The 55,734-nt window shown below is 65.8% G+C and carries 54 protein-coding genes and 1 pseudogene (2 of these 55 only partly in view); 30 read left to right on the top strand and 25 right to left on the bottom strand.

Annotated features, from left to right (window positions below):
* Both NK718_RS02855 and NK718_RS02850 read left to right on the top strand, forming a co-directional pair.
* Positions 1-402: the end of a cytochrome c oxidase assembly protein gene (locus NK718_RS02855; protein WP_254738438.1), read on the top strand. It extends 843 nt beyond the left edge of the window; the window shows 402 of its 1,245 coding nt (coding positions 844-1,245); the start codon falls outside the window, past its left edge; its stop codon occupies positions 400-402.
* A gap of 82 nt (positions 403-484) precedes the next feature.
* Positions 485-811, top strand: a complete 327-nt coding sequence (locus tag NK718_RS02850; RefSeq protein ID WP_254738436.1) for a hypothetical protein — start codon at positions 485-487, stop codon at positions 809-811.
* Between the two features lie 167 nt (positions 812-978).
* Here the strand turns inward: NK718_RS02850 and NK718_RS02845 are convergent, their stop codons facing one another.
* Positions 979-1,464, bottom strand: a complete 486-nt coding sequence (locus NK718_RS02845) for a hypothetical protein (RefSeq protein WP_254738434.1) — start codon at positions 1,462-1,464, stop codon at positions 979-981.
* A 291-nt stretch (positions 1,465-1,755) separates the two neighbouring features.
* Here NK718_RS02845 and NK718_RS02840 point away from each other — a divergent pair, with 291 nt between their 5' ends.
* The 3 genes and pseudogenes from NK718_RS02840 (at position 1,756) to NK718_RS02830 (ending at position 6,164) form a co-directional block, all read left to right on the top strand.
* The gene (locus NK718_RS02840) at positions 1,756-1,992 is read left to right on the top strand and encodes an alpha/beta fold hydrolase (RefSeq protein WP_254738432.1); all 237 of its coding nucleotides are present in this window, start codon (positions 1,756-1,758) and stop codon (positions 1,990-1,992) included.
* Positions 1,993-2,274: 282 nt separating this feature from the next.
* Positions 2,275-4,738, top strand: a pseudogene (locus NK718_RS02835) (arylsulfatase).
* Between the two features lie 70 nt (positions 4,739-4,808).
* Positions 4,809-6,164, top strand: a complete 1,356-nt coding sequence (locus NK718_RS02830; RefSeq protein ID WP_254738430.1) for a metallophosphoesterase family protein — start codon at positions 4,809-4,811, stop codon at positions 6,162-6,164.
* Between the two features lie 103 nt (positions 6,165-6,267).
* Here NK718_RS02830 and NK718_RS02825 read toward each other — a convergent pair whose 3' ends face one another.
* From NK718_RS02825 to ccoN, 7 genes are all read right to left on the bottom strand, one after another.
* Complete coding sequence (locus NK718_RS02825; RefSeq protein ID WP_254738428.1) at positions 6,268-7,458, bottom strand: amidohydrolase; 1,191 nt, start codon at positions 7,456-7,458, stop codon at positions 6,268-6,270.
* 69 nt (positions 7,459-7,527) lie between these two features.
* A complete protein-coding gene (locus tag NK718_RS02820; protein WP_254738426.1) occupies positions 7,528-8,325 on the bottom strand; it encodes a DUF2189 domain-containing protein in 798 nt (265 codons plus the stop codon).
* 13 nt (positions 8,326-8,338) lie between these two features.
* On the bottom strand, positions 8,339-8,569 hold the full coding sequence (locus NK718_RS02815) for a hypothetical protein (protein WP_254738424.1): 231 nt from the start codon (positions 8,567-8,569) through the stop codon (positions 8,339-8,341).
* On the bottom strand, positions 8,566-9,444 hold the full coding sequence (ccoP, locus tag NK718_RS02810; RefSeq protein ID WP_254738422.1) for a cytochrome-c oxidase, cbb3-type subunit III: 879 nt from the start codon (positions 9,442-9,444) through the stop codon (positions 8,566-8,568). Before ccoP ends, NK718_RS02815 begins: the two co-directional genes overlap by 4 nt.
* Positions 9,435-9,599, bottom strand: a complete 165-nt coding sequence (locus NK718_RS02805; RefSeq protein ID WP_254738420.1) for a cbb3-type cytochrome c oxidase subunit 3 — start codon at positions 9,597-9,599, stop codon at positions 9,435-9,437. Before NK718_RS02805 ends, ccoP begins: the two co-directional genes overlap by 10 nt.
* Before the next feature lie 10 nt (positions 9,600-9,609).
* Entirely contained in the window at positions 9,610-10,341 is a 732-nt protein-coding gene (gene ccoO / locus NK718_RS02800) for a cytochrome-c oxidase, cbb3-type subunit II (RefSeq protein WP_254738418.1), read from the bottom strand.
* Between the two features lie 6 nt (positions 10,342-10,347).
* Positions 10,348-11,991 (bottom strand): cytochrome-c oxidase, cbb3-type subunit I, encoded by a 1,644-nt coding sequence (gene ccoN, locus NK718_RS02795; RefSeq protein ID WP_254738416.1) that lies wholly within the window; start codon positions 11,989-11,991, stop codon positions 10,348-10,350.
* A 303-nt stretch (positions 11,992-12,294) separates the two neighbouring features.
* On the opposite strand from ccoN, the gene NK718_RS02790 reads away from it, so the two are divergent.
* Entirely contained in the window at positions 12,295-12,990 is a 696-nt protein-coding gene (locus NK718_RS02790; RefSeq protein ID WP_254738414.1) for a VIT1/CCC1 transporter family protein, read from the top strand.
* 151 nt (positions 12,991-13,141) lie between these two features.
* Here NK718_RS02790 and NK718_RS02785 read toward each other — a convergent pair whose 3' ends face one another.
* The 3 genes from NK718_RS02785 to NK718_RS02775 are packed head-to-tail and all read right to left on the bottom strand — an operon-like array spanning position 13,142 to position 14,641.
* The gene (locus NK718_RS02785) at positions 13,142-13,624 is read right to left on the bottom strand and encodes a hypothetical protein (RefSeq protein ID WP_254738412.1); all 483 of its coding nucleotides are present in this window, start codon (positions 13,622-13,624) and stop codon (positions 13,142-13,144) included.
* 7 nt (positions 13,625-13,631) lie between these two features.
* Positions 13,632-14,447, bottom strand: coding sequence for a hypothetical protein (locus NK718_RS02780; protein WP_254738410.1), 816 nt, complete (start codon positions 14,445-14,447; stop codon positions 13,632-13,634).
* A 35-nt stretch (positions 14,448-14,482) separates the two neighbouring features.
* Positions 14,483-14,641, bottom strand: coding sequence for a hypothetical protein (locus tag NK718_RS02775; protein ID WP_254738408.1), 159 nt, complete (start codon positions 14,639-14,641; stop codon positions 14,483-14,485).
* On the opposite strand from NK718_RS02775, the gene NK718_RS02770 reads away from it, so the two are divergent.
* The gene (locus tag NK718_RS02770) at positions 14,640-18,098 is read left to right on the top strand and encodes a CHAT domain-containing protein (RefSeq protein ID WP_254738406.1); all 3,459 of its coding nucleotides are present in this window, start codon (positions 14,640-14,642) and stop codon (positions 18,096-18,098) included. The two genes, NK718_RS02775 and NK718_RS02770, sit on opposite strands and share 2 nt — an antisense overlap.
* Positions 18,099-18,209: 111 nt before the next feature.
* Here the strand turns inward: NK718_RS02770 and NK718_RS02765 are convergent, their stop codons facing one another.
* The 5 genes from NK718_RS02765 to NK718_RS02745 all read right to left on the bottom strand — a co-directional run bounded on the left by NK718_RS02765 (position 18,210) and on the right by NK718_RS02745 (position 23,831).
* Positions 18,210-19,283 (bottom strand): sugar phosphate isomerase/epimerase family protein, encoded by a 1,074-nt coding sequence (locus tag NK718_RS02765; RefSeq protein WP_254738404.1) that lies wholly within the window; start codon positions 19,281-19,283, stop codon positions 18,210-18,212.
* A gap of 80 nt (positions 19,284-19,363) precedes the next feature.
* Complete coding sequence (locus tag NK718_RS02760; RefSeq protein WP_254738402.1) at positions 19,364-20,266, bottom strand: carbohydrate ABC transporter permease; 903 nt, start codon at positions 20,264-20,266, stop codon at positions 19,364-19,366.
* A complete protein-coding gene (locus NK718_RS02755; protein ID WP_254738400.1) occupies positions 20,263-21,174 on the bottom strand; it encodes a carbohydrate ABC transporter permease in 912 nt (303 codons plus the stop codon). Before NK718_RS02755 ends, NK718_RS02760 begins: the two co-directional genes overlap by 4 nt.
* A gap of 75 nt (positions 21,175-21,249) precedes the next feature.
* On the bottom strand, positions 21,250-22,689 hold the full coding sequence (locus NK718_RS02750) for an ABC transporter substrate-binding protein (protein ID WP_254738398.1): 1,440 nt from the start codon (positions 22,687-22,689) through the stop codon (positions 21,250-21,252).
* Positions 22,690-22,763: 74 nt separating this feature from the next.
* Positions 22,764-23,831: an ABC transporter ATP-binding protein gene (locus NK718_RS02745; RefSeq protein WP_254738396.1), complete on the bottom strand. Its 1,068-nt coding sequence runs from the start codon at positions 23,829-23,831 to the stop codon at positions 22,764-22,766.
* Between the two features lie 473 nt (positions 23,832-24,304).
* Between NK718_RS02745 and NK718_RS02740 the strand changes: the two genes are divergently transcribed.
* Both NK718_RS02740 and NK718_RS02735 read left to right on the top strand, forming a co-directional pair.
* Positions 24,305-24,799, top strand: a complete 495-nt coding sequence (locus tag NK718_RS02740; RefSeq protein ID WP_254738394.1) for a DUF1993 domain-containing protein — start codon at positions 24,305-24,307, stop codon at positions 24,797-24,799.
* 928 nt (positions 24,800-25,727) lie between these two features.
* Positions 25,728-26,081: a recombinase zinc ribbon domain-containing protein gene (locus tag NK718_RS02735; protein ID WP_254738392.1), complete on the top strand. Its 354-nt coding sequence runs from the start codon at positions 25,728-25,730 to the stop codon at positions 26,079-26,081.
* A 223-nt stretch (positions 26,082-26,304) separates the two neighbouring features.
* Here the strand turns inward: NK718_RS02735 and NK718_RS02730 are convergent, their stop codons facing one another.
* The 3 genes from NK718_RS02730 to NK718_RS02720 all read right to left on the bottom strand — a co-directional run bounded on the left by NK718_RS02730 (position 26,305) and on the right by NK718_RS02720 (position 28,655).
* Entirely contained in the window at positions 26,305-27,162 is an 858-nt protein-coding gene (locus tag NK718_RS02730) for an NAD-dependent epimerase/dehydratase family protein (RefSeq protein ID WP_254738390.1), read from the bottom strand.
* 29 nt (positions 27,163-27,191) lie between these two features.
* Complete coding sequence (locus NK718_RS02725) at positions 27,192-28,208, bottom strand: zinc-binding alcohol dehydrogenase family protein (RefSeq protein WP_254738388.1); 1,017 nt, start codon at positions 28,206-28,208, stop codon at positions 27,192-27,194.
* Positions 28,209-28,433: 225 nt separating this feature from the next.
* Positions 28,434-28,655: an HIT family protein gene (locus NK718_RS02720; protein WP_254738386.1), complete on the bottom strand. Its 222-nt coding sequence runs from the start codon at positions 28,653-28,655 to the stop codon at positions 28,434-28,436.
* 389 nt (positions 28,656-29,044) lie between these two features.
* Between NK718_RS02720 and NK718_RS02715 the strand changes: the two genes are divergently transcribed.
* The 7 genes from NK718_RS02715 to NK718_RS02685 all read left to right on the top strand — a co-directional run bounded on the left by NK718_RS02715 (position 29,045) and on the right by NK718_RS02685 (position 35,628).
* Positions 29,045-30,328, top strand: a complete 1,284-nt coding sequence (locus tag NK718_RS02715; RefSeq protein WP_254738384.1) for an extracellular solute-binding protein — start codon at positions 29,045-29,047, stop codon at positions 30,326-30,328.
* 24 nt (positions 30,329-30,352) lie between these two features.
* Complete coding sequence (locus NK718_RS02710) at positions 30,353-31,291, top strand: carbohydrate ABC transporter permease (protein WP_254738382.1); 939 nt, start codon at positions 30,353-30,355, stop codon at positions 31,289-31,291.
* Positions 31,284-32,147, top strand: a complete 864-nt coding sequence (locus tag NK718_RS02705) for a carbohydrate ABC transporter permease (RefSeq protein WP_254738380.1) — start codon at positions 31,284-31,286, stop codon at positions 32,145-32,147. The genes NK718_RS02710 and NK718_RS02705 overlap by 8 nt, the downstream gene beginning before the upstream one ends.
* A gap of 36 nt (positions 32,148-32,183) precedes the next feature.
* Positions 32,184-32,933, top strand: coding sequence for an SDR family NAD(P)-dependent oxidoreductase (locus NK718_RS02700; protein WP_254738379.1), 750 nt, complete (start codon positions 32,184-32,186; stop codon positions 32,931-32,933).
* A 74-nt stretch (positions 32,934-33,007) separates the two neighbouring features.
* Positions 33,008-33,832, top strand: a complete 825-nt coding sequence (locus NK718_RS02695; RefSeq protein ID WP_254738378.1) for a sugar phosphate isomerase/epimerase family protein — start codon at positions 33,008-33,010, stop codon at positions 33,830-33,832.
* A 22-nt stretch (positions 33,833-33,854) separates the two neighbouring features.
* Positions 33,855-34,853, top strand: coding sequence for a Gfo/Idh/MocA family protein (locus tag NK718_RS02690; protein WP_254738377.1), 999 nt, complete (start codon positions 33,855-33,857; stop codon positions 34,851-34,853).
* A 43-nt stretch (positions 34,854-34,896) separates the two neighbouring features.
* A complete protein-coding gene (locus tag NK718_RS02685) occupies positions 34,897-35,628 on the top strand; it encodes a FadR/GntR family transcriptional regulator (RefSeq protein ID WP_254738376.1) in 732 nt (243 codons plus the stop codon).
* 121 nt (positions 35,629-35,749) lie between these two features.
* Here NK718_RS02685 and NK718_RS02680 read toward each other — a convergent pair whose 3' ends face one another.
* Together NK718_RS02680 and NK718_RS02675 are read right to left on the bottom strand one after the other, a co-directional pair.
* Positions 35,750-36,412: a UbiX family flavin prenyltransferase gene (locus tag NK718_RS02680; protein WP_254738375.1), complete on the bottom strand. Its 663-nt coding sequence runs from the start codon at positions 36,410-36,412 to the stop codon at positions 35,750-35,752.
* Positions 36,409-37,941: a UbiD family decarboxylase gene (locus tag NK718_RS02675; RefSeq protein ID WP_254738374.1), complete on the bottom strand. Its 1,533-nt coding sequence runs from the start codon at positions 37,939-37,941 to the stop codon at positions 36,409-36,411. Before NK718_RS02675 ends, NK718_RS02680 begins: the two co-directional genes overlap by 4 nt.
* Positions 37,942-38,041: 100 nt before the next feature.
* Between NK718_RS02675 and ubiT the strand changes: the two genes are divergently transcribed.
* The 4 genes from ubiT to NK718_RS02655 are packed head-to-tail and all read left to right on the top strand — an operon-like array spanning position 38,042 to position 41,534.
* Entirely contained in the window at positions 38,042-38,542 is a 501-nt protein-coding gene (gene ubiT, locus NK718_RS02670) for a ubiquinone anaerobic biosynthesis accessory factor UbiT (protein ID WP_254738373.1), read from the top strand.
* Positions 38,533-39,510: a ubiquinone anaerobic biosynthesis protein UbiU gene (gene ubiU / locus NK718_RS02665; RefSeq protein WP_254738372.1), complete on the top strand. Its 978-nt coding sequence runs from the start codon at positions 38,533-38,535 to the stop codon at positions 39,508-39,510. The genes ubiT and ubiU overlap by 10 nt, the downstream gene beginning before the upstream one ends.
* Positions 39,510-40,439, top strand: a complete 930-nt coding sequence (gene ubiV, locus NK718_RS02660; RefSeq protein ID WP_254738371.1) for a ubiquinone anaerobic biosynthesis protein UbiV — start codon at positions 39,510-39,512, stop codon at positions 40,437-40,439. The genes ubiU and ubiV overlap by 1 nt, the downstream gene beginning before the upstream one ends.
* Before the next feature lie 6 nt (positions 40,440-40,445).
* Positions 40,446-41,534 (top strand): NnrS family protein, encoded by a 1,089-nt coding sequence (locus tag NK718_RS02655; protein WP_254738369.1) that lies wholly within the window; start codon positions 40,446-40,448, stop codon positions 41,532-41,534.
* Positions 41,535-41,732: 198 nt separating this feature from the next.
* On the opposite strand, the gene NK718_RS02650 is transcribed toward NK718_RS02655, so the two are convergent.
* Positions 41,733-42,566, bottom strand: coding sequence for a ferritin-like domain-containing protein (locus tag NK718_RS02650; protein WP_254738367.1), 834 nt, complete (start codon positions 42,564-42,566; stop codon positions 41,733-41,735).
* Positions 42,567-42,767: 201 nt separating this feature from the next.
* On the opposite strand from NK718_RS02650, the gene NK718_RS02645 reads away from it, so the two are divergent.
* The 7 genes from NK718_RS02645 to NK718_RS02615 are packed head-to-tail and all read left to right on the top strand — an operon-like array spanning position 42,768 to position 51,645.
* Complete coding sequence (locus NK718_RS02645; protein ID WP_254738365.1) at positions 42,768-44,969, top strand: NosR/NirI family protein; 2,202 nt, start codon at positions 42,768-42,770, stop codon at positions 44,967-44,969.
* 51 nt (positions 44,970-45,020) lie between these two features.
* Complete coding sequence (nosZ, locus tag NK718_RS02640; protein ID WP_254738363.1) at positions 45,021-46,964, top strand: TAT-dependent nitrous-oxide reductase; 1,944 nt, start codon at positions 45,021-45,023, stop codon at positions 46,962-46,964.
* A gap of 5 nt (positions 46,965-46,969) precedes the next feature.
* Positions 46,970-48,343 carry a nitrous oxide reductase family maturation protein NosD gene (locus NK718_RS02635; protein ID WP_254738806.1) on the top strand — a complete coding sequence of 458 codons (1,374 nt, stop codon included), beginning with the start codon at positions 46,970-46,972 and terminating at the stop codon, positions 48,341-48,343.
* Entirely contained in the window at positions 48,340-49,245 is a 906-nt protein-coding gene (locus NK718_RS02630; RefSeq protein WP_254738361.1) for an ABC transporter ATP-binding protein, read from the top strand. The genes NK718_RS02635 and NK718_RS02630 overlap by 4 nt, the downstream gene beginning before the upstream one ends.
* Positions 49,242-50,072 (top strand): ABC transporter permease subunit, encoded by an 831-nt coding sequence (locus NK718_RS02625; protein WP_254738359.1) that lies wholly within the window; start codon positions 49,242-49,244, stop codon positions 50,070-50,072. Before NK718_RS02630 ends, NK718_RS02625 begins: the two co-directional genes overlap by 4 nt.
* Positions 50,069-50,653, top strand: a complete 585-nt coding sequence (locus NK718_RS02620; protein WP_254738357.1) for a nitrous oxide reductase accessory protein NosL — start codon at positions 50,069-50,071, stop codon at positions 50,651-50,653. Before NK718_RS02625 ends, NK718_RS02620 begins: the two co-directional genes overlap by 4 nt.
* The gene (locus NK718_RS02615; protein ID WP_254738355.1) at positions 50,650-51,645 is read left to right on the top strand and encodes an FAD:protein FMN transferase; all 996 of its coding nucleotides are present in this window, start codon (positions 50,650-50,652) and stop codon (positions 51,643-51,645) included. The genes NK718_RS02620 and NK718_RS02615 overlap by 4 nt, the downstream gene beginning before the upstream one ends.
* Before the next feature lie 487 nt (positions 51,646-52,132).
* Here the strand turns inward: NK718_RS02615 and NK718_RS02610 are convergent, their stop codons facing one another.
* Genes NK718_RS02610 through NK718_RS02600 form a run of 3 tightly spaced genes read right to left on the bottom strand, consistent with a single transcriptional unit; the run spans position 52,133 to position 54,470 of the window.
* Positions 52,133-53,488, bottom strand: a complete 1,356-nt coding sequence (locus tag NK718_RS02610) for a sensor histidine kinase (RefSeq protein ID WP_254738353.1) — start codon at positions 53,486-53,488, stop codon at positions 52,133-52,135.
* Complete coding sequence (locus tag NK718_RS02605; RefSeq protein WP_254738351.1) at positions 53,485-54,153, bottom strand: response regulator transcription factor; 669 nt, start codon at positions 54,151-54,153, stop codon at positions 53,485-53,487. Before NK718_RS02605 ends, NK718_RS02610 begins: the two co-directional genes overlap by 4 nt.
* On the bottom strand, positions 54,153-54,470 hold the full coding sequence (locus NK718_RS02600; RefSeq protein ID WP_254738349.1) for a PepSY domain-containing protein: 318 nt from the start codon (positions 54,468-54,470) through the stop codon (positions 54,153-54,155). Before NK718_RS02600 ends, NK718_RS02605 begins: the two co-directional genes overlap by 1 nt.
* A gap of 128 nt (positions 54,471-54,598) precedes the next feature.
* Between NK718_RS02600 and NK718_RS02595 the strand changes: the two genes are divergently transcribed.
* The 3 genes from NK718_RS02595 to NK718_RS02585 all read left to right on the top strand — a co-directional run.
* On the top strand, positions 54,599-54,871 hold the full coding sequence (locus tag NK718_RS02595) for a PepSY domain-containing protein (RefSeq protein WP_254738347.1): 273 nt from the start codon (positions 54,599-54,601) through the stop codon (positions 54,869-54,871).
* Positions 54,872-54,903: 32 nt separating this feature from the next.
* On the top strand, positions 54,904-55,377 hold the full coding sequence (locus tag NK718_RS02590) for a hypothetical protein (protein ID WP_254738345.1): 474 nt from the start codon (positions 54,904-54,906) through the stop codon (positions 55,375-55,377).
* 341 nt (positions 55,378-55,718) lie between these two features.
* Positions 55,719-55,734 carry the 5' end (the start) of a DUF1259 domain-containing protein gene (locus NK718_RS02585; RefSeq protein ID WP_254738343.1) on the top strand. Its footprint extends 869 nt past the window's final position, so the window shows 16 of its 885 coding nt (coding positions 1-16); the start codon lies at positions 55,719-55,721; its stop codon lies beyond the right edge, outside the window.

The following is a 55,734-nucleotide window of genomic DNA, read 5'->3' as shown; positions in this document are numbered from 1 at the left end:
GCCTGGTTCGCCGAGGCGGAGCGGCGGGCGCGGCTCGCCCGTGCATCGCTACCGGCGATTTCCCTCCTGCTGCTCCTGGCTGCGCAGGGGCAGGCCCGGGCGGCCGGAGACAACTCCATGCCCGGCGACGCGCGGCAGGGCGCGCGGCTCATCGTCGAAACGGGCTGCGGCGCCTGCCACGTCATTCCGGGCATCACGGGCGCGACGGGGCTGGTCGGGCCGCCGCTCAAGCAGATCGGCCGACGGGTCTTCCTCGCCGGGCTGCTGCGGAACTCGCCGGAGAACATGGTGACGTGGCTGCGCGACCCGCAGGCCATCGTGCCGGGAAACGCCATGCCGCGCCTGGGGTTGTCGGAAGCCCAGGCGCGCGACATCGCCGCCTATCTGGCGACGCTGCGCTGAGGCGCCGCGGCGCCGGAAGCGGTCTGGAACCGAGGCCGGATGCACGCATTGGGCTCGACGGAAGCACACGCGGAGAGGCGCGATGGCCAGTGACACGAGGCCCGGCGCTCCGGCCGGTCGAACGACGGAGGGCCTGCGGGCCGAGATCGACAGCGGGCGGACCGGCGACAAGGTGGCGTTCAGCGACCCGGCCGCCGCGCCGCTCGGAGCCGACGACGAAGCCGCCGGACATCCGCCCGGACCAGAAGAGGTCGCGCTCGCGTGGCGGCAGGAGAGGCTCCCGTCCGACGCACGCGGGGCCCCGGCCCGGCCGGATCAATCGGGACGCGGCTGGAGCACATCGGTGATGGTGGCCACGATCCTCGCCACGGCGGTCATCGTGGCGCTCGGCGCGGCCTGGATGATGTAGCGCGCCCCCCGCGCGGACGGCTCTATTCCTCGCCGTCGAGGACGTCCGCGACGCGCCGGTCCTTTCGCTCCCCAGCGGCTCCAACGCCCCGAGCATCGCTCGCGCCCGCAAGGCAGGGCGCATGCCGCAGCCTGCGGGAGGCCGACGGCCGATGGCGCAAAAGAGCGTCAGCAACGACCCACGCCCAGGCTTTGCGGACCCGCAAGGGTGCACCCGCAATCGAAGTTGTCGAAATGCACGTCGTGCGGCACCCACCAGGGTCGGCGTCCACAGGCGTTCACCGGCGGAGAGCAAGTCGGACAGACGAACGCACCGAAGGAGTTGAGGACAATGTCCTGCGCTTCGCCGGCCGGCCGGAGCACGATGCTGAAATCGCCGCTGTCGTAGACATAGGCCCGCGCCGTCCCGCCGGCCGAATCCCGCCACGCGCGCACTTCGTGCGGGCCATCGGACTCGCGACTTGTCCCGATCCGGGTCCCGGGGCCTCTCAGCATAGCCTCCACGCTCGCGTAGCTCCCCGCGCCTCTGAGGTTGAGGGCGAGATCCGGCGTGATGGGAACCGGCGTGGGACCGATGGTCAGTTCGTCTGAGAGCGCTGCTCCTGCCCAGACGAACAAGATGGCAAAACCGCCGAACACTAACTTCCGCAACATGGATTTTCCGGGTCCAAAGCTCGAAGTTCGGCAGACTGTCGCCTCGCTGATCCGTCTGCAATCTCAATCTTTCCTGGCAATCAGCCGCGCGTACAACCTCTGTGCGTTTTCGCCCACCGGCGACCATCGGCCGGACTATTCAGTTGAGACCGGAGGGCTGCATCGGGCCAGAAGTGGCCCGGTCCAGAGCAGGCTTCTCAGCGCCCGGCATGGGTGAGACGACCGAGCCAGCAGTCATCGACCGACCGTGTGCGCCCTTCGCAAATCCGCGCCAGCGCCGAAGAGACCGCGATGATGATCCCCAACGCATTCGCGTTTGAAAGGCACTATCGCGAGTTGAACCTGCCGGTCGCCATTGTCGCGGGGGAGTGCGACCGGATCGTCGACATCGAGAAACAGTCGGCGAGGCTGCATCGCGACATCGCGCACAGCAGTCTGCACCGGCTGGCGGGCGTCGGGCACATGGTCCATCAATCCGCCCCGGAACGCCTGATGGCGGCGATAGACGAGGTGGTGGGCGGGCGGTGAGCCAAGAGGTCACCCGGTATCTGACCGCTGCCCCCCGCGCGAGGGCGGCGTGTGCGAGGTCGAGCTTGGGGGTGATCGCCGCCGAGACGAAGGCGGCGGCAGCGTCCGCGAACGCGTGCGGGGCCCCAGACGCGCGGGTTCGCAAACGACAACGCCGCGCGGGAGGGGCGGCGCTAACCCGCCCCGTCCGTCTGGCACTCTGCGCAAATTAGTTGATTTTTGATGCGCATCAACACGCCACGGCACCGAATGGGTCAATGTTAAAGATCATAGGGGGGCGTGATGAAACCTGTATGCACTGGCACGCGTCAGGAGGGCCCCTCCACGAGGCGGGCCGGTCTCGTCTCCGGGCTGGCGCTCGGTGCCTGGCTCGCCTGTTCGGCGTTCGCCCTCGCACAGGGTGTGGTGTCGGGGCCCGGAGCGCCGAACGCCACGACCACCATCGACGGCGAGCGGCTTCCGCCGCTTCCGCCTCCGTTCGGAGGCGTGATCAAGGAGCGTGGAAGCGAGTCCACGCCGTGGTGGCCGCCACGTGTTGTGCCCACCCAAGGGGCGCCGAACGTGCTGGTGATCCTGACCGACGACCAGGGCTACGGTGTCACCAGCAGCTTCGGAGGCGTGATACCGACTCCGGCCTTGGACGCCATCGCCGCTGAGGGGCTGCGCTACACGCAGTTCCACTCGACGGCGCTCTGCTCGCCCACCCGCGCCGCGCTGCTCACCGGCCGCAACCATCATTCCACCGGCTTCGGTATCGTCAGCGAGGGGTCCCACGGGCTTCCCCGGCTACGATTCGGTCATCCCGCTCGACAAGGCGACGGTCGCCACCACGCTCCGGCACCACGGCTACGCCACCTCTTGGTTCGGCAAGAACCACAACACGCCCGCTTTCCAGCTCAGCGAGGTGGGGCCGTTCGACCAGTGGCCGTCGGGCATGGGCTTCGACTATTTCTACGGCTTCATGGTCGGCGAGACGAACCAGTGGACCCCGTATCTCTTCGAGGACCACAGGCAAATCTTCCCGTTCGAGGGGAAGCCCGGGTGGAACCTGACCACCGCCATGGCGGACGAGGCCATCCGCTACATGCGCCAGGTCAACGCGGTCTCGCCTGACCAGCCGTTCTTCATCCACTACGCGCCGGGCGGCACGCACTCGCCGCACCATCCCACGCAGGAGTGGATCGACAAGATCCGCGCCATGCATCTGTTCGACGACGGCTGGAACGCCCTGCGCGAGACGATCTTCGCCAACCAGAAGCGGCTCGGCGTTGTCCCGCCGGATACCGAACTGACCCCGTGGCCGGACTCCCTGCCCAAATGGGAGACGCTGACCGCCGAGCAGAAAAAGCTCTACATCCGCCAAGCCGAGGTGTTCGCGGCCTACGCGGCCTACACCGACCACGAGATCGGCCGGGTGATCCAGGAGATCAGGGACCAGGGCAAGTTCGACAACACCATCGTCGTCTACATTGCCGGCGACAACGGCACGAGCGCGGAAGGCACGCTGACCGGGGCTTTCAACACCTATGCCGGATATAACGGCATGACCGAGGTGCCGCTCGCCGCCAACATGGCCCATTACGACCGCTGGGGTCTGCCTGGGACGGACCCTCACATGGCGGTGCCCTGGGCCTGGGCTTTCGACACGCCGTTCAAGTGGACCAAGCAGGTGGCCTCGCATTTCGGCGGCACGCGCCAGGGCCTGGCGATCTCCTGGCCAAACGTCATCAAGGACAAAGGCGGGATCCGCAGCCAGTTCCACCATGTCATTGACATCGTGCCCACCCTTCTGGAGGCGGCGGGGATCCAGCCGCCCAAGGTCGTCGACGGCGTGGAGCAGGCGCCGATCGAGGGCGTGAGCATGATGTACACCTTCGACAAGGCGGCGGCGACCGCGCCCTCGCGGCGCATGACGCAGTACTTCGAGATGGGCGGATACCGGGGCATTTATCATGAGGGCTGGTACGCCGCGACGACGCCGCCGATAGCTCCGTGGTCGCCCGTGCTCGGGGTGACGCTGCCCGATGTGGTGACCGGCTACACTTGGGAGCTCTACGATCTCGCCCGCGACTACTCGCAGGCCAACGACGTGGCCGCGCGCTACCCGGAGAAGTTGAAGGAACTCCAGGCGGTCTTCGAACGCGAGGCCTGGAAGTACCAGGTCTTCCCGCTCGACAACCGCGCCTTCATGCGCTTCACCGCGCCGCGGCCGAGCGCCACGGCCGGGCGCACGGAGTTCGTCTACACCGGCGATATTTTTGGCATCCCGCCCGGGAACGCGCCGCCCGTGCTCGGGCGCTCCTTCACCATCACCGCGGAAGTCGACGTTCCCGACGCCAGCGAGGGCATGATTGTGACCCAGGGCGGCCAGACGAACGGCTACGGGCTCTACCTCGTCGGGGGCAAGCCTGTCTTCACCTACAACTTCCTGGACCTTGAGCGCTTCCGCTGGGAGGGCCCGAAGCTGTCCGCCGGCAGGCACCGCATCGACTTCGATTTCGTCTATGACGGTCCCGGCATGGGCAAGGGTGGAAAGGGCGTCCTCAGCATCGACGGCAAGGCGGCGGACACACGCACCATCCCCCGCACGATCCCGTTCACCGTGACGCTCGACGAAACCTTCGACGTGGGACGCGACACCCGTACCGGCGTGAACGACGCCGACTACGCGCCGCCGTTCCGCTTCTCCGGCACGATCGCGAAGGTGACCTTCCGGACAGGTCCCGAACAGTTCTACGCGAAGTAGCGCTGCGACGCCGGGCTGTGTGGTCCCGGCGTCGCTTGGACACGGTTCTGACTAAACAAAGGCGGATGCCATGAACGAGGGCTCCACTCGACCCGACAGGCCATCAGCCTTCCGAAGCGGCGCGCTCGACCGGCGAGACCTGATCTCTGCCCTTGCGGCGCTTTCCGTCGCCCCTGCCGCTTTGACCAGCCTTGCAGGGAGCGCTGCTGCCCAAGAGCCCTCCGGATTTTCGTTCCTTGTGTACGGCGACTCGCGGCCGATGCTGTACCTCCCGTTCAAGCTGGAGGAACGGGAAGAAGCAATCAAACTGCTGACGGTCATGTTTGCCCTTATTCTTCCCGAGAAAGTCGCGGAGGAGACCGTCAGGAGAGAGATCAGTCTCACCTACGATCCTGAGACCCACGAACTGGTGCAGATTGTCATGCCTCTCTGGACCAAGAGTGAAATCACCACTCTGACGGTCGAGAAGGGTTGGGTCACCGAAGCGTCGGTTGAGGACATCAAATTGCTTCCGGGCGTGCGCCGGACCATTTTCCGACTGTTTGGCGGCGCATGGGTCGCCCGCGAAATTGGAGCGGAAATCCAGAGCGGCAAGGCACAGTTCATCATCAGCACGGGCGACCTGGTTTGGTGGGGCTATCAAGGCCCAACGCCTTCCGAGAACCCGTACTGGAGGCTCCTCCACGATAATTTGCTGGACCGGCTGCCGCCTCCGGACGCCGCGATGCGCGCGACCGGACTACCCGGGCGCGTTTTTCCTGCCGTTGGCAACCACGAAGTGTGGGGCGATCCCGCCGCGCAAGCTTTGTTGCAGGTCTTTCCCCATTTGAGCCAGTTCGGGGTGAGCGACAAGAGGTTGATCTACCACTTCGATTTGTATGGCGTGCGGTTTATCTTCTTGTGGACTGGCAAGTACGATTATCGCTCACCATCGTCATGGGATGCCGAGCGGCCGCAGTACGAAGCACAGATGGCGGAGCTGAAGGAGTGGCTGGAACAGGCCAAGACGAGCGGCATCCGCAAGGTCTTCATTAGTTTTCACGCGCCCGCGTTCTGCCGTTCCAGCATAGGGCCCATCCCTGAGCCGCAAAACCCCCACAGGGTTATCGCGCCCTACGCAAGAGACCTGGAGATAGTTGTCTTCAATGGTCATGTGCACACGACCGAGCTCTACGAAGTCGACGGCGTGAAATATCTGCTGCTCGGGAACGGAGGGGCCGAACAGGACTCGATACTGCCCGGCCGCATGAGCATCGACGTGCCTGAGAACTATCCTCCAGATCTCTATTGGAAGGGACAGCCACGCAAAGAAGAGTATAATTATTTACGTGTTCATGTTCAGCCCGGGCAACGAACAAGGTTCACTTTGAGCCGGTTCAGACCGTGGTCGTTCGAGCCGTTTTCGACGGTGAACCTGTTCGATTGACGTCTGCGCCCCGTCTGCGCCTGTGAGGAGATATTTCAGGCCAGCCGCACGGATCTCGGCGAGCGGCGCCAGGGCATCATATGTCTCCGCCGGGGTGGCGATTTCAGCGCGCATGCCTCTGACGAGGGGATTTGCTCGCGTTCTCCAGTACGTCCCGCAGCGCACGATGGAGAACGCCGACACCCACGCCGATGAGCGCATCCGGATAGTCATAGTCCGGGTTGTGGAGGCGAGGATGATCTTCACCGGCTCCTAGCAGGAACATGGCCGACTTTGCCTGGCGCCCGAAAAGCCCGAAATCCTCCGAAGCGCGCATGGGCAAGTGGCCGGGCACGACTGCAATCCCTTCCGCGTTCAACGCCTCCATCAGGTACGACGTCGCCTGCGGATCGTTGGTGCAGGCATGGAAGACGTCATGCTCGCTCATGGACACCGCGAGCCCGTGCGCAGCCGCCTCCCTCTCGATGAGACGCCTCGCGTCGCCGACCAGTCCGGTCATGTCGTCGTCCGCCAGCGTGCGCAGCGTCACCCACAACTCCGCCTCCCCGGGTGAGATGCCGAAGGCGGGCTCGCCCATGCGCGCGTGCGTGATCGTGACGAGCCGAAAGCCTGGCGCGGTCTCGCCGCCCGGCCCCAATTGCTCCAGGGCCGGGATCAGTCGCGCGAGGGCGCGCGCGGGGGAAATGCCCGCTTCGGGCTGGGAGGCGTGAGAGGTCTTGCCGCTGAATGAAATTGCAAGCCCGCGCGAGGCGCAGTTCGCCGGACCGGGCGCGAGCGCCGCCGCGCCCAGCGGGATCCCCGGCATGTTGTGCAGGGCGAAAGCCCAGTCCGGTGCGATCTCGGCAAAGCGCGGATCGGCGATCACGGCAGCGGCGCCCGAACCGTCCTCCTCCGCGGGCTGGAACAGCAGGACCGCACGGCCGCGCCGCGGCCGATCGGCGCCGAGAAGCCGCGCAAGGCCCACCAGCGTCGCCATGTGCCCGTCATGCCCGCACAAATGCCCCTTGCCGGGGATCGACGAGCGATGCGGGATCTCCGAGGTCTCCTGGATCGGCAGACCATCGAGTTCGCAGCGAACCATGACGGTCGGTCCTGGCACCGGACCCTGATAAACAGCCGCGACGCCATGGCCGCCGAGCCCTGTGACCACCCGGTCCGGTCCCGTGGGCTGCAGCGCCTCCACAACCCTTCGCGCGGTGGCTTCTTCGTGCCGCGACAAGTCCGGCGCGCGGTGCAGCGCGTGCCGAAAGGCGACGAGTTCGGCGAGGTCTCTCGGGGACAGCAAAAGGCTCACGATCGATTCACTCCAGCCCGCGGCAGAATTCCAGAAAAGTCGCGGTGGCCGTCAAGGTCTGAGAGGCGGTCAGGACTTGAACGTGAGGGACAACTGCCGATAGGCGCGCCAGGTGCCGTGCCCGAGCAAGGGAAAGCCGACGATGAGGCCCGCCAGTCCCGTCACGATGCAGCCGAGGAATACCGCCAGCACGAGCGCGCCCCAGGCCAGCATGACGGGCAGGTTGCTGCCCACCATCGCGACACTGCGTCCCATGGCCGTCAGTGCGTCGACCTTTTCGGCGAGCAGCATCGGGATTGAGAATGCGCTCACCGCAAAGGAGAAGGCGGCGAAGAGGCCGCCGACCAGCGTGCCGACGGCGAGCATGGTCCACCCCATGGGCGTGGTAAACAGCATCGGCGCGACGTGCTCGAGCCCGGGAAAGGGCCGCATGCCGAAGAATAGCGCGTAGATGATCACCGCGGCGCGCATCCACAGCAGGAACAACAGGCACAGCAGCAGGCCGACGAAGAGGATCTGCCCGCCCGAGGTGGCGCGCACGCGCAGCATCGCCGCCAGCGTCGCCGGTTGGCCATGCTCCAGACGCCGGCTTTTCTCGTAGAGGCCGATGGCAAAGAGCGGCCCGAGAACCATAAAGCCCGCGAGCGCCGGAAAGAGGACGGAGTCCCAACCGGTGCGCACCATGGCGAAGATGACCACCCATGAGGCGGCCGTCACCGCCGCGCCATAGGCGAGGCTGGGTCCGGGATTTGCGGCAAGGTCCTTCCAGCCTCCGGCAAACCAGGCAAGCGCGTGCGTGGCGGGCAAATGTCGCGCATAGGGCGTTGTGCGCGGAAGCGGCGGGCGAACTGCGGGAATGACGGTCACTGGCCGACCCTCTTCATGGAGATGGGGGAGAACAGCCGGATTCGGCGGCGCGCAGGGCCGGCGATCCGGGCGCGGCCATGTCGATGGTGTGGGCAACGCAATCGGGCTGCGAGGTCACCGCGACATAGACAAGGTGCGCATTGGCCGCCAGCACGATCAGCACACCGGCCGTAACCGCCAGAGCAACCAGCCGCCGCGGGCGCATCCCGAAGCGGCGGATCGCCGCAAGGGAAGCTACGTTCATGGCGTACTCCTGCGCATATCCGTGAGATAGAGCGCCAGGATCCTGCGGTCGGCGAGCGTCAGGCGTCCTTCCCAGGTGGGCATGTGGCCCTGCCGCCCGTGCATCAGCGTGCGGTAGAGCGAGTCCGCGTCGCCGCCATAGAGCCAGAAGGAATCTGTCAGGTCCGGCGCGCCGGCGCCGATGCCCTTCGCATCCTCGCCATGGCATGGGGCGCAATTGCCCGCGAAAACTTCGCGACCGGCCTCGATAGGCGGGGCGGTCCCGCCCTGCGACGCGGTGGCCTGCGACAACGAGCGGACATAGGCAATGACAGCCTCGATTTGCTGCCGGTCGAGCAATTTGTCGCGGCCAAAGGCCGGCATCTGGGATGTCCGCGTGTCCTTGTGACTGGAATTGATGCCGACGCGGATCGTCTCGGCAATGTCGGCGGGGTCGCCGCCCCAGAGCCAGGATTGTGAGGTCAGCGTCGGGAAGCCCCGGCCGCCCTGCGCCTCACGGCCATGGCATGCTGCGCAATTGTCGCCGAACAGAGTGCGCCCAGTGTCCCGCACCGTCTGCATCAGGGCCGGATCGGCCTGGATCTCGGCAAAGTCGGCGGTCTCGATGCGCTTCGTCCATGCGGCGCGATCGGCGGCGGCGTCGCGGAGCAGCGAAGTCACGGCCGTGCGCTGGTCGACGCCGAGCAGCCCTTTCGTGTAGGTGCGCCCCACTGGCCAGGCCGGCATCAGCACCCAATAGACGACAGCGAACAGCGCCGTGAGCAGCAGGAAGACATAGACCGGACGCGGCACAGGCGTGTTCAATTCCTTGATGCCGTTCCACTCATGGCCCGTGGTCAGGTAACCCGAATGGGGGTCGCGTTCTTCTACCGCCATGGCTTGTCCTCATCCTCAATGACGGAGTTGGCCGCGTCCCTGAAGCGCTTCTGGTTCGAGGGCCAGAAGGTGTAGGCGAGCACGCCGAGCGACATGCCGATCAGCCAGAACAGGCCGACCGACTTGGATAGCCAGAGCGCGAAATCATGAGTCATCGCGTGATCCTCACTGGGCAGCCTGGGCCTGCTGCACATGCGCGGCGTCGGTCAGATGGCCGAGGATCTGCAGATAGGCGACGAGGGCGTCCATCTCCGTCACATGACCGGGCTGCCCGGCGAAGGCGCGGACATTGGTGGCGTCGCCATAGCGTTTCGTCACGCCGGCGGCGTAGGGACTGTCAGGGGAGGCCTGCCCATAGGCGTCGCCCGGCGCGTTGGCGATCATCTCGTCCGTATAGGGCACGCCCACCCGGCGCAGCGCCGCCATATGCAGGCCGAGATCGCCCATCTTCAGCGGCGTGCGAGCCAGCCAGGCATAGGCCGGCATTTTGGATTCCGGCACCACGTCGCGCGGGTTGACGAGATGGGCGACCTGCCATTCGTCCGAATATTTGGCGCCGATGCGCGCCAGGTCCGGTCCGGTGCGCTTGGAGCCCCACAGCATAGGATGGTCGTATTTCGACTCCACCGCGAGCGAATAGGGGCCGTAGCGTTCCACATCGTCGCGCAGCGTGCGGATCATCTGAGAGTGGCAGGCATAGCAGCCTTCCCGGATGTAGATGTTGCGCCCGGCCACCTCGAGCGGCGTGTAGACCCGCATGTCGGGAACGGTCTCGACCGTCTCCGAGATGGTGAAGAGAGGCGCGATCTCGACGAAGCCGCCGATCCCCGCCACCAGGACCACAGCCAGCACGAAGCGGAGCGCGTGGCGCTCCAGCCGGTAATGAAAGCCAAACATCGGGGCTTACTCCGCGGGCTGGAGGTCGGGATGGATCGGCGCGTCGACCAAATCGAGCGCGGCCACCGGCGCCTCGGCCTGCATGGTCTTCCAGATGTTCCATGCGCCGACGGCTGTGCCGGCGAGGAACATGAACCCACCGATGGCGCGCAGGGTGTAATAGGGGTGCATGGCCACGAGTGAATCGACGAAGGAATAGGCCAGCGTCCCGCTGTCGTTGTAGGTCCTCCACATGAGGCCCTGCACGATGCCCGAGTTCCACATCGAGATGACGTAGACGACGGTTCCGGCGATCGCGAGCCAGTAATGGACCTCGACGAGCCGGGCCGAATGCATCGCCCTGCGGCCCCAGAGCTGGGGGACGATGCTGTAGAAGGCCCCGAAGGTGATAAGCGCCACCCAGCCCAGCGCCCCGGCATGGACATGGCCGATCGTCCAGTCCGTGTAGTGCGACAGGGAGTTCACGGGGCGGATGGCCATGAACGATCCCTCGAAGGTCGTCAGGCCGTAGAACACCGCCGCCGTCATCATGAAGCGCAGCGTGGCGTCGTCGCGCACCTTGTGCCACGCCCCGTTCAGCGTCAGCAGCGCGTTGGTGGCCGACGCCCAGGACGGCACAAGCAACATGAGCGAGAAGGTCATGCCCAGCGTCTGCACCCATTGCGGCAGCGCCGTGTAATGCAGGTGGTGCGAGCCCGCCCACATATACATGAAGGTAATGCCCCAGAAGCTGATGATCGACAGCCGGTAAGAGAACACAGGGCGGCCCGCCCGCTTCGGCATGAAGTAATAAAGCATGCCGAGGAAGCCCGATGTCAGGAAGAACGCCACGGCATTGTGGCCGTACCACCACTCGGTCATGGCGTCCTGCACGCCGGAGAAGGCGGAATAACTCTTCGCGTGGCCCCACGAGACCGGCACGGCCAGGTTGTTGACGATGTGCAGGACGGCAACGACGAGGATGAAGGCCAGGAAATACCAGTTGGAGACGTAGATGTGCGGCTCCTTCCGGCGCGCCAACGTGCGCAGATAAAGCAGCAGATAGGTCACCCACACGATCACGAGCCAGATGTCGGCATACCATTCCGGCTCGGCATATTCCTTGGACTGCGTGATCCCCATCAGGTAGCCCGTCGCCGCGAGCACGCAGAACAGATTGTAGCCGATGAGCACGAACCAGGGACTGAGCTGGTCGGGCAGGCGCGCGCGCGAAGTGCGCTGCACGACATAGAAGGACGTGGCGATGAGCGCGTTGCCGCCAAAGCCGAAGATGACCCCGGAGGTGTGCACCGGTCGCAGGCGGCCGAAACTGGACCAGCCGGCATCGAAGGTGAGGTCGGGCGCGACGAGCAGCCACGCCACCCAGTCCCCCACGGCCATCGCCACGACGGCCCAGATCATGGCCAGCACGATGCCGGCCCGTGTCGGGTCGTCGTAATAGGCGGCGCGGCTCGCCGGCGACGGGGCCGGCGTGAAATAACCATGCGAGACGGTCCCCGCGCAGGCCAGCGCGAAGGCCATCACCACCGCGCCTTGTCCGCCGAGCGGATCGTCACGACCGAGAATGGCCATGGCGAGGCCGGCGCAGCCGACCAAGCACGAGAGGACGAGCGCGCCGCGGCGCTCGCCGGGCGAGAGTTGGGAGATCATTGCAAGAGCCTCAGGGCCGGGTCAGGCGCAATTTTCCACCAGGAAGACGCGGAAAGTTGCAGGCAGGAATCATGAGCTGCTTGAGCGCAACATACGCCTAAAAGAGGCATTGTAAATACCTCTTTGAGGCTCGCTCCGTCCTGGGATCAGGCGCGGGGTGTCCCTCCGGCGAGCCTGTGGATGGTGGATTGGTGATTCAGCGACAGGGAACGTCGGGCCGTCCCGGGATTGATCCCCCTCATGGATGAGGCAGTCCGGAAGCGCGACGTTGAGGGCGCCTTCAGTACTCCCATGGAGTTGGACATGCACCCCCTGCACCGCGAAGCGCACTTGATCGAGCGGATTGGCTGGCTTCGCGCCGCGGTCCTCGGCGCCAACGACGGCATCATCTCCACGGCGAGCCTCGTCGTCGGCGTGGCTGCCGCGGCAGCGGGGCCGGGCGAGGTCATTGTCGCCGGAGTCGCCAGCCTCGTGGCGGGGGCCATGTCGATGGCCGCGGGCGAGTACGTCTCCGTGAGCTCACAGGCCGATACCGAGCAGGCCGACATGGCGCGCGAGCGCCGCGAGCTCGAGACCATGCCGGACGCCGAGTTGGACGAGCTCACGAAGATCTACGTGGACCGCGGCGTCGAGCCTGCGATCGCGCGCGTCGTCGCAGAGCAGATGACCCGCAAGGACGCCTTTGCGGCCCACGTGCGCGACGAACTCGGGATCGCCGAGCACGTTGCCGCTCGGCCCGTGCAGGCGGCGCTCACCTCAGCCCTCACCTTTGCCTCGGGCGCCGTACTGCCGCTCGCCCTCGCTTTGCTCGCGCCCCAGACATGGACCAGCGTGATCGTATCCGGCGGCTCGCTGGCCGCACTCGCGGTGCTCGGGGCGCTCGGCGCCCGGGCCGGCGGGGCGGGCGTTCTCCGTCCCACCCTGAGGGTCACCTTCTGGGGCGCGGTCGCGATGGGAGCTACAGCCGTGATTGGCGCATGGGTCGGGCGGGCCGTCTGACCGGACCGCCAACTCATTCATCGACGCCTTGCGTGCCGATCGCGGTTCATTGCTCGGAAGGCGGTGAAGACAGGCGCGGATCTCGCGGCCCGAGCCCGCGTTGCCCACTGCACACGCGCGCGTGGAAACCGGCCCTGCCCCGTCGCTCAGGTCACGGCGCGATGGAGAGCCGGACCAGCGTGCTGCTGGCGCGGCCTTGCGCGTCCTTCACGTCGACGCGCAGGACGTGCTCGCCGGGCGGGGCCTGGGCGGTCCCCATCTCGATGCCGCCCTGTGTGACGAAGGGCTTCAGCCGCGCGGTGATGTCGACGTCGTTCGCCTTCACATAGGTGACATGGACCGAGGACAGGTCGATCGGCACCTGGTTGCGGGGGGTGAAGCGCACCTTGAACGCGAATGGCGACGCCAGGCTGGTCGGCGCGGGGGAGACCTGCTCGACGCCGGGGCCGCGCGTGAGGCCTCGCAGGGTCAGTTCGGTTTCGGCGGCGGGCGGCAGGGCCGCCTCCTCGGGCGTGATGAGGGTTTCGGCCAGCGTCGGCGTCGCGGCGGCGAGCGCCGCGGCCAGGACGAGCCCACGCAGGCGCGCGGCGTGACGCAAGACGTCGATCTGGACCGGGGGATGCTGGAGCTTCATGGCGTCCTCAGTTTAGAAATTGCCGGAGACCCGTGGAGAGCGAGACGAGCGCGGCCACGAGGCCGATGCCGTAGGTGATGACGGCCTCCACCGTCTCCACGCCGATATCCTTGTCCTTTTCGAGCCGCAGCTTGGCGCAGATATAGGCGGAAAGCAGATTCAGAACCCTGCCCCGCTGCTCGGCCGGCCGGCGCAGCGCGAGGACGGCCTGGCGCAGGAGCACGCCGGTCAGGAAACTGAATGCGATGCTCGCGCCATAATCGGCCAGTTCACGCCAGCCCGCCGGGTCCACCGGCAGCACGCTGACATGGTCGAGGCGGGCCACCACGAGCGACATGGTGAGCACGGCGGCGATCGCCACGGCGAGCCCCGTCATGGCCCCATGGATCACCGGACGGCGTCCGGTGTCCTGGCTCAGGAAGCCGAACACCACCGGGATGCCGAGCGAGATGACGCGCAGCCAGATCAGATTGAGATCCATCTCCACCAGAATGGCGAAATGGCTCGCCACAAGGCTGAGATAGGCGAGCAGCGCGGCGGCGATCGCCGGGAGCGTCGCCACGGCCGCGCCTTTGGCCGAAGTCGTCGCGGCGGGGGAAGCGGGCGCGGCCATGGCAGGAACAGCCAACGCCGCCGGCTCCGCGTAATGGGCGCGCTCGGCCGCTTGAGGCCAATCGAGCCGCTCGGCCTCAAGCGCCTCGAGGCGCGCCTCGAGCCCGCGCACGCGTTCCAGCAGCGGCTTGACCAGGATGAGATCGCGCCGGCAATGCCGGCAGACGATGGCCTCGTCCCTGATGTCCTCGGCGCAATATGGACACTGCATAAATGACTACGTTCCTGGATGCGTCGGTGCGGAATTTAACGGTTGTGCGCAAGCTTGACCACAAGCTTCGTCCTGCGCTGAATGGCGATGGTTGACGCCCTTCGCGCCAAAGTTGAATCGCCGCCGGCGCGAGCCGGTTCTGCCGGGAATTTCAGCATGATCGCCCGTTCGCGCCGGATCCGGATCGCGGCCATGGCTAGCCTCGTTCTCGCCGGAAGCGGAGCCGGGTTGGCGCAAAGCCGGCCCGCCGCGCCACCGGCGGGCGGAGCACCAGGGAAGCCGGGCTCGCTGTCGGTCTCGGAGGCGCTTGCCATCGCCAATCGCACGGTTCTCGTTCGTCCCGCGGTGTCGCGCGCCGTGGCGGACATTGCCCGCCTGCTCGATCAGTACAAGCCCGATCCACGCCGCATCCAGGCCCTGCGAGACCTCGCCGACCGGCGCACGCCCGCCGATCTCAAAGGCGCGGCGCTGGCCGATTTCCTGATGGAGCGAGGGCTGGCCGCGCGCGATCTGGGCCGCACGCAGCAGCGCCTTGCGGACCTCAAGGAGGCCTATCTTCTCGTCAAGCCGCAGTTGCTCCTTCGCTCGCCCATCTGGGTCGCCGACTTTCCCACCCCCGCCAATCCGGACGGCAGCCCGGCCTTCCAGGCCTATGTCGAGCAAAAGCGGGCGGCGAAGCGGGCCGCCATGGGCGCCCCAATGGGCATGGGCGGGGGAGGAGGAATCGGCCGTCCCGGACCGGGCCTGGGTCCCGGCGGGCCGCGGCCGCGCAATATCGACCTGCTGCCCAAGACGCCCGAGGAGGCGAATGAGCGCCTGGCCGAGCGGGTCACGCCGGAGCAGCAGCGCGCCGTCCGGATTCTGCAGGCCTATGTCATAGCCGAAATGGATGTCGGGCATTACCGGCAGGCCCAGTCCGCCTTCGAGGAGGTCCGCGCCTCCCTCCTCACGGTGATGGCGGGGGCGGTGGTGTCGATGGATCGCGGCCTCATCGAAAGCTACACGGCGGTCGGCGATCTCGACGGGGCGCGCCGCGGCGTCGCGCGCATCCAGCAGGTCGTCAGCCTGACGCGACAGTTCAGTTTCCTGTCGACGCAGTGGAACAACCAGGCCGCCTACCTCGACGGCGCGCGCGGCGACGTGGCGCTGGCGGCGGGCCAGCCCGGCGAGGCGGAAGCGCGGTTCCGCTCCGCGATGCGCCTCCAGGAAGCGGCGATCAAGGACTCCGCCCGCTGGCCGAGCCGTCCCAATCCGGGCGCCATCGAGACGGAGATCTCGGCCCTGCGGCTGAAGCTGGGACAGGCGCTGCTGCGCCAGAAACGCCTGATAGAGGCCGAGATCGAGACCCGCCGCGCCCTGTTCGAATTCCTCAAGCTGCAAGGCGTCAACGGGCCCAAGACTGCTCGCACCGTGCTGATGCTGGCGGAAATCCTGCAAATGCAGGGCCGGTTCAAGGACGCCCGCAAGCTCGGCGAAATGGCGCTGGACGTCTACCAGCGCGCCGGGGTCGATACCGCCCTCCACGCCGACGCCTACCAGCGCATCGCGCTGGCGCAGGCGGCGCAGGGCGAATGGGGCCCCGCGCTGGACACCTACGCCAGGCTCCGGACGGCGCTTGCCGGCGGAGAGGCCGGCCGGCGTCGCTCGTTCGACCTCAACCTCGACCTCGCCGCCATGCTGCTGGGCGGACATCGCGCCGGCGAGGCCGTGCCCATCCTCGAAGCCATCCTCGCGCAGCGCGAAGCGCAAGGCGCGGATCCCTATGCGCTGGCCGAGGCGCGGGGCCTGCTCGGGGTCGCGCTCGGTCTTGCCGGAAAGCTCGAGGGCGGGCTGAACCTTGTGCAAGGCGCGATGCCGGTCCTGCTCGCGGGCCGCGACGATGCCGAGGCGGAGGACGACCGGTGGATCGAGGCGCAGCGCCGCCGCCTCGTCGCCGACGCCTATTTCGGCCTGCTGCTCAAGCTTCGCGGCAGCGAGGCGGAGCGCAAGCTAGGGCTGGACGCGACCGCGCTGGCTTTCCAGCTCGCCGAAGCGGCCAACGCCCAATCCGTGCACAGCGCCATCGCAGCCGCCAATGCCCGCTCCGTCGCCGACCCGGCGCTGGCCGAGCTCATCCGGCAGACGCAGGACGCCGACCAGCATCTCGCGGCGCTGAAGGAAATGGTGCGGACCGCGCTGGACGCGCCGGCTTCCGAGCAGAACGCCAGGGCCTTGCAGAGCCTTCGCACCGCCGTCGCGGACCTGCAGCGGGCTCGCCTGACGCTACGGCGCGATATCGAGCGGCGCTTCCCGGCCTATGCGGAGCTCTTGCACCCACGGCCCGTGGCGCTCGAGGGCGCGCGCGCCGCGCTCCGTCCCGGGCAGGCGCTGCTCGTCACGCATTTCGTCGAGGGCCGCGGCTATGTCTGGGCCGTGCCCAGGGAGGGCGACATCGCCTTCTCGCCCATGGGCTTGTCCGAGGCCGATCTGTCCCTGGCCGTGGACGAGGTCCTGAAATCCGTGACCGGCGAGGCGCGCAGCCTGGAGGCGTTGCCCGCCTTTCCGGTGGAGGCCGCGCATCGGATCTTCGACGCCGTGCTGGCGCCCGTCGCGGCGGGCTGGCAGGGCCGCGAGGCGCTGATCGTCGTGGCCTCGGGTCCGCTGCAGCGTCTGCCCGCCGGAATGCTGGTGACGCGCCCGACCCCGCAGCCGGCAGCCGACCCGGCCGCCCCGCGCTTTGCCGAATATCGCGGCGTGCCTTTCCTGATCCGGGACATGGCCGTGTCGCAAATTCCGTCCGTCGCGGCGCTCGCCGCGTTGACGGCGCGGCCTTCCCGACTGGAGCAGCGCAAGCCCTTCCTGGGCTTTGGCGACCCCTGGTTCAACGGCGACCAGGCGCACAACGCCATGGCGGAAGAGAAGGCCTCCCCCGTACAGCTCGCCTCCGCCGCGGGCGAGCGACGCTCCGCGCCGACGAAGCTCGCAGCGGCCAATGCGGCGGCGCCCCGCGGCAGCGCCCCTCCGAGCGCCGCGGCGCTCACCGCCGAACTCGCCTTGCTGCCGCGTCTGCCGGACACGCGGCGCGAACTGCGCGAGGTCGCCGAGGCGCTGGGAGCCGGGCCGGACGACGTGCTCACCGGCGCGCGGGCGAGCGAGCAGGCGGTGCGCTCGACGCGCCTCGACGACCGGCGGGTCATCATGTTCGCGACCCATGGCCTCGTGCCGGGCGATCTGGAAGGCCTTGCCCAGCCGGCGCTGGCGCTGAGTTCTCCCGAGGTTCCGGGAGTGGAGGGCGACGGATTGCTGACGCTCGATGACGTGCTGGGCCTTAAGCTCGATGCGGACTGGATCGTGCTGTCGGCCTGCAACACGGCCTCGGCGGAAGCGGGCAATGCGGAAGCCGCCTCCGGGCTTGGTCGCGCCTTCTTCTACGCCGGCGCGCGCGCCCTTCTGGCGACGGCCTGGCCCGTGGAGACACGCTCGGCGCGGGTGCTGACGACACGGCTCTTCGGACGCCAGGCGGCCGACCCGGCGCTAACCCGCGCCGCCGCCCTGCGCCTGGCGGCGCTCGACCTGCTCGACAAGGAGACGCTCGGCGGAGCCGGAGCAAGAATCAGCATGGGGCACCCGCTCTTCTGGGCTCCCTTCATCCTGATCGGAGACGGAAACTAGCTAGGTCGCCGGGCGGGCTGGAGCGTGCGGCAGTTCTTGTCCAACGGCGCGCGGGAGACAAGACTTTGCCCGACAGGAGTTCCTCTGCTCTGCGTCGTGTTTCGTCTCCTGTCAATTTTTTGGCAGTGAATTAGTAATATCTCGCAAGCACTCGCGGATATGCGCGGCACTCCCCGCGATCGCCGCCAAGGCCTCAGCATATCCGAACCGCCTGCTGCCCCGCAGAATGTCACTGGCCTCGCCCTTGGCCATGCGCGCCTGGTAGGTCCGCATCATCGACGAATAGGCCGCATATTCGATCACCGTCAGGTCGGGATGGGCCGCCAGCCAGCTCGCATCGCAAATTTCAAGGTGCCGGGCTGAGTAGGGCTTGTCGCCCTCGTCGAACGGCTCCTCGTTCTCGATGGTCAGATTGACGTTGGGGTTGGCTGCCAGGAGGACCGCCAGAACCTCACGAAAGTCGACGACGCCTTGGCCACACGGGCGAAATTGCATGAGCGCCCCACCCTCGAAGGGCACCACGGCGGCATCCTTCAGGTGGGTCTGCCGAACGTAGGGCGCCACACGCTCCGCGGCCATGACCGGATGCTCCATCCTCTGCAGCCCGTTCGACGAATCGAAGACGACGCCGAGCGCATCGGTACCTAATGTTTCGAGCAAGCGGAGGATTTCGAAACTGGTGATTTCCTCGTGGGTCTCGATGTTCATGTGGATGCCCAGGTCGCGCGCGATGGGCACGAGCTTCCCCAGGAACTTCTCGATAGCCACCATCTGGTCGGCCCAACTCACGTCGGTGCGGAAGCGGTCGACGGAAAAGCGGCGCGGATAATGACCCTTTGAACTGGCTGTACCGACCCACAGCTCGGTACAGCCGATCTCGGCGCAGCACTCCATCATCCGGCGGAAACCAAGCAGAATGTCGCCGTCGCCGGCATCGCGCAATTCCGGGGTTTCGGGAGTGCAGTAGGGATTGACCTTTCCCAATCCGGTTTCGAGGTACATGCCAAGCTCGTCCGAACGCTGGCGTATCGCCCTGAGCTCGCCCCGGTCGAGCCGTGGGCTCATTTCGAGAACGGTCCGGAAGAAGGTTCCTTCCATCCCGAGTTCGGCAGCGTGTTCGATGCTCCCCAGGGGCCCCCGTGTGCGGGCCTCGGGAATCTTGCGGCCGTCGATACCCAAGCGCATGGACACCTCCCTTGCGGCGGATGTGAAGATCGGAACGGCGCTCCGGCGCCCGTCGACACGCGAGACGGACGGCGTCGCGATCACCGGATCCCGGATGTCATCAGCCCGCGCACGTAGTAGCGCTGCAGGAGGATCGCCATCACGACCAGCGGCACCGTGACAAACGTCAGCCCGGCGAAGAGCGGGCCATCCAAGGAGTAATTTGGCGAGCCCTTGAGGCCGGCCAGCATGACCTGCACGATCTGCTTGTCCGGGTCCTGCATGATCACCAGCGGCCAAAGATAGGCATTCCACGACCAGATGAATTGGATCAAGACGAGCGTTGCCAACGCGGGCCTCACATTCGGCATCGCGATCCTCCAGAAGATACGCCACGTTCCCGCGCCATCCACGCGGGCGGCATCGTCGAGTTCGGGGGGGATCTGTCTGAAACTCTGCCGCATCAGGTAGATCCCGAAGGGCTGGGCGGCAAAGGGCAGGAACAAGGCCGCATAGGTCGAGGTCAGACCCATTCCCGAGACCACTTGGTAGAGCGGGACGAGGATCACCTCCAACGGAATAAACGCGGTCAGGAGCGTCAGGGCGAAAAGGCCCTCCCGACCGGGAAAGCGGAGCCGGGCGAACGCGTATCCGGCCAAGGTCGACGTGATCACGACCAGAAGCACCTGCCCGCTGCTCGCGATGGCCGTGTTCAGCAGGTGTCGCCCCAACTTCAGCTCGTTGAAAAGGAAGACGTAGTTCTCGAGCGTCGGGTGAGGCGGAAAGAAGCTCCAGACGGTGAGCGGATATCGCGTGGCGATCACGGATGAGGTGGACTTGAGCGACGTCAGCGCCGCCCACGCGATCGGGAATGCAAAAGCAAATGCGATCAGCGAGAGACTGATCGTACCGATCAGCGAGACCGGATCGCGCGGGGCGCGTTTCGAGAGCGCCGATGACTGAATGGCCGCCACGGGGAGGTCGGTGTCCACGTTCTCGCTCATCGACGCCCCCCGTCGTTCGAATCCCGGATCACGAAGGCCTGCAAGGCGGTAATCCCGACAAGGATGACCATCATGAACATCACGCTGGCGGACGCGGTGCCCGGCGACGAGAACTCGAAGGCCTGCGCGTAGGAATAGAACGGAACGTTGGTGGTCTGGCCGTCTGGCCCTCCCTGGGTCAACAAGATGATGGGCGTGAACAATCGCGCGGCGGCGACCGTGACCATGAAAATCGCCAGGATGAGGCTGGGTCGGAGCAGCGGCAGCGTGATGCGGCGGAAGATCCGCCAGGAACTGGCCCCGTCGAGCGCCGCGGCTTCTATCAACTGAGGCGAGATAGCCTGCAGGCCACCGAGGAAGATGAGCATCGGCAACCCCACGTCCTTCCAGGCCGTCATGACCACGATGCTGACGATGGCGTGCGGCCCCGAGACGAGGAAGGGTTGCTCGGGCAGACCCATGGATTTCAAGATCGCGTCGAAAAGGCCCGTGCCTGGTTCGTAGAGCTGGTTCCAGATGAGCGCCGCGACGGCCTCGGATGACGCCAGGGCCCCCAGGATGGCGGCGCGGGCGAGGGCCGTTCCGCGCATCCTCTTGTCGATGAGAATGGCGAGGCCGAGCGCCATCGGCACGACGATCGCGATCATCAGGACGATGTAGATCAGCGTGATCAACACTGCGTTGCGAAAGACGTCGTCGGCGAAGATCTCGATGAAATTGTTCCATCCGGCCCAGCCGGTAGGGCGCTTGGTGAATGCGTTGAAAGTACGGAAACTGTTCAAGACCGCGGAGACAAGCGGGTAGAACTGGAACAGACCCAAACCCAGGAGTGCCGGCAGAACCATGGCAGGGCCGAAATAATTTTCGGTGCGCCGGGTGGGGTCGGGAGTCCGCAGGCCTCTGAGCATGGGCCTAACCTTTTCTGGATGGGATCTGGATGCCTCCCCCGCTACGCACGGCGGGGGAGGTGGCTTATGGTATACTTAGCGATATTTTACGAGCAGCCGGTCGACCTGCCGCGCCGCGGTATGAAGCCGATCGGCGACGTCAACGCCCAGCGCGATGTCCTTGACCGCCGGATTGACCGCGTTCACGTAATCGAGCCACCCGACCGACTTGGGCGGGCCATAGGCGCCGGCGGCCACATTCGCGGCCAGCATGTTCACCGGATCCGACTTGTATTCGGGCATCTCGTTGGTCAAAGACTGGCGCGATGGCATTGAACCGCGCGCCGCGTAAAAGGCGCGTCGATTGGTATCGTTGAGAAGGAACGCCAGAAGCGCCGCCGCCTCGGGGATGTGCGGACTTCCCGAGTAGATGAAGGGCGCGTCGGCGACGTTCGACGCAAAGCCGATCGCGCCACGCAACGGTGGGGACACGCCCCAGTCGAACGGAGCTCCCTGGCTCCGGAATGTGTTGGCGAAGGCCATCGACGAGAAATCGGTCGCCGCCACGCCTCCTTTGTATTGATCGGCGACGATGCCCTTGGGCGAGAGGTCCTCCTTGAACAGGGTCTGGTAGTTCGTCATGCCCTTGATTGCTTCGGGCGTATCGAGATAGCCGGTGGCGATCTGGCCATTCTCGGAGATGCCGGCGAAGGTCTTGTAGGCCGTCGAATCCTTGGGCGCCCTGGGATCGCCCATCATGCGCACCCACATGCTTTCGAGCTGCGAATAGTTCGAGCCCGGGCCGCGGTTGCCGAAGCGGGAGGAAGCCAGGCCGAAAGTGGCCTGGTCGCCGCTCTTGCGGGCCTTTTCGGTGATGGCCCGCAGGGCGTTGATGTACTGATCCGCGGTCCAGCCGCCCTCCATCTCGATCACTTCGGGAGGCGTGGCGACGCCGGCCCGTTTGAAGATGTCGCGGTTGAAATAGAGAAAGGACGAGTTCGATTCCCAGGCCAGGCACATGACCTTGCCGTCGATCGTCGCCGACTCCCGGAGCGGGGCGTAAATATCCTGGATGAAGTCCTGGGAGAAGTAATCGTTGAGCGGCACGGCGATCTTGCCGGCGGAGTAGACGGGGGCCAGCTCGGTGCTCCCCATCATGATGTCGGGCGCCGAGCCCGACGCGACGTAGAGCTGCACCTTCTTGGCCAGATCGCCATATGGGATGCGCTCTTCCTCGATCGTGATGTTGGGATAGGCCTCCTTGAACGCCGTGTAGGCGGCGCGGATCGGGGCGTTGATCTCCGGGGAGAATTCCTGTCGAAGAACCCTCAGCGTCATCGGCGCATCGGAGAGTTTCGGGCCGATATAACCGCCAAGGTCGGCCTTGTACTTGCCCGGGTTGCTGCCCGGCGAGGCCGCAAGAACCCGGCTGCCCGGAGCGGCCACCGCCGCGATCAGCGAGGCGCCTCCCAGAAGCACGGAGCGGCGCGACGCGATGAAAGTGCCTGACCTTGCGGTGCTCGGTGTGCGGTTCATGATCATCTCCCTCCCTGTGCTCACTTTCAGTTCGTTGGCTGGATGGCGACCGCCTTCAGCGGTCCTCAAATGAGCTAAATTCGAGTGCCGGTCTCGGCGTCGAAGATGTGCAGTTTTTCTGAGTCAGTGCGCAGGGAGATCTTGTCCCCACGATTGAGCGAAGAGCGGCCCTTCACGACAAGCCTGACGATTTGCCCATCGAGGCTCGCGGTGACCTGCGTTTCCGGGCCTGTCGGTTCGACCACGACGACCTGGGCATGGGGACCGGACGCCCCGACCTCCAAATCCTCGGGACGGATGCCCACGTCCACCGTTGCTCCTGCCGCGACCTGCTTCGTCACCGGCAGTCTCGCCAGGATCTGATTGCCCGCCGTCACGCACACAGGCCCTGTGTCGCCGCCGGCGACCGTGCATCTCACAAGGTTCATGGCCGGAGACCCGATGAAGCTTCCGACAAAGCTGTTGCCGGGTCGATCGTAGAGGTCGAGGGGCGTGCCGATCTGTTCGATGACGCCGGCGCGCATGACGACGATCCGGTCGGCCATCGTCATGGCCTCGAGCTGGTCATGCGTGACGTAGATGATGGTGGACCCGAGGCGGGCATGCAGGTCCTTGATCTCGGTGCGCATCTGGACGCGCAGTTTCGCATCCAGGTTGGAGAGCGGCTCGTCGAACAGGAACACTTTCGGGTCGCGGACGATGGCCCGCCCCATGGCGACTCGCTGCTGCTGACCGCCCGACATCTGACGGGGATAGCGATCGAGCAGCGCCTCCAGGCCGAGGATCGCGGCGGCCGAGGCCACACTGGCGGCGATTTCCGCCTTGCTGAGCCCCCGCATCTCAAGCGCGAAACTCATGTTCTCCCGCACCGTCATGTGGGGATAGAGCGCGTAGTTCTGGAAGACCATCGCGATATCGCGATCCTTCGCGGCAAGACCGTTCACGACCTTGCCGTCAATGACGATGTCGCCCGCCGAGATCGGCTCCAATCCCGCGATCATTCTCAGCAGGGTGGACTTTCCGCAGCCGGAGGGCCCGACGAGGCTCAGGAACTCGCCGTCGCGCACGTCAACATCGATGCCCCTGAGAACCGTGGCGTCGCCGAACGATTTGACCAGCTTACGCACATTCACGTTCGCCATCGTTCTGAACTCCCTGGCCTTCCCCTGGAACGATTTGTGGATGCAGCTTCGCATCCATTCTTGATTTTTATTGTATACAATAACTGAAGCAGGCCACATGCATTGACTATGCCGACTGCTCCGTTGGGCAGCGTGAACAATTCAACAACTAACCTTGTGAGGACCCACAAGGGGAGAAATTTGACCACGCCGCCAAGAAGAGACGCGCGTTTTGGACCTTTGCGGACACTTGATCAGAATCCGTCCCGAATGGCCCGATCTCCTCGGCTCCGGTACCCAGTTTCACGATGGGAGCCGATGAGATGAAACGCTAATGTATCAGCTTTGAATTGTCAATGGATACAAATTATGGCACCAAGTGATGAGAATGGATTGCCCCGCGATCGCGTGGCCGCGCCCTTCAAACCGGAACTGCCCTTGCGGCGATCGGCAATCCGGCCCGTCTGTCGCCGCTGACTACATCAGGAGTCGACATGCGTTCCCCGGTTCCAGGTCTCGTCCGTTCGCTAAAAGCGCTCGACGGCATTCTGCGCAAGGGAGAGGACTTCTGCTTGGCCAACAGTTTGGACACCAGGGAACTGCTGGATGCGCGCGTCGCGCCGACGATGAAACCGCTGACCCACCAGATCAGACTGGCCTGCGACCACGCGGCTACGGCGGTCGCCCGGCTCTCAGGGCGCGACGCAGTCACGGTCGACGGAGCGTACGAAACCTTCGGCGATCTCTACGCCAGTATCGCAGCAGCGCAGGTCATCATCGAAAGCCTACCGACTGAGGACGTCGGCGCTTTCGAGCAGTGCACCCTGCGCCTCGCTCTCGACGACAGGACAGTTGTTTGCACCGGTTACGACTATCTCATGCAATACGCGATCCCAAATTTCTATTTTTCCGTCACAACCGCCTACATCATCTTGCGCGGCAAGGGGGTGCCACTCGGAAAAAACGACTTTCTTGGGCCTTGGGCATGACCCTGCATCAATCCGATCAAACCGTTAACGCTGCCAAACCGATACCGGTCGCCAACACCAGTGCACATGCCCCAGTGGCGCCTTCGCCGCTCAGGCGTCAGCGCACCCGCATCATGTCAGCGCGCCTAGCACTGTCGATGACAAACGACTCTGTGTGTCGGCGCAGAGGACTCGAGCGCAGAACGGGAATGAAGTCGGTGGCCAAGGCAACGCAAACAACAACCCGCTGAGCGCCGGGCTTCCCGGATCGCGGTCGCGTCTGCGCTTCCCCGGCGCGGTCACGAGCACGGCCCTGTTCACGTCTGTCCCGCAGACACGGCGGTGCGTTTCCCCGCGCGTCTTCTTGCGCGCCAGGCGGCTGTCGCCTGGAGGGAGGAAGACAATCTCACCGGCGGGTCGCCAGACTTCGACCGCGAACCACAGACCTAGAAGTACGTGCCATGGATGTGACAAAGGACCGGGTCAAGCCCGGCAGAAACTCGGCTGGCCAAAAGAGTTGGGATACCACTGGGGCTCAGCCCATGAGCAGCGGGCGCAACTCCCGCCATAGTCCGCCCGAGATCGGAAGGTTTGGCGGAGATCGAGTTCAGCGGCTTGCCAAGCGCCTTCGCCAGCGTCTTTAGCGCCGAGACCTGATCTCGCCGCTGAGTAGAAGACAGGCTCGCGTGGCGCTGCACGACGTCTGAAACGTCCAGCAGGGTGGCACCATTTCGAGTTGCCGTGATAGACATGAGTGAGCTTGTAATGAACGGCGCGTATTGGACTAGAAAGTCGTGAATACAATACAATAGATTTGACATAAATACGAGTAAATGCATTCCAGAATTGTCTATAAACGTTAGAAATTTCGCCTGAAGACCGTGAAGGACCTCAGAAGGGCAAGCGCATCGCGCGACCCCACCCCAGGGAGCAGTGGATCGTCGAGGAGGTGGCTGACCTGCGCGTCGCCGACGAGGACCTGTGGGCCCGGGTCGCCGCGCGGCTTGGCGCCATCGCGGCCTCCCCGGTCTCCACGGCGGTGCGCGAGTCCCGGTTCTGGGAGCGCCGCAGGCCCGGGCACATGCTGACTCGCCTGGCCGTTTGCGGCTGCTGCGGCCACAAGCTGGCCGCCGTCGGGCGCGACTACCTTCGGTGCGCCCGCGCGCACCGGAATGGGTTGTGCGACAACACGGTCGGCGTGCGCCGCGGCGTGCTGGAAGACATCGTCGTTGAAGCCCTCAAGCACCGCCTGATGCAACCCGACCTGGTCGCCGAGTTCATCGAGGCCTTCCTTGCTGCATAGGCGATCAAGCACCGGCTGGTGTAAGGCGGTCTCGTCGACGGTCTGGCAGGTGCCAGGAGCCGGGGCGACCTTTATGGGCACCGTGGGAGGCGCTCCACACGCATCCCCGCGGCCACTTGCCCCTAACTCAGATCGAACACCGCAAGGTCAACTCTCGGTGGTTGCGCGTCCCCGCAACCAAACGACCGAACGCTACCCCCGCGGGGGCTCGGCCCCTAACGCCTTATGATCCGGACGGCTTGCGCCAGGAGTGCCTCGGCTCGAAGCCGAGAAGGCGGCGGGCAGCGGCGATGGAGATCAGACTCTCGCGCGGACCGTAGGTGCCGACCCGCGGCGTCCCGGGAAAGAATTGATCCATCAGCGCGTCATTGTCGGCTTCCATGATGGAATCGGCATTGGCGATGCCGAGGACATGGTGCCCGGTGATCGTCGCCTCGAGCGCCAGCCGGGCGGCCGTCGCCCCGTCCCGCGCGTCGATATAGGTCCAACAGTTGAAGCGGCGCGAGGCAGGATCGCTTTCGGTGCGGATTCGATCGTAGTCCGCTCCGACAAGCACGTTCGAGAACCGCAGGCTCACGATTTTCAGCGCCGGGTCCAGCCGGCAGAAATGCCCGGCCATGGTCTCGCCGACGAGTTTCGACAGCGCGTAGGAGCTATGGGGAACAGTGACGCTCTCGTCGAGCGGCACTTGCGAGGGCTCCGTCCCCTCGGTAAAGGGCACGCCGAACACCGTCTCGGAAGAGGCCGAAACGATGTTGCGGATGCAGAGCTGCCGGGCCGCCTCGAACACGTTGTAGGTTGACTGCGTGTTGACGTTGAAGACGACCTGGTTCGGCGCTCGCCCGGGCGCAGGGATGGCGGCCAGGTGCACGATGCCGCGGACCTCGCGCGTCCGCTCATCGATTCCGGCAAGGGCGGCGATGACCTGCCCGAAGTCGGTGATGTCGGTGTGGACGTAGCGGCCCTTCGCACCAGCAGGCGGCGGCGCGGTGTCGATATTGACCACCTCGTGCCCATGCGCCGCGAGGTCCTCGACCACGAACCGTCCGAGTTTCCCGCTTCCACCCGTGACCACGATCATGCCTGCGTCTCCCTGGTGAACCGCCCCCGTCAACGCTCGACCATGACCTTGAGCACGTCGGCCCGTTCCCGTAACCAGAACGGCAGGGCCTCTTCGGCCCGGTCGAAGGGGAATACCTTCGTGATGAGATCGTCAGGATTGCGCTCCGGGGCCTCGAGGAAGGCGATCACGGCGCGGAAGTCGTCCACCGTGGCATTGCGGGAGCCCATGATGTCGAGTTCCTTCAGATTGAAGAACTTGGTGTCGTAGGCCACCTCGCTCTTGCTGTAGCCGATGTAGACGACCCGACCGCTGAAGCACACGAGATCGATGGACTGCCGGAAGGTCGCCGGCAGGCCGACGGCCTCGACCACGACGTCGGCCCCGTCGCCGCTGGTGAGCTCGTTGACCCGCGCGGCAACGTCCTCCTGCGAGGCATCGATCGTGTGGGCGGCGCCCCAGCGGCGCGCGCAATCGAACTTGCCCGCGCTGACGTCCACCGCGATCACCGACGCGCCCCGTGCTGCTGCACCGGCGATCGCGCCCATGCCGATCATGCCGCAGCCGAGCACGACCACGCGATCCCGCGCCGTCACGCGACCGCGGGCGATGGCGTGGAACCCAACCGACAGGGGTTCGACCAGCGCCATGTGGCGCGGCTGCAGTCGATCATTGAGGATGAGCTTGCCGAAGGGCGCCACGATCCGCTCGGCGAGGCCGCCGTCCTGCTGCACGCCCAGCGTGCGGTTGTAGCGGCAGGCATTGACCCGGCCCTGCCGGCACGAGGTGCACTGGCCGCAGGCGGTGTACGGCATCACGATGGCCCGGCGTCCCGGCGCATAGTCAGGCGGCACGCCCTCCCCGGCCGAGACGATCTCGCAGCCGAGTTCGTGCCCCGGGATCCGCGGCAGCGCCACCAGGGGATTCAGGCCCGAGAAAGTGGCGAGATCCGAACCGCAAAGGCCGATGTGCCGGACAGCCAGGAGAACCTCGCCGGGCCCCGGGGCGGGTTCCGGGACGTCGTGGAAGACGGTCCGGCCGACCGCTTCGATCATCAGCGCGCGCATGAATTCGTACTCTTTCAGACCCTGCCCACGACTATCATCCGGACGGGACCCGAAACAGCCAAGAGTTGTCTGTTTAAGGCCCCATCAGAGGCCGCGCCGACTGCCGCAGGTTGGCGACACACATCCTCAGAACAGCGCTCCACAGGGTTGCGGAATGTCCTGGGGGGGCAGACCCACAAGATACTTGTTGCCTCTGTCGGAAGCAGACGAACGCCCAACGGGCGGTCAGGACGCGCCCTCTCCGAACTGGTCTGCGAGGCGGCGCCTGAGCCGATCGCGGACGCCGTCCGGCAGCGTGCGCGTGGTGGTCCGGACCGGCGCATTCCAGACCGGATCGGGGAAGGTGGGGTCATCCTCGAACCGCGGGACGATGTGCACGTGGAGGTGAGGCGCCGCGGTGCCGAGCGAGGCGAGGTTGATCTTGCGAGGCGCGAACTCGTCTCGCACCGCAATTTCGGTCGCGACAACAGCGTCGAGGAGTTGCTGTCGCTGTTAAGGTGGAAGGTCGCTGAGTTCTGCCACGTGCGTGTTCCAGATCACGCGGCACCAGCCGGGAAACCCGGCATCGTGCACAAGCACGACCCTGAACAGCGGTCCTTCCCAGAGCCTGTCCTCGCCTTCTCCGCGACAATGGTTGCAGGTCGCGACGGTCCGCATGGTCCCCTCCCTTGGCGGTCGATGTATGGCTTGGCACCATAACATCATATGAATTGCTGTAAACATCGTACGTATGATATTGACAAGATCGCGGCGATGGCCCCTCAATGGGATCGCGCAAAGCGACGGCCGTGTCTTGAACAAAGGAGCTGTCGCACAAAACGCGGAGGGACAGCTCAATGCATGCGAAGTTTACCGTTGCGGCCGCAGCGCTCCTGCTCACGGTCGCTCACGCTTCAGCTATTGAACTGAAGGTTCTCGTACCCGCTCAATACTCTCCTGCATCAGGATTCATTCCGGGATCCGTGGTGCACAAGGACCTCTACGCGAAGTTCGAAGCGCAAAACCCGGATATCAAGCTCAATTACGAGGTCCTGGACACGGGACCTCAAGGCCTGCAGAAGATCCTGACACAGGCCACCACCAACAGCCTGCCCGACGCAGCGATCGTGGATGGGCAGTGGATCGCGCGGCTCGTCCAGGCCAAGGCGCTTCAGCCCCTCGACCAGCTCTGGCCGGCCAGTGACCGGGCCGATTTTCATCCGGCGGTGGTGGAGGCGGTCAGCATCGACGGCAAGCCCTACGCCATCATGTTTCAGACAGGCATGCGCGGGCTTCTCTACCGGCCGAGCGTGCTGGCCGCGCAGGGCGAAAAGGAGTTCCCGAAGACCTTCGATGATTTCCTGAAGCTCGCAAGCAAGCTCAAGGACAAGAAGGTCGTGGCCGAACTCGTGCCCGCGAAGGCCACCGACGAGCCCTCGACCATGCACATGCTCAGCATTTTCTGGGGCTTGGGAGGCAAGCTCGTCGACGAGCATGGCGCCCCGGTGTTCTTCACGGAAGAGAACGGCAAGGCCCTGGCCCGGGTCTACGAGATGTACCGGGACCTCGTTGCAAAGGGCGCCATGCGCGCCGAGGTGACCACCATGGACGAGGCGGCGCTGCGTCCGTTCTTCTATGGGCACGAGGTCTTCGCGATGGGCGGCAGCTCATCGAACGTCAAGCAAATCTGGAGCGAACAGCCCGACACCGTGAACGATCTGGCGGTCGCCGCCTATCCGATGCCGGGCTCCGGCAAGCCGGTGACGATCCTGGGCGGCTTCACCTACGCCATTACGGCCCGTGACCCGAAGAAGGTGGAAGCGGCCTGGAAATTCGTCTCCTTCATGACGGCTCCGGCCCAGATGGGCGCAATCAACGAGGCGCTGGGGCAACTGCCCGTCCGGACGTCGGTGTGGAGCACGAACGGCTTCTTCTCAACCAACCCGATGATGGTGAGCTACAAGGCTATGTACGACGGGCCCATGCAGACCCGGCCCGTTGCGCCAATCTATACGACAATCTCCTCCGCGATCTCGTCGCAGCTGCCCGGCGTCATTGCCGGCACGCTGTCCCCCTCCGACGCCGTGAACCGGGCACGCGACGCGGTGATGGTCGAATTCAAGCGCCAGCAGTCCCGCTGATTGGTCTCCCAGCGAGGTCCGGCCATGCAAAGCACAGCGCAGACCATCCCGCTTCCGTCGAGCCGGCGCAGAATCCCTCGACCGCGCCTGCCGCGAGTGAACGGCTTCTTCTTTTTCATCCTGCCCGGCGTCAGCTTCGTCCTATCCCTGACGCTCTTCCCCGCTCTTTACGGCATCTACATCAGCCTGACGAACCTGAACCTCGGCTATGTGGGGTACTCGTTCGTTGGCCTGGAGAATTACGGCCGCCTGTTGGAATGGGATGACCTCGGGCTCGTCACGCGCAACACGCTGGGCTTTGTGGCCAGCGTGGTGGTGCTCCAGGTCGCCATCGGACTCCTGGTCTCGATCCTGCTCAACCAGAAGCTTGTCGGACACCAGGTGATGCGATCGTTGACGATCCTGCCCTGGGTCCTGCCCTCGGTGGTCGTCGGCCTCGTTTTTGCGCAGATCTTCGGAGGCAGCCGTCTCGGCATCGCCAACTACGTGCTCTCGCTCTTTGGCGTGGGGCAGATGTCGTGGCTGGCCGATCCCGCGTTGGCCATGGCGCTCCTGGTGGCAGTGTCTGTTTGGCGCGGCGTGCCGTTTACCGTGATCATCCTGCTTGGTGGACTGCAGACGCTTCCGCGGGAGCTCTACGAGGCAGCCGTCATCGACGGCGCGACAGCCTGGCAGCGCTTCCGCTACGTCACACTACCCTTGCTGAAACCGATCCTGATGATCAGCCTGATCATGGGTACGGGCGGCGCGCTCAACAGCCTCGACATCCCGCTCGCGCTGACCGGCGGCGGCCCAGGCAGCGCCACCGAGCTGTTCTCGATCTCGCTCTACAAGCAGTCGTTCTTCCACCTCGACATCAGTTACGGCGCCGCGATCGGGACCGTGATGCTCGTCGTCAATCTTGTCCTGATCGTCCTCTATCTCTTGGTCCTGCAGCCGCGCCGGAGTGCAAATCATGACTGACGTCGTGCCAGTTCGCGGCCGTCCGGCGCGGCGGCCCCTGGAGCCCAGTCCTTTTACTTATTTATTCTATCCCATTCTCGCCGCAGCGGTGCTGATGCCGCTAGGCTGGGCCCTGCTCGGCGGCTTCAAGAATCCCAATGAGCTGTTCACTTACCCGCCCACGCTGTGGCCGCGGCATTGGACCATCGCAAACTACGTGGACGTGTTCGTTCGGCTCGAATTCGGCCGTTATCTGATCAATACGGTAGTAGTGGCCCTGTTTACAGTGGTCCTCACGCTGTTCTTCGCCGGCTTGGCGGCCTATGCCTTGTCGCGCTGGGACTTCCGGTACAAGGACGTACTGCTCGTGACGCTGCTGGGTCTGCAGTTGATCCCCAGCACGGTCAATATCGTTCCATACTACACGATCATGAACCATCTCGGGCTGCTTAACACGCGGACCGCGCTGGTGCTGATCTACACGGCCTCGCACATCCCCCTGGCGATCTGGGTGTTGAAGGGCTTCTTCGACACCGTGCCGCGCGCCCTCGACGAGGCGGCCCAGATCGACGGCTGCTCCAAGTGGCACACCTATTGGAGCATCATCGTTCCGCTCAGCCTGCCGGGACTGTCGGTGGCCGGCTTCCTGGTGTTCGTCACCTCATGGTCCGAGTTCCTGGTGCCGCTGGTCATCGCGAGCGCCAAGGATGTGGCCGTTACCAGCGTGGGCCTGTTCACCTTCTTCGGCCCCGACGCACAGACCTCCTACGTCTACCTCTTCGCAGCGACGGTGATCACCGTCGCGCCGGTGGTGGTCGCGTACTTATTCGCCCAGAGGTTCCTGATCTCGGGCCTGACGGCGTTCTCGGACAAATAGCGTCCCGATCCGGGGTCGCGACAGGGAGTACATTGGATGAAATGGACCGGCCGGACGGCACTCGTCACAGGCGGCACCTCGGGCATCGGCCTCGCCACCGCCCGTGCTCTCGCCGGGCAGGGTATGAACGTGGCGATCAACGCCCGCAGTCATGCGCCCGGCGTGATCGGCGAGCTCGACGCGCTCGCCCGCGATGGGGGCGCACGCTGCATCCTCGTCACCGGCGACGTTCGCAACGGTGAGACCGCCACCCACCTCGTTGCTGAAGCTGTACGGGAGTTTGGGCGGATCGACACGGTGGTCCATGCGGCCGGCGGGCCCGCCCCGGGCCGCCTGCCCGATGTTTCAACTGACGCTTGGCTGGATGCGTTCGCAGTGCACGTTCATTCGGCCTTTCACCTGTTCCGGGCCGCGCATGGCGCCCTGGCCGTACGAGGCGGAAGCGTGACCTTTCTCTCCTCGGCAGCGGCGTTGCGCGGGTGCCCCGGCACCGTGCCCTACCAAGTGGTGAAGGCCGCGCTCGTCCAGCTGGCGCGCGCCCTCGCCCGGGACCATGCCGCCGAGGGCATCCGCGTCAACTGCGTCGCCCCGGGAATCATCCGTACGCCATTCCAGAACGCCATGACCGAGGAAGCCCGGCGCAACAACCTCGCAAACCGGATTCCTCTGGGCCGCGAGGGTCAGCCCGACCAAGTGGCGTCCTTGATCCTGCAACTCATCGAGAACGACTTCATCACGGGCGAAACCTTCGTCATCGACGGCGGCATGTCCATGCGGATGGTCTGACCGACGCCATTGCCCTACCCCGCTAAGAAAATCCCGAGGGCGCCCCTCGCGGCCCAAACTCATAGAGAGCACTCATGTCCAACATCGACCTCGCCGTCTTCACGAAGCCCTGGCTGGATTCCATTGAAAGCGTCGCTGATCGCATGGCCGCGCTCGGTGTCCAGGGAATCGAGCTCCCGATCCGGCCTGGCTACCAGGTCACGCCGGCCGATGCCGGGAGTACCCTCGCGCGTGCCTGCAAAGTTCTTGCGTCGCGCGGGCTACGCATCGTCAGCGTCGCCGCGCCGCTTGAAGAGGCCGTCATCGAGGCCTGCGGCGATAACGGCATTCCCATAGTTCGCACCATGCTGGGGATCGACCTGTCGAAGGCGCGCTACGCCGAGACGATCGCCAGTCACCAGGCCCGATACCGCGACCTGCTGCCGCTGCTTGATCGAACTGGCGTGCGCATCGGCGTGCAGAACCACTCGGGAAACAACATCGGCAGCGCCATCGGGCTCTACCACCTCATCGAGCCGTTCGACCCCAAGCACGTCTGCGCCATCCTCGACATGGCTCATTGCGGCATTGCCGGTGAGCCCACGGAGCTCTCAGTCGACCTGCTGTGGGAGCGGATGCCCAACCTTGTGAACTTCAAGAATGCCTACCGCGAACGCGTGAACGGTCCGGAGGAGAACGAAGCCGTTTGGCGCACCCATTGGACCACGGGTCGGCACGGCGGCTTTTCCTGGTCGGGCCTGGTCGCCGAGCTGAAGCGACGGAAGTTCACGGGAACGTTCGTGCTTCCGGCAGAGTACACCGATCCCAAGGGCCAGCCCCAACGCATGGGCGACGACGTTCTGCCCTTCCTCACGTCCGATGTGGCCTATCTCAAGAGCCTCGTGGCGGCATCGGCCTGACACACCTAAGGAGCAGACAGCGATGATCAAGGACCGCAAAGTGAGGATATGCCTTGTGGGCGCGGGCCGCATGGCCAACAGCGTGCACTACCCCTCCCTCGCCTCCTTCGACGACGTCGAGATTGTCGGTGTGATCGAAACCCGCAAGGACCGCCTCGACGAAACCTGCAACGCACACGGGATCCCGGAGAAAGCACGCTTCCTGGCGGTGCTCGACACCGATTACCAGACCATCCTGCGCGACCTCGCGCCGGACGGAGTTTACGTCATCGGCCAGCCGGAGATCATGTACCCCATCTGGCACTGGTGCTTGGCCAACGGCTTCAACCTCTATGTGGAAAAGCCCATGGGGCTCACCGCGCATCAGGCGCAGGCGTTGGCTTATCTGGCCGACAGCAAGGGCCTGATCACGCAGGTGAGCCACCAGCGCCGCAGCGCGCCGATTATGAGACAGGTGCGCGAGAGACTGCTGCAGCGCGGGCCGGTCATCCAGGCTGCCGTCGAATTCTTCAAGTGCGACGTGTCACCGATGCTGATCGCGCGCGACCGCATGATGGACGACGGCACCCACGCCATCGACACCGCCCGCTGGATTTGCGGCGGCGAGGTGGTGGACGTCCAGAGCCGGTGTCGTCGCATTGGCGTACCGGATATCAACTTTATCACTGCGACACTGCACTTCGACAACGGCGCAGTGTGCAACGTGGTGTGCAACTGGGCTTCGGGCCGGCGCGTCTTCCGCACTCAGATTCATGTTCGTGGCGGCTATGCCGACATCGAACTGGAGGCAGAGGCCCGGATCTACCTCGACAACGACTATGCCGGCGAGCGACTCACCACGCAGGAGGCGGCCGGCAGCGATAAGAACTTTGTGTTTGGCGGCTTTCAGGCCAAGAACCGCGAGTTCATCGACAGTTTGAAGTCGGGGGTGGACACCTGTTCGTCGCCGTTTAGAGATACGGTCAAGACGATGTTGGTGTGTCAGACGATCCTGGCGCAGGCACAAGCCGCCGGCGTGTAAAACCGGCCAACGAGGGATATGGATCCAGAGAGCGATAACGCCTATGAAAGTTACAGGCCAGGCCCCCGAGAAGCGGTCGAATCTGCACCTTAATGTGGCGAGTGCTCTCGGTTCGCGCATCGTCGGGGGCGAGTTTCCGGTCGGCCAGCTCATCCCCACCGAAGCTGAGCTCGGCGCCAGCTTCGGCGTCAGCCGGACAGTCGTGCGCGAGGCGGTGAAGCTCCTCGTTTCGAAGGGGCTGCTGCGAACGGGATCCGGCATCGGAACCTGGGTGCCGGACGTGAGCGAGTGGAACTTCCTGGACCCGATGGTCTTCGCATGGGTCCAGGCCAGCGAGAACTCGGAAGCGGTGATTAGACAGCTCTTCGCCTTCCGGAGCGCCGTCGAGCCCGCGGCCGCGGCGGAGGCGGCCCGCAACGCCACGGTGGCGCAACTCTACGCGATCGAATCCGCGCTGGAGACGATGTCATCCGCCAAGGACGATTTCGCCCAGTGGATTGAGGGCGACGTGGCGTTTCACACCGCCATCTACATTGCGTCCAACAATGTGTTCATGGCGCCGTTGGCCAACGTGTTTCGCCAGTACTTCCAGATGAGCTTCCGCGTCTCGAGCTCCAACCAGCACCACCAGCATTGCCTGCAAGAACATTACGACGTGTTCAAAGCCATCCGCGATCGCAAGCCCGAGAAGGCAAGCCGCGCGGTCAAGGTGCTGCTGGAAAACGCCAACGCCGATGCTTGCGAGGTCCTGGCCGAGGCGCACCGCACCAACTGACGGCCCGGCACAGCGCGACCGCCTGCACCAATGATCGTCGGTGGACAACCTGCAGAGTTCGCCGGCCTACGCGCGACGCCATGCGCCTACCATTCGGGCATGCGCGCCGCGTGGCAGACAGCTAAGTACGAACGCGTTTCTCCGCGACGGTCCGCGTCGCCGCTCCCTTGACCGAGCCCTCATACCCCTCCGAGCGCCCAGAGCGATCAAACTCGTCCGACACGTCCAGACCCCATGCGCGAGCATCCGTCGCGACGTCCAGCAGGTCGAGTGCCCGCGCCGCGATCTGGTCGACTATCTCCCCTGTCGAGAGCGGCTTCAGGTAGAAGGCGGGAACCGGCGGAGCCACGATCGCGCCCATTTCAGTGACCGACACCATGGAACGCAGATGGCCGAGGTGCAGCGGGCTTTCGCGCGTCAGCAGCACGAGCCGGCGGCGCTCCTTCAGATGCACGTCCGCGGCGCGCACCAAGAGGTTGTCGGCGAGCCCGGCGGCGATCGCTGACAGCGTGCGCATCGAGCAGGGCGCGACGATCATTCCGGCGGTGCGGAACGACCCACTGGCGATCGGTGCGCCAATATCCTCGATCGGATGCAGGACATGGACGAGCGCGCGAACGCGGTCGAGTGCGTCCGGACCGACCTCGTGGGCGAGCGTCCGGCGCGCGGCCCGAGAGACGACCGCGTGCGGCTCGATATCCGGCACGTTTCGGAGCTTTTCCAGGATCCGCAGGCCAAGCGCCGCCCCGGACGCGCCCGACAGGCCCACCACAATCCGCCTCATCCCACCACCTCCGCCGGAAGCGGGCCAATGCCAAGGCCGGACCAGATCGCGTCGACGCGGTCCTTCACCGCCTGGTCCATGTCGAGCACGCGACCCCATGGCCGATCCGTCTCGGGGCCGATCTTGATGGTGGCGTCGAGCCCCATCTTGCCGCCGAGGCCCGGCCGCGCGGAGGCGAAGTCCAACGCGTCGATGGGCGTGCCGGGCACCACCAGGAGATCGCGCGGCGCGTCGAAGCGCGTCGCGACCGCCCACATCACGTCCGGCCACGACCGCACTGGAATGTCCTGGTCGACCACGATGATGAGCTTGGCGTAGGAAAACTGCGGCAGCAGGGACCAGAGCCCCATCATCAGCCGCCGCGCCTGGCCCGGGTAGCGCTTGTCGATGGAGACTACGATGGCTCGGTAGGAGCACGCCTCGGGCGGCAGCCAGAGGTCCTCGATCTCGGGAAATTGCCGGCGCGCCACGGGCACGAAAAGTTCGGTCAACGCCTCGCCAAGGCGGGACGGTTCGTCGGGCGGACGGCCAGTGAATGTGGACAGATAGAGCGGCTGCTCGCGCATGGTCAGCGCGGAGACGGTCATCACAGGATAGTCGTCCACCGCGTTGTAATAGCCGGTGTGGTCGCCGTAGGGCCCCTCCTCGGCCGTCTCGGTCGCGGAGACGGTTCCCTCCAGCACGATCTCGGCGTCGGCGGGCACGGGCATCAGTGTGGTGAGCGCGCGTGCGAGACGCACAGGTGCGCCGCGCAGCAGGCCCGAGAATCCAAGCTCGCCGATCGTCTCAGGCAGCGGCAGGACGGCAGCAAGCATGGTCGCCGGATCAGCGCCGATGGCGATGGTCACGGGCATGTCCTCGCCGCGGCGCGCCCAGAGGCGGTGGTGCTTCGCGCCGCCCCGATGCGCCAGCCATCGCACAATCAGCCTGTTCGGGCCCGCGACCTGCATGCGGTAGACCCCGACATTCACGTCGTGCGTGTCGTCCGGCGCGCGCGTGATGACGAGCGGCCACGTGACCAGTGGTGCCGGCTCGCCCGGCCAACACCACTGGACCGGAAGCAGCGACAGGTCCACCTCGCCTCCTTTCAGCACTCTCTGCTGCACTGCCGGCCGAGAGACTGTTTTTTCGCGCATGGAGAGGGCCGCGCGGAGAAGCCCGAGCCCTCGGCCGAGATCGGCAAACCCACGCGGCGGGCGTGGCTCTCGCAACTCCGCCAGGAAGGACCCGAAATCCCGCAGCCGGTCGGGTTCGATTCCCAGCCCCCAGGCGATCCGCTCGACCGTGCCAAACAGATTGACGAGAGCAGGGATGGAGCGCGTGACACCCTGCGCGTCGACAGGGGCCTCGAAAAGCAGCGCCGGGCCGTTCCCCGCCACGACGCGCCGATGGATTTCCGTCATCTCGTGGACCAGCGAGACCGGGCGCGCGATCCGATGCAGTTGGCCGCGCGCCTCCAGCGTAGCCAGAAAGTCCCTCAAGTTTCGAAAGACGGGTTCGGATCGGCGATGGCAAGGTGCGTCGGTCATCCGCAAGAACTCCGCCGAAGGATCACTCCGGTCTTTGTCGCACGACAAACTCGCGCGCCACCGCCTCGGCTAGATTGGCGCGCCACCACCGACGGACGTCATGCAAATTCCCGCCGCCATCCGGCTCGCGCTCGTTCCCGCGCCTCTCTTCCTCGTCGAGGCCGGGGCCCGGAAGGCATTCGAGGTCGTACTCGCGCGTCATCCCTCCCTCGTCGATCGGCTGGGAGCCTACGCCGAACGCACCTTCGGCTTTGCATCGTCGGACCTTCCCTTCGCCTTCGTCGTGACGCCTCGCCCGGCGACGATCAGGGTCGTACGGAGCATCGAGCCCGGCATGGCGGACGCCTGTGCGGAAGGGCCGATCGTGCGCCTGCTGGCTCTGCTTGAAGGCCGCGTCGACGGGGATGCGCTCTTCTTCGCTCGAGACATCGTGGTGAGCGGCGACATGGAGGCGATGCTGGCGCTGCGCAACGCGCTGGACGATTGCGAGGTCGACCTTCCGACCGATCTCGCCGGCATCGCGGGCCCTGCCGGCCCTCTGGTCAAGCGCGCCTTCGAGCGCATCCGCACCCGCCTTCTGGACCCGACCACATGGAACTGATCTGCCCGGCCGGCAATTCCGCGGCCTACCGCGAGGCCGTGGAGGCCGGAGCGGACGCCGTCTATTGCGGATTCCGCAATGAGACCAACGCCCGCAACTTCCCCGGCCTCAACTTCTCGCGCGACGAAATGGCCGCAGCGATCGCATTCGGGCATTCCCGGGGCGTCATGTCGTTCGTCGCGATCAACACATTCATGCGGGCCGGATCTGAGCAGCTCTGGTTCGAGGCGGTGGACGACGCCGTCACGGCTGGCGCGGACGCCGTGATCCTGGCCGACATGGGGCTCATGGCCTACACCGCGCGCCGCCATCCGGCGCAACGCATCCATGTCTCCGTCCAGGCGGCCGCCGCAAGCGTCGACTCGGTCGCCTTCCTGGTCGAGGCTTTCGGGGCGAAGCGCGTCGTGCTGCCGCGCGTGTTAAGCCTCGCCGAAGTTCGCAACCTGACGCATCAGGCCCCCTGCGAGACGGAGGTGTTCGTCTTTGGCGGGCTCTGCGTCATGGCGGAAGGGCGCTGCTCGCTGTCGAGCTACGCCACGGGCCTCTCGCCCAACATGAACGGCGTGTGCTCGCCTGCGAGCCACGTCCGCTACGTGCCGCAGGGAACGGAGCTCGTCTCGCGCCTGGGCGACTACACCATCGACCGCTTCGCCGCCGGCCGCCCGGCCGGCTACCCGACGCTCTGCAAGGGACGCTTCAGCGCCGACGGACGCGTCGCGCACAGCTTCGAGGATCCGGTCAGCCTCGACGCGCTCGGCCATCTGGAGGAGTTGCGCAAGGCCGGGGTCAAGGCGCTGAAGATCGAGGGGCGCCAGCGCGGAAAGGCCTACGTGGCCGAGGTGGTTTCGACGATTCGACGAGCGCTGGAAGCGAGGCCGGAAGCGCGTCCCGCCATTCTCAGCCGGCTCAGCCGCGTCAGCGAAGGACAGCGCACGACGGCTGGCGCCTACGACAAGAGGTGGCGTTGATGACCGCGCCCCACACACGCCCCACCCTGACGCTGGGGCCGGTGCTCTTCCATTGGGATGGGCCGGCCTGGCGCGATTTCCATTTCCGGATCGCCGACGAAGCCGTAATCGACGAGGTGTATGTCGGCGAGACGGTCTGCTCCAAGCGCCAGCCCTTCATCGAGCCGCACCTGCCGGAAGTCATCGACAGGTTCACTTCGGCAGGCAAGCGTGTGATCCTGTCGTCGCTGACGCTCATCACGCTGGAACGCGAGCTGCGCGCCACCCGGGACCTTGCCGGCCAGGATGATTTCCTCGTCGAGGCCAACGATCTCGCCGCCCTGCGCCACCTCGCAGGCCGGCCCCATGCCGTCGGACCGATCGTCAACGTCTACAACGCGCCGACGGCGGCGCTTCTGGCGCAGCGCGGCGCGCAGGTGATCTGCCTTCCACCGGAACTGCCCGCGAACTCCATCCGCCAGATCGCGTCCGCCACGCCGCAGGTCGCCTTCGAGGTCTTCGCCTTCGGGCGCGTGCCGCTCGCCATCTCGGCCCGCTGCGCCCACGCCCGGGCACGCGGCCTGCACAAGGACAATTGCCAGTTCGTCTGCGGTCAGGACCCCGACGGGCTGCGGCTCGACACCCTCGATGCCGAGCCCTTCCTTGCCATCAATGGCGTGCAGACCGTGTCGCACGCTTGCCAGTCGCTTGTGGAGGACCTCGACGACCTCGTCGCGATGGGCGTGCGGCGTTTCCGGCTCTCGCCGCAACGCTGCGACATGGTCGCCGTCGCGCAAATTCACCGCGACGTGCTGGACGGCCGGCTCAAGGCGATGGAGGCGCGCGCAAGCCTCGCCGCGCTTTATCCCGAAGCCCCGTTCTCGAACGGCTTTCTGCACGGCGTGGTGGGGGCCGCGTGGGTCGAGGGGCGTCACCGCCTGCCGCGCTGATCCCACATGGCGCGCGCCGCGCTCTCCACGCCGACGTTCTTCTTTCGTTTGGCCTGCGCCCATTCGGCGCTTGTGATCGCGCTCTGGCCCGCCTCCCTCGCGCGCCTGATGGACGAAGCATGGGTTCTGCGGCTTCATCAGGACGAGTTGCTGCTCGGCACGTTTCCGGCGGTCATGGCCGGCTTTACGCTCACCGCGATGCGGCGCTGGACCGGGAACCCGGTTACCCCGAACCCTGTGCCAGCCTTGCTCGCCGTCTGGACAGCGGGGCGGGCTGTCGCACTTTTCGCGCCATGGGGAAGCGCGGCAGCTGCGGCCTTTCCCCTCCTCCTTGGAGCGGTGCTGCTCCGGCATGTGCTGCGGCATGGCGACGTCCGGAACCTGCCGCTCGTGACGATCATCGGATGCATCGGCGTTGCCGGGCTCGGCCGAGCCTTTCTGCCCGATGCCGCGTCGGCGCTGCTGCGGATCGTGGTTGCCCTGACCGTGGCGCTCCTGCTGATCGCATCCAGCCGAATCGTGCCCGCGCTGGGGCGCAGTTTCATCGGACGCGAGAGCCGGCGCGTCGGCCTGGCGGGAGAGACCGCCGCGGCGATGGCGAGCGTCGCGGTCCTGCTGGTCTGGGCGCTCCGCCCGAGGGGGCCTGACACAGCCCTGGCGGTCGGCCTGCTGGCAGTGTTTCAGGCTGTGCGGATCGGATCCTGGAATGTCTGGGGAATGGCCCGGCACCCCCGCTTCCTTGCCGTGCTTGCCGGCGCGCTGGCGCTGCCGGCCGGGCTCGCCGTTCTGTCCGCCGAAGCGGTCGCGAACGCCACTGTCGGGGCGGTGGGGATTCATGTCCTTCTGGTTGGCGGCCTCGGCCTCTCGAGCCTCGCGATCATGACCAGCATGGTTCGCAAACGCGCAGGCGACGCGTTGCGCTGGTCCCGCAGCGAGGCGATCCTGTACGCGACGCTATGCCTCGCCTGGCCCCTTCGCATTTTCGCGGACGGAAGCGCCACGATGCTCGCCGCCGCCTCGCTCGCCTGGGGTATCGCCTTCGCGGGCTTTGCTCTCCTTTTCGGACGACTTGGCGACGCATCGTCCGGTGCATAGCCTGGTCGTGTCCGTCGGCTGAGGAGCACCTTCTGGGGCGCAGTCGCGATGGAGGCTACAGCCGTGACCGGCGCATTGGTCGGGCGGGCCGTCTGGACCGCCAACGTGATGCAAATTCGGCCGAACTGAAGGCGCCCCGATTTCATCGAATATGATTTGGCTGGGTATTTCACACGACGTCAGTGAAGCCCACGCATCTCATTTCGCCAGGGTCCGGATGGCGACCAGGCGAGCGACGGCCCTTTCGGCGAGTTGCTGATAGCGCGCGAGTGCATCCTCGTCGTCTGCTCGGTCAGCCGCCGCCAAATACGCTTCGGCCAACGCTTCCGACAGGGCGGCGGGCCCGGCATCAGTATCCAACTGTACGGGCGTTCCGAGACCGCGCGCGAGGTCGGCCATGGACAGAGTTTGCTTTCGCACGATGTCCATGCGCGCCCGATCGGCGTCGAATGCGGTCCCCGCCAGCATCGCGGCAAGGTGCACCTCTAAATCGGCTGCGTCACCGGCCGACGAAGCCGCGCCGGGCTTTGTCCGCGCAGCATGAAAGGCCTTTCTCCGTTCACGGCGGAACGCCGCAACGTGCCCCAGTTCCTCGGTCGCCATGGCTTCCGCAGCTAGACGCACATCCTCGCGCGGGGCAGCGGCGGCGACATAGCTCCAGAACGCAAAGGCACGCTCCTCGTTTTTCACGGCGATGGATAAAATCCGATAGGGCGTGAGCATTCTAGACCCCGCGACCTCCGCCGCGTCCTCCTCGTCAAAGGGTGGCGGACCAGCCCAGACGAGACGGGTGGGGTCCGGCAGGTGACCGGACTGTCGTTGCGACCACTTGTCGACACTCTCGACGTGGCTCATCTCCTCCGCCGCGATCCGCTCGAAGACATCGGCCAGTTCCCCGTGTCCCTGGGACCGCATCGACAGCGCGAACTGACCGTACATCTCAGCCGCCGCGCTCTCCATTTCATGAGCCAGCGCGAACAATTCATCCAGGCTTTGCACGATGCCCGCAGGCTCTGACTTGAGCGTGGACATGCGATCGCCTCCATAAGCGCGGGTATTTCGACTTAAGCGTAGCGTTTGTTTGCGATTGCGCAAGGAAGTCGTCACGTTAAGATGCAACTCAATTCATTGATGGACGCGGGCGGTTGCCTGCCGTTTGGTTACGCACCTTGTTCCCAACGTGGAACATCGCCCCAAAAATCAGGTGGGCGGGGACAAAAGGGAGCTCAAGGTATGGGCCGATCGGCGGGGACGCGGGAGCTTTGCCTCGCGCTCTTGGTTCTACTGGCGGGGCTTGCCTTCGCCACGTCCGCCGGGGCCGCGGGAACGCTGGATGAGTTTCTCGCAAAGTCCCGAGCCGCCGACTTCTTCGAGGGCGCGGACCGGTTCGGCCCCCCGCAGGGGACGCCACCTGTCGCACCCGCCTTTGCCGGCGACGCGCTCAGGGGTTTCGTCTACCTGAACACGGATTTCAGCAACGCCACGGGCTATTCCGGGAAGCCGATTCAAGTCCTGGTCGGCATCGACCAGCAAGGCGTCCTTCGGCGCCTGAAACTCGTCGACCACAAGGAGCCGATCGTCCTGATCGGCATTCCCGAGACGAAAATCCTGGCGTCCATGAACGCCTTGCTCGGCCGAAACATGACGACGGTCGCGAGCGGCGCGGAGAAGCCTCCGCAAGTCGACATCGTGAGCGGCGCCACGGTCACCGTGCTCGTGATCGGGGACAGCATTGTCCGCTCCGCGACGAAGTTGATCCGAAGCGGGCGGCTGGGCGGCGTTGCGCCTGTAGGCGCAGCGGCGAACGCGCAAGTCACAAAGACGGTCGATCTCGAAAAAACCGAGGTGAAGGATTGGGGGACGCTGCTGGGTGACGGCTCAGTACGCCGTCTTCACCTGAGCGTCGGAGACGTAAACGAGGCCTTCGCCAAGGCGGGAAACGCGGCGGCCGCGGCCAATCCCGAGACGGACGCGCCGGACGAGACGTTCATCGATCTCTACGTCACCATGCCATCCGTGCCGACGATTGGCAGAAGCCTGCTCGGCGAGGAAGGCTACGCGCGGCTGAAAGCCCAGCTTAAGCCCGGCCAACAGGCGGTACTGGTTGCGGGATCGGGGGCCTACTCCTTCAAGGGTTCGGGCTATGTGCGCGGCGGCATCTTCGATCGCATCGAACTTCTGCAGGAGGGTACGAGCACGCGATTTCGCGACCGCAACCATACGCGGCTCGGTTCGCTCGCGGCGGCCGGCGCGCCGGATTTTCGGGAGATCGCGCTTTTCACCACACCGCCGGATTTCACGCTCGACCCCACAGAGCCATGGCAGCTGCAACTTCTGGTGCAACGGGCGATCAGTTCGCGCGAAAAGGCCTTTCTCACCTTCGACGTGAGCTACACCCTGCCCGACGTTTACCTCAAGCGGGAACAGCGCGCCGTCACGGCGGCTGAGCAGAGCGCCGCGCGGCCCGCCGAGACGTCAGCCGAAAAAAGGCCGGCGGTCGTCCCTCCTGATCAGGTCGAACCACTTTGGATGACGATCTGGCGCGGCAAGTCCGTCTCGATCGGAATCACCGCTCTTGCTCTCATCATCCTGACCGGCATTTTTTTCTTCCAGGACGCCCTGGTGAAGCGCCCAAAGCTGCACATCTGGGTGCGTCGCGGGTTCCTGACTTTCACCCTGTTCTGGCTGGGCTGGTATGCCAACGCCCAGCTCTCCGTCGTCAACGTTCTCACCTTTTCCAACGCACTGATGACGGGTTTCAATTGGGAGTTTTTCCTGGCCGCGCCGCTGATCTTCATTCTGTGGGCCGCCGTGGCGGCAGGGCTTCTTTTTTGGGGCCGTGGCCCGTTCTGCGGGTGGCTCTGCCCCTTCGGGGCGCTGCAGGAACTCACCAACAATCTCGCCCAATGGCTCAAGGTGCCACAAGTCAAAATGCCGTGGGGCCTCCATGAGCGACTTTGGCCGATCAAGTATATCATTTTTCTGGGACTGTTCGGCACCTCACTTTATTCGGTTTCGTATGCCGAGACATTGGCCGAAGTCGAGCCATTCAAGACAGCCATTGTGCTGAAATTTATGCGGGAATGGCCGTTCACGCTTTATGTTGGCGTGCTTCTCGTGGCTGGTCTTTTCATCGAACGGTTTTTCTGCCGGTACCTTTGCCCGCTCGGCGCTGCGCTCGCGATCCCCGGGCGGATGCGGACCTTCGAGTGGCTCAAGAGATGGCCCGAGTGCGGCTCACCCTGCCAGCGCTGCGCAAAGGAATGCCCGGTCCAGTCTATTCACCCCGAAGGCCACATCAATGTGAATGAATGCATCTACTGCATGCATTGTCAGGAACTTTATCATGACGACCACCGCTGCCCCCACATGATCCAGCTGCGACTGAAGCGCGAGAAGCGCGAAGCCCTGTCCTCCCCCTCCATGCGGGCCTGACCCGGACAAGCCCCCTCCGACGAACGAACAGCCCAAGCACAGGAGCCTCCCATGAGTGAAGACGTTAAAGGCCGCAAACTCAGCCGCAGGCAGATGCTGGGCACCACCGCGGCGGTGGCAGCCGCCGGCGCCGCCGGCGCTGCGAGCCAGATGGCGACGCAGGACGCGCTGGTTGGCGCCGCGGAGGCGCAGACTCAGCCGGTCCGCCCCGCGATCGCAACGGGCTCCCAGAAGGCCGAAGTCAAGCCCGGCGATCTCGACGAATATTACGTGTTCTTTTCAAGCGGCCAGACGGGCGAGGTCCGCATCGTCGGGCTGCCGTCCATGCGCGAACTGATGCGCATCCCCGTTTTCAACCGCTGCAGCGCGACCGGATGGGGCGAAACCAACGAGAGCCGGAAGGTGCTGACCGAGGGCCTTCTGCCCGAAACCCGCGAGTTTCTCAAGACACGTGGCGGCACCTATCTCAACGGAGACCTGCACCACCCGCATCTGTCGTTCACCGACGGCACCTATGACGGTCGCTACCTTTTCGTGAACGACAAGGCCAATACACGCGTCGCCCGGATCCGACTTGACGTGATGCGCTGCGACAAGATGATCCAGTTGCCCAACCAACACACGGTGCATGGGCTCCGCGTGCAGAAATATCCCAAAACCGGATACGTGTTCTGTAACGGCGAGGATCGCGTCCCGATCCCCAACGACGGGAAGATCCTCGACGACAACAAGCAGTACCACGCCATCTTCACAGCCGTGGACGGCGAGACCATGCAGGTCGCGTGGCAGGTCATGGTGGATGGCAACCTCGACAATGTCGACGCCGATTACCAGGGCAAGTACGCGTTCGCGACCTGCTACAACTCCGAGGAGGGCGTCACGCTCGCCGAGATGAGCGCGAACGAGCAGGACTGGGTCGTCATCTTCAACATCAAGCGCATCGAGGAGGCGGTGAAGGCCGGCAAGGCCAACATGGTGGGGGGCGTCCCAGTCGTAGACGGGCGCCATGGATCGCCGTTCACACGCTATGTGCCGGTGTCCAACAGCCCGCATGGCATGAACACCGCCCCGGACGGCATTCATATCGTGGCGAACGGCAAGCTCGCGCCGACCGTCACAGTCATGGACGTCCGCCTCTTCGACGATCTGTTCGATGACAAGATCAAGCCGCGCGACGTCGTGGTCGCGGAGCCGGAACTGGGCCTCGGCCCCCTCCATACCGCTTATGACGGCAAGGGGAACGCCTACACGACGGTGTTCATCGACAGCCAGGTCGTGAAGTGGAATATCGAGCGCGCCCGCCAGGCCTACAAGGGCGCCAAGGTGGACCCGATCCTCCAAAAGCTGGACGTTCACTATCAGCCTGGCCACAACCACAGCTCCATGGGCCAGACCAAGGAGGCGGACGGCAAGTGGCTCATCTCCCTCAACAAGTTCTCGAAGGACCGCTTCCTGAACGTCGGCCCCCTGAAGCCTGAGAACGACCAGTTGATCGACATCTCGGGCGACAAGATGGTGATCGTCCATGACGGGCCGAGCTTCGCCGAGCCGCACGACGCCACCATCGTACACCGGTCGAAAATCAATCCCGTATCGATCTGGGACCGTGCCGATCCCTTTTTCGCCGATGCGGTGAAGCAGGCGAAGGCGGACGGCGTCAAGCTTGAAGAAGACAGCAAGGTGATCCGGGACGGAACCAAGGTTCGGGTCTACATGACGTCGACCGCGCCCGCCTTCGGGCTGGAGTCCTTCACGGTGAAGCAAGGCGACGAGGTGACCGTACACGTGACCAATATCGACGCCGTGGAGGACCTTACGCACGGCTTTTCCATCGTCAACTACGGCATCCAGATGGAGGTGGCGCCGCAGGCTACTGCGTCGGTGACGTTCACCGCCGATAAGCCCGGCGTGTACTGGTATTATTGCTCCTGGTTCTGTCACGCCATGCACATGGAAATGAAGGGAAGAATGTTCGTGGAGCCCAAGAACGTTTGATGGAGATGACCGCAGGGCGAACGATCGTGCTCGCGGGGCTGGCCGCCTTGGCGGTCAGCCTCGCGGGGCAGGCCGGCGCGGCGCAGGTGGAGGTTGCCGCCGGGGAAACCGCGCTGCAGGCGGCCGTCGACTCGGCCGCAGACGGCGACACGCTGGTGCTCGGAAGCGGCGAACACCGGGGTCCCGTGGTGCTGCGCAAGAGACTTATCCTTGAAGGGAGGCCTGGAGCGATCGTCAGGGGACATGGCCGCGGCAGCGTGATCGTGCTCGAAGCGCCTGGCGCAGTCGTGCGCGGCCTCACCATTCGAGGCTCGGGATCCGATCTCGCGGCCATGGATTCCGGCGTGTTCGTCGCGAAGACAGCCAGGGCAGCGGTGGTCGACAGAAACCGGATCGAAGGCAATCTGTTCGGCGTCTATTTGCATGGCGCCGAGGATGCGGTCGCCTCCGGCAACACCATCATCGGTCTGCAAGAAGGCCGCACGAACGAGGCCGGCAACGGTGTCTCGGTGTGGAACGCGCCTGGCGCGAAGGTCGTCGACAACGACATCAGCTTCGGCCGCGACGGCATCTTCTCGATCACCAGCAAGCGTAACGTCTTTTCGCGCAACCGTTTCACGAATGTCCGCTTCGCCGTGCACTACATGTACACGAACGAGAGCGAGATCAGCGACAACGTCTCGTCCGGTAATGCGATCGGCTTCGCGCTGATGTTCTCCAATCGTTTGATCGTGCGGGGCAACGTGTCCGATCACGACCGCGACCAGGGGCTGGTGCTGAATTATGCCAACGGATCACAGGTGATCGGGAACACGGTGCTGGGTGGTCTTCAGCCGGCGGAGCGATGGGCCCGCCGCGGTCAGCAGGGGGACGCCGAACACGGCGTCCCCCTTCGCGACGAGCCCTCGGCAGGCGATCGTATCGGGCCGGAGAAATGCGTCTTCATCTACAACGCGAACCAGAACCGGTTCCGCGGCAACTGGTTCGAGGGCTGCGAAATCGGCATCCATTTCACCGCCGGCTCCGAGGGCAACGAGGTGGCCGGCAACGCATTCGTCCGCAACCGCAACCAGGTGAAGTATGTCGGCACCCGTCACCTCGACTGGTCCGCGGCGGGACGCGGCAATTTCTGGAGCGACAATCCCGGCTTCGACCTGAACGGCGATGGGATCGCCGACACCGCGTACCGGCCAAATGATCTCGTTGACAAGGTGCTGTGGACAGCGCCGGCGGCCAAGGTCCTGACGAACAGTCCCTCCGTTCAGGTCATCAGGTGGGCGCAGTCGCAGTTCCCTGCGATCCTGCCCGGCGGCGTCGTGGACACCCGGCCCCTCATCGCGCCTCCGCCAAGGCCTGACCTCCCGAGACCTGCGCGATGAAGATCGCGGTCGACATCGCCAGCGTGAGCAAGAGCTACGGCGCCGTGCAAGCCGTGCGCGACGTCAGCTTCACGCTTCGCTCCGGCGTAGTGGCGCTGGTGGGGCACAACGGCGCGGGCAAGACGACGCTGATGAAGCTGATGCTGGGCCTGATCCGCCCCACGGCGGGCGAGGTGCGCGTGCTCGGCGAAAATCCCGCAGCAGGGCAATTTCTCGCGCGCCGGCGGCTCGGCTACCTGCCTGAAAACGTCGCGTTCAACGCCGCACTGACCGGCAAAGAGACCCTCGCCTTCTATGCTCGCCTCAAGAGGGAACCAGTCGACAAAGCTCTCACACTGCTCGAGCGCGTGGGCCTGGGGAGCGCTGGAACTCGACGGGTGGGGACCTATTCGAAGGGCATGCGCCAGCGTCTGGGTCTCGCACAGGCGCTCCTCGGCGAGCCAGAAGTGCTTCTGCTCGACGAACCGACGACCGGACTCGACCCAGCCCTCCGGGTCCAGTTCTACGACATTATCCAGGACCTCGCGGCCACCGGCGCCACCGTCTTGATGTCGTCCCACGCGCTGAGCGAACTGGAGGAACGGACGGAGCGCGTCATCATCATGGATGGTGGCCGGGTGGTCGTTGACGGCGCGATCGACGAGCTTCGAGAGATCGCCCGCCTGCCGGTCCGCTTCCGTGTGCGGCCTGGACCCGCGTCCCTTTCACTCCCGGTGGAGTTCCGTCCCCGTGCGGAGACGAAGCTCGACACGGTCGAGTTTGACGTTCCGGCCCTCCGCAAGATGGAGGTGCTCCAGAGCCTGATCTGCCGCGACAGGCCGCCGACCGACGTTGAGGTCATCCCGCCATCTCTCGATGCTCTCTACGCTCATTTCCTCAACGACCGGGGACACGCGTCATGAGCACGGTCGCCGTTATCGCGATGAAGGAAGTCCAGGAGGCGCTGCGCAATCGCTGGGTGCTCGCTGCCACCTTGCTCATGGCCGGACTTGCGCTCGCACTCACGTTTCTGGGCAGCGCGCCCACCGGCACGGTCGGCGTCCGGGCGCTCGACGTTGTCGTGGTGAGCCTGTCCAGCCTCACCATCTTCCTCGTCCCGCTGATCGCGCTGCTCATCTCCCATGACGCGATCGTGGGTGAAATGGAACGCGGCACGATGCTGCTTCTGCTCAGCTATCCCGTCGCGCGCTGGCAGGTGGTGCTAGGCAAGTTTACCGGACATTTGGCCGTCCTCGCCTTCGCGACCCTGCTCGGCTACGGCGCCGCAGCCTTCGCCCTGCTTGCGACGGGTGCACGGATCGAGGCGGCCAGCTGGACCGCCTTCGCGGCCATGGTCGGATCGTCCGTCGCGCTCGGCGCGGTGTTCATCGCGCTGGGCTATCTCGTCAGCGCCACTTCCGGCTCTCGCGGCGCGGCGGCAGGCGTCTGCATCGGAATTTGGCTCGGCATGGTGCTCGTCTACGACATGGCCCTGCTCGGCATCCTTGTGGTCGACCAGGGCCGTACGATCACCAGCGCATCGCTTGACGTGCTGCTGCTCTTGAACCCGACTGACGTGTACCGCCTCGTCAACCTCTCCGGTTTTGCGAATGTCAGCGCCTTTTCGGGCATGTCTGGGCTGGCGGGCTCGACGAGGCTGGGGGCGCCCGTGCTGGTTGCCGCCCTCGTGGCGTGGACCGTCCTCCCGTTGAGCCTCGCCGCGCTCTCGTTCGGCAGGAGGGAGCTGTGAGACATGCGCTCGCTGTGCTGGCCGTGTTGGCGCTTCCCGGTTGCAACAACGACAAGGCGACCGAGCCACCGCGGCCGTTTGCAATCACGGCGGACGCGATTGGCCATTATTGCGGCATGAATGTCCTGGAGCACACAGGACCCAAGGGGCAAATCCTGCTCAAGAGCCGCCGCGATCCGGTCTGGTTTTCGTCGGCGCGAGACACCCTCGCCTTCACCATGCTGCCGGATGAACCCAAGGACATTGCCGCCGTGTTCGTGTCGGATATGGCCAAGGCTCCCTCCTGGGAAGAACCCGGCCCCGAGAACTGGGTGGAGGCGCGCAAGGCCTGGTTCGTGGTCGGCGGTACGGCACGCGGCGGTATGGGAGCGGAGGAGACGGTGCCGTTTTCCGACCGCGATGCGGCCGAGCGTTTCGCCACTGAGAAGGGCGGCCACGTCTATGCCTTCGCCGACGTACCGCGCGAGGCCGTCCTGACGGAAGGGGGCGAAGCGCCGGGGCAGTCGGCGCATTCCGAGGACGGCGATGGAGGCTCGGGCCACCCGGTCGCAGCCCCCAATCTGCTGGGGACACAGCCATGACACCTCATCTCTCGCGCCGTCGCTTCATCGGAATCAGTGCGGCCGCGGCCGGTCTGGCTCTCCTTCCCGTTGGGACGCACGCCGAGGACAATTCTGACCTGACGGTTTGGCGAGGCCAGGCCCTGGGCGCGCAGTGCACGCTGCTACTCCATCACCCTGATCGCGCCGAAGCCAACCGGCTCGTTGCCCGCGTGACGGCGGAACTGCGCCGACTGGAGCGCATGTTCAGCCTGTATGACCCCTCCTCCGTGCTGGTCCGGCTCAACCGCTCAGGTGCGGTCGACGCGCCACCTCCAGAGTTCGCCCGGTTGCTGGCGATCGCTCAGGACTTTTTCCACCTCACGGGCGGTGCGTTCGACGTCACGGTGCAACCCCTGTGGGCCGTCTATCGGACCCACTTCCTCGCGCCGAACCCAGACCCGGCTGGTCCGCCGGCGGAGAGCGTGAGAGCGGCAATGGCACGCGTGGGAGCGGACCGAATCGTCGTCGGCCCGGATCGTATCGTTCTCCCGCGCGGCATGGCGGTGACGCTCAACGGCATCGCCCAAGGCTATGTCACAGACAGAATTATTGACCTGTTGCGGGCCGAAGGGGTGAACCGGAGCCTGGTCGACATGGGCGAGGTGCGCGCGATCGGCCGCCACCCGTCGGGGCGTCCATGGGAAGCTGCCGTCGAGAGCCCAGGCGATCCGGCGCATCCGCTGACCCTCGTGCCGCTCATCGACCAGGCCTTGGCCACGTCAGCGCCCTCCGGTTTTCAATTCGATCCGCAGGGCCGCTTCAACCACCTGTTCGTGCCGTCCACGGGCGGCTGCGCCGCAGAATGGACCAGCGTCAGCGTCATAGCCGCGACAGCCACGACGGCGGACGCACTGTCCACCGCTCTTTCGGTTTCGCCTGAGCGGCAGGCCAGGGACATTGCGGCGGCTTGCGGGGCAGCCTCCGTGGTTCTAGTCGACCGGAATGGACGGCAAATCCGGATCGCCCTTTGACGGAGGCTACGCCCCGAGCAAGGGCGCGTTTAGCGTCCGGCTGCGTGGCTTCAGGTATTTCGTTGGTGCTCACGGCGCGTCTCCTCGCGTCGCCATCCCACCATGGACGCCCGACCGCGCCGGTTCCTCCGTCCCGGTGGCAATACGGATCGCGCGCAAGCACGCCTTCGATCTCGGGCCGCCTCATCACCGCTTCTGTGATCCGGTCGCAGCGTGGCCCATCGAATGGGAAGAGGTCGTGCAAGTTTCCGCACAGGCGTTCCCTCAGCCTGGCGCGCATCATGCGCCGAGCACGATGCAAGCGGGTCTTGACCGTGTCTGGGTGAATGAGCCGGACGGCACGTTTGGCCTGCCCGTGCCCATTGGATGGAAGTGGTCCGGAAAGGTTCCCGGCCTTGAGGGGAGCGAGGCAGGATAAGAATTCTTGAGGCCAAGGCATGGAAGCTTCGGGCCAGGGCACCGCAACCGCGCGCCTAACCCCAGGAGCTTACGAGCGATCTGGAAACCGCAGCTCGACCGTCAGTCCGCCCAGGGGCGAGCGGCCGAGCGACAGCGCCGCCCCGTACACCTCCGCCAGATCAGCGACGATCGCCAGCCCGAGGCCCGATCCGAGCTGTCTCTGGTCGAGCCGCCCTCCGCGCTCCAGCGCCGTCCCGGCCTTACCGTCGGGAATGCCGGGCCCGTCATCCTCAACGCACAGGATCCAAGCACCATCCGCCGCGCGCGCCGAAATCCGCACCGTGGCCCCGGCCCATTTGCAGGCGTTCTCGGCCAGGTTCCCGAGTATTTCCGCGAGGTCCTGGCGGTCGACGCGGAGCGCGGCCTCCGCCACATCGACCTGCCAGTCGAGTCCTTGCCCCTTGGGCGTCCGGCGCAGCACGCCGACGATTTCATCGACCACCGGGCCCACCCGGCTCGCCGCCAACCGTCGTCCTCCTCCCCCGGCACGGGCCCGCGCCAGCTCATGCTCGACGTGCCGCCGCAAGCCGTCGGTGATGCTGGCGATCTCGTCGGCGATCTCCTGTTGGCCGCTCTCCCGCAACGCCTCCGCATCCGCGGCTAGCACGGTCAGCGGCGTGCGGAAACCGTGCGCCAGGTCGGCCGCCCGGCTGCGGGCGCGCGACAGTGCGGCCTCCTGCTCGTCGAGAAGATGATCCACCTCAGCCACCAGTGGACGAACCTCGTCCGGGAAAGCCGAGCCGAGACGGGCCTCTGCTCCTGTCCGAACAGCCCGCAGACGCTGCCGGACGGCGTCCAGCGGACGCAGGCCGATGCTCACCTGCACCCACGCCCCGGCGACCAGGACAGCCGCGAGCACCGCGAGCGACCAGGCGAGGTCCGCCGCGAAGGCCCGTCCCGCGTCATGGATTTCCGCCCGGTCGAGCGCCACCGCGATCCGCGCGCGCGATCCGCCCAGCCGGGCAGGCAGCAGGACGGAGCGCTCGACCGCGAGCAGCGTGCGTCCCTGCGGCCCCGCGATGACATGCTCGTGGACATCCGCGTCCGCGAGCGTATCGACCGGCAGATCTATCGTCGCGTCCCACAGGGAGCGCGACCGAAGCGCCGCCCCGCCCTCCGCAAGGCTGATTTGCCAGTAGCGCCCGCTCAGAGGTTCGTTGTAGCGCGGATCGACCGGCGCGCTGTCCACCTGCAGAGCGCCGTCCGGGCCCCGGTCGAGTCCCGCCACGAGCTGGCGCAAGTCCGATTCCAGCTCGAGCACCATGCGTCGCTCGACGTGCCGCTCGAACAGGAGCAAGAGCCCGACGCCCGCAACCGCCAGCGCGGCGACGATGGAGGCCGCTCCCGCCACCAGAAGCCGACGTCTGAGCGATCCGCTCTTCATGTCCCGGGTGCTTCCGCGATGACGTAGCCGAAGCCGCGGCGCGTCTCGACGAGGTCGACGCCCAGCTTGCGGCGCAAGCGGCCGACCAGCACTTCCACCGCGTTCGGCTCCCGGTCGTGGTCGTGCGCGTAGAGGTGCTCCATCAACTCGCCCGACGAGACCACGCGGCCGGCATGGTGCATGAGGTAGCTCAGGCACCGAAATTCCAGCGGCGAGAGGTCGACCGGCGCGTCGTCGACGCGGACGCGCATCTGCCGCGTGTCGAGGGTCACGGGCCCGATCGCCAGCACGGGGGACGCGCGCCCCGCCGCGCGCCGCAGCAGGGCCCGGACGCGCGCCAGCAATTCTTCCATGGCGAACGGCTTGACGAGATAGTCGTCCGCGCCGGCATCGATGCCCTCCACCCGCTCGGCCCAGGCGCCGCGCGCGGTCAGGATGAGAACCGGAAGGTTGCGCGCGGCTCCCCGCCATCGCCGCAGGACGGTGAGGCCGTCCATCTTCGGCAGACCGAGATCGAGGATGGCGAGATCGTAGTCCTCGGTGTCTCCCTGAAACCAGGCGTCCTCCCCGTCCGTTGCGGTGTCGACCGCATAGCCCGACTCCTCCAACAGCGCCCCGACCTTGCGGGCGATGCGGAGATCGTCTTCCACCAGAAGGATGCGCATCAATGGCCCTCCCGCCGGAGGATCTGCGCGGATGCGGCGTCGACCGAGACTTCGGACAGCTTCCCGCCCGTGCCGATGACCCGGAACTCGTAGATCCAGCGCCCCTCCGCCTGCCTGAACTTGAGCCCGACGACTTCGCCGCCGAGCTCTCCGCCGACCCGGGCCAGGATCTCGGGAAGCGGCAAGGCCTCCCCACGCTCCACGGCGCGCCGCGCCTCCTCGTGCTGGCGGTCGCGATCCGCGCGCGCCGGTTCCGGCGGCGCAAGCGCGCCGGCGACGCAGACCGCAAGGAGGAGGCGGAGGGTTTGACCGAACATGCCCGCATTCTAAGCCATCCGGAGCTGTCAAAATGCTGACATGGGTCAACAGCAGGGCAACAGCGCGGCCTTGCTAGGGTCCCTCATCGACCGGCAAAACCTTCGGGCCGGTCCAACGGGAGACCACCATGTCCAGGACCCTGATCACCACCCTCGCCGCCGCCGCTATCGCCGCCGCCGCTTCCGCCGCCCTCGCCGGCGACCGCAGCGCATCGTCCCCGGAGGCGAACCCGACCGGCCAGGCCATCCAGCGCAATCTCCAGGACCTCGGCTACAGCGTCAGCCACGTGGAGAGCGAACGTGGCCGGATCGAGATGCGCGTCATCAATGACGCGAACATCCCGGCCAAGCTCACCTATGACGCGAAGACCGGCGAACTGCTCCGGGCCGCCCTTCGCTGAGCACGCCCCCCCTGAAATAAAGGAGACATGCCATGTTCATGTCCAGAAGGCTCGCGTCGCTCTTGATCGCGTCCGCCCTCGCCTTCCCGGCGGCGGGCGCGGCAATGGCCCAGCATTCCCATGCGGGGGTGAGCGAACTCCAGCAGATGGCGCTTGACCACGGCAAAAAGTGGCCGACGGACGAGGCCCTGCGCGCCGGAATGGCGAGCATCCACGAGGCGATGAACCAGTCGCTGCCGAGAATCCACGAGGGCCAGTTCGGCCCGGCCGACTACACCGCGCTCGCCGACACCATCCAGGGCCGGGTCGACACGATCGTGGCCAACTGCAAGCTGCCCGAGGAAGCCGACCTGCAGCTGCACTACGCGCTGACGCACATGCTCGGCGGGCTCGAGGCGATGAAGGACGGCCCCGACCGCGAGAGTGGCGCCGTGGCCGTCGTGGAAGCCATCTCGGCCTACGGCGCCCATTTCGAGCACCCGGGCTGGACCGGCCTGCGGCACTGATGCGCCATCGGCACGAAGGGCCAGGACCGCGAGGCCCCGGCCCTTTCACGTGCACCAGCCGAAGAGGCACTGCCGGTGTGGTTGCAAGCGTTATTCTTTTGTTCTGTAGCTGCACATGGGCCTAGCTGCCGGTAACGCCGCCGTCACGCGCCGTGGCGATCGGTTGACGCGCCGATCCATTGTCCCTGCCACACCGACCCGTGATGAGGCTCGCGGCAACCGGCTTCGCCGCCCGTCGTTCAAGGCACGAATGACGTCGTGCGGCGCGCCCTGAGAGGGTGGACCCGGACGACCGGGAGACCGGCGCCAGCAAATCGCAGGGGGCGAACAGGAGAAGTGCGATGCACCGAATGATCG

The sequence above is a fragment of the Alsobacter ponti genome, from assembly GCF_024294805.1.
Lineage (GTDB): Bacteria > Pseudomonadota > Alphaproteobacteria > Rhizobiales > Beijerinckiaceae > Alsobacter > Alsobacter ponti.
The sequence above is the reverse complement of the archived record's forward strand: the minus strand, read 5'-3'. Positions and strand labels throughout refer to the sequence as shown.

What these genes read in the sequence shown, in the direction of transcription:
- NK718_RS02680 (WP_254738375.1), bottom strand. Translation starts at nt 36,412, where the DNA reads ATGAGGCGGATTGTGGTGGGCCTGTCGGGCGCGTCCGGGGCGGCGCTT.
- NK718_RS02745 (WP_254738396.1), bottom strand. Translation starts at nt 23,831, where the DNA reads ATGGCGAACGTGAATGTGCGTAAGCTGGTCAAATCGTTCGGCGACGCC.
- NK718_RS02600 (WP_254738349.1), bottom strand. Translation starts at nt 54,470, where the DNA reads ATGTTCGGTCAAACCCTCCGCCTCCTCCTTGCGGTCTGCGTCGCCGGC.
- NK718_RS02845 (WP_254738434.1), bottom strand. Translation starts at nt 1,464, where the DNA reads ATGTTGCGGAAGTTAGTGTTCGGCGGTTTTGCCATCTTGTTCGTCTGG.
- NK718_RS02850 (WP_254738436.1), top strand. Translation starts at nt 485, where the DNA reads ATGGCCAGTGACACGAGGCCCGGCGCTCCGGCCGGTCGAACGACGGAG.
- NK718_RS02695 (WP_254738378.1), top strand. Translation starts at nt 33,008, where the DNA reads ATGTCCAACATCGACCTCGCCGTCTTCACGAAGCCCTGGCTGGATTCC.
- ccoP (WP_254738422.1), bottom strand. Translation starts at nt 9,444, where the DNA reads ATGGCGGTAGAAGAACGCGACCCCCATTCGGGTTACCTGACCACGGGC.
- NK718_RS02690 (WP_254738377.1), top strand. Translation starts at nt 33,855, where the DNA reads ATGATCAAGGACCGCAAAGTGAGGATATGCCTTGTGGGCGCGGGCCGC.
- NK718_RS02635 (WP_254738806.1), top strand. Translation starts at nt 46,970, where the DNA reads ATGACCGCAGGGCGAACGATCGTGCTCGCGGGGCTGGCCGCCTTGGCG.
- NK718_RS02780 (WP_254738410.1), bottom strand. Translation starts at nt 14,447, where the DNA reads ATGCAGTGTCCATATTGCGCCGAGGACATCAGGGACGAGGCCATCGTC.
- NK718_RS02765 (WP_254738404.1), bottom strand. Translation starts at nt 19,283, where the DNA reads ATGCGCTTGGGTATCGACGGCCGCAAGATTCCCGAGGCCCGCACACGG.
- NK718_RS02740 (WP_254738394.1), top strand. Translation starts at nt 24,305, where the DNA reads ATGCGTTCCCCGGTTCCAGGTCTCGTCCGTTCGCTAAAAGCGCTCGAC.
- NK718_RS02615 (WP_254738355.1), top strand. Translation starts at nt 50,650, where the DNA reads ATGACACCTCATCTCTCGCGCCGTCGCTTCATCGGAATCAGTGCGGCC.
- NK718_RS02805 (WP_254738420.1), bottom strand. Translation starts at nt 9,599, where the DNA reads ATGACTCATGATTTCGCGCTCTGGCTATCCAAGTCGGTCGGCCTGTTC.
- NK718_RS02700 (WP_254738379.1), top strand. Translation starts at nt 32,184, where the DNA reads ATGAAATGGACCGGCCGGACGGCACTCGTCACAGGCGGCACCTCGGGC.
- NK718_RS02725 (WP_254738388.1), bottom strand. Translation starts at nt 28,208, where the DNA reads ATGCGCGCGCTGATGATCGAAGCGGTCGGCCGGACCGTCTTCCACGAC.
- NK718_RS02595 (WP_254738347.1), top strand. Translation starts at nt 54,599, where the DNA reads ATGTCCAGGACCCTGATCACCACCCTCGCCGCCGCCGCTATCGCCGCC.
- NK718_RS02770 (WP_254738406.1), top strand. Translation starts at nt 14,640, where the DNA reads ATGGCTAGCCTCGTTCTCGCCGGAAGCGGAGCCGGGTTGGCGCAAAGC.
- ubiV (WP_254738371.1), top strand. Translation starts at nt 39,510, where the DNA reads ATGACCGCGCCCCACACACGCCCCACCCTGACGCTGGGGCCGGTGCTC.
- NK718_RS02710 (WP_254738382.1), top strand. Translation starts at nt 30,353, where the DNA reads ATGCAAAGCACAGCGCAGACCATCCCGCTTCCGTCGAGCCGGCGCAGA.
- NK718_RS02590 (WP_254738345.1), top strand. Translation starts at nt 54,904, where the DNA reads ATGTTCATGTCCAGAAGGCTCGCGTCGCTCTTGATCGCGTCCGCCCTC.
- ccoN (WP_254738416.1), bottom strand. Translation starts at nt 11,991, where the DNA reads ATGATCTCCCAACTCTCGCCCGGCGAGCGCCGCGGCGCGCTCGTCCTC.
- ubiU (WP_254738372.1), top strand. Translation starts at nt 38,533, where the DNA reads ATGGAACTGATCTGCCCGGCCGGCAATTCCGCGGCCTACCGCGAGGCC.
- NK718_RS02630 (WP_254738361.1), top strand. Translation starts at nt 48,340, where the DNA reads ATGAAGATCGCGGTCGACATCGCCAGCGTGAGCAAGAGCTACGGCGCC.
- NK718_RS02625 (WP_254738359.1), top strand. Translation starts at nt 49,242, where the DNA reads ATGAGCACGGTCGCCGTTATCGCGATGAAGGAAGTCCAGGAGGCGCTG.
- NK718_RS02605 (WP_254738351.1), bottom strand. Translation starts at nt 54,153, where the DNA reads ATGCGCATCCTTCTGGTGGAAGACGATCTCCGCATCGCCCGCAAGGTC.
- nosZ (WP_254738363.1), top strand. Translation starts at nt 45,021, where the DNA reads ATGAGTGAAGACGTTAAAGGCCGCAAACTCAGCCGCAGGCAGATGCTG.
- NK718_RS02715 (WP_254738384.1), top strand. Translation starts at nt 29,045, where the DNA reads ATGCATGCGAAGTTTACCGTTGCGGCCGCAGCGCTCCTGCTCACGGTC.
- NK718_RS02675 (WP_254738374.1), bottom strand. Translation starts at nt 37,941, where the DNA reads ATGACCGACGCACCTTGCCATCGCCGATCCGAACCCGTCTTTCGAAAC.
- NK718_RS02610 (WP_254738353.1), bottom strand. Translation starts at nt 53,488, where the DNA reads ATGAAGAGCGGATCGCTCAGACGTCGGCTTCTGGTGGCGGGAGCGGCC.
- NK718_RS02750 (WP_254738398.1), bottom strand. Translation starts at nt 22,689, where the DNA reads ATGAACCGCACACCGAGCACCGCAAGGTCAGGCACTTTCATCGCGTCG.
- NK718_RS02650 (WP_254738367.1), bottom strand. Translation starts at nt 42,566, where the DNA reads ATGTCCACGCTCAAGTCAGAGCCTGCGGGCATCGTGCAAAGCCTGGAT.
- NK718_RS02775 (WP_254738408.1), bottom strand. Translation starts at nt 14,641, where the DNA reads ATGGCCGCGATCCGGATCCGGCGCGAACGGGCGATCATGCTGAAATTC.
- NK718_RS02655 (WP_254738369.1), top strand. Translation starts at nt 40,446, where the DNA reads ATGGCGCGCGCCGCGCTCTCCACGCCGACGTTCTTCTTTCGTTTGGCC.
- NK718_RS02840 (WP_254738432.1), top strand. Translation starts at nt 1,756, where the DNA reads ATGATGATCCCCAACGCATTCGCGTTTGAAAGGCACTATCGCGAGTTG.
- NK718_RS02755 (WP_254738400.1), bottom strand. Translation starts at nt 21,174, where the DNA reads ATGCTCAGAGGCCTGCGGACTCCCGACCCCACCCGGCGCACCGAAAAT.
- NK718_RS02730 (WP_254738390.1), bottom strand. Translation starts at nt 27,162, where the DNA reads ATGATCGTGGTCACGGGTGGAAGCGGGAAACTCGGACGGTTCGTGGTC.
- ubiT (WP_254738373.1), top strand. Translation starts at nt 38,042, where the DNA reads ATGCAAATTCCCGCCGCCATCCGGCTCGCGCTCGTTCCCGCGCCTCTC.
- ccoO (WP_254738418.1), bottom strand. Translation starts at nt 10,341, where the DNA reads ATGTTTGGCTTTCATTACCGGCTGGAGCGCCACGCGCTCCGCTTCGTG.
- NK718_RS02685 (WP_254738376.1), top strand. Translation starts at nt 34,897, where the DNA reads ATGAAAGTTACAGGCCAGGCCCCCGAGAAGCGGTCGAATCTGCACCTT.
- NK718_RS02760 (WP_254738402.1), bottom strand. Translation starts at nt 20,266, where the DNA reads ATGAGCGAGAACGTGGACACCGACCTCCCCGTGGCGGCCATTCAGTCA.
- NK718_RS02705 (WP_254738380.1), top strand. Translation starts at nt 31,284, where the DNA reads ATGACTGACGTCGTGCCAGTTCGCGGCCGTCCGGCGCGGCGGCCCCTG.
- NK718_RS02645 (WP_254738365.1), top strand. Translation starts at nt 42,768, where the DNA reads ATGGGCCGATCGGCGGGGACGCGGGAGCTTTGCCTCGCGCTCTTGGTT.
- NK718_RS02815 (WP_254738424.1), bottom strand. Translation starts at nt 8,569, where the DNA reads ATGAACGTAGCTTCCCTTGCGGCGATCCGCCGCTTCGGGATGCGCCCG.
- NK718_RS02785 (WP_254738412.1), bottom strand. Translation starts at nt 13,624, where the DNA reads ATGAAGCTCCAGCATCCCCCGGTCCAGATCGACGTCTTGCGTCACGCC.
- NK718_RS02830 (WP_254738430.1), top strand. Translation starts at nt 4,809, where the DNA reads ATGAACGAGGGCTCCACTCGACCCGACAGGCCATCAGCCTTCCGAAGC.
- NK718_RS02790 (WP_254738414.1), top strand. Translation starts at nt 12,295, where the DNA reads ATGCACCCCCTGCACCGCGAAGCGCACTTGATCGAGCGGATTGGCTGG.